The organism is Bdellovibrionales bacterium, assembly GCA_019750295.1.
GTDB lineage: Bacteria > Bdellovibrionota > Bdellovibrionia > Bdellovibrionales > JAGQZY01 > JAIEOS01.
The window spans coordinates 1-55,461 of the sequence record JAIEOS010000012.1; the positions used below are offsets into that span (position 1 = coordinate 1).

Annotated in this window: 65 protein-coding genes and 1 other RNA gene (1 of these 66 only partly in view); 43 read left to right on the forward strand and 23 right to left on the reverse strand. The window is 46.3% G+C overall.

Annotation, left to right across the window (positions count from 1 at the left end; all coding sequences use genetic code 11):
* From K2Q26_03480 to K2Q26_03530, 11 genes are all read left to right on the forward strand, one after another.
* Positions 1-1,882: S8 family peptidase (locus K2Q26_03480; GenBank protein MBY0314554.1), on the forward strand; the 1,882-nt coding region annotated here is incomplete at its 5' end.
* A 409-nt stretch (positions 1,883-2,291) separates the two neighbouring features.
* Positions 2,292-2,648, forward strand: a complete 357-nt coding sequence (locus tag K2Q26_03485; GenBank protein ID MBY0314555.1) for a sigma-70 family RNA polymerase sigma factor — start codon at positions 2,292-2,294, stop codon at positions 2,646-2,648.
* Between the two features lie 75 nt (positions 2,649-2,723).
* On the forward strand, positions 2,724-3,005 hold the full coding sequence (locus K2Q26_03490; protein ID MBY0314556.1) for a hypothetical protein: 282 nt from the start codon (positions 2,724-2,726) through the stop codon (positions 3,003-3,005).
* A 19-nt stretch (positions 3,006-3,024) separates the two neighbouring features.
* Positions 3,025-3,324, forward strand: coding sequence for a hypothetical protein (locus tag K2Q26_03495; protein MBY0314557.1), 300 nt, complete (start codon positions 3,025-3,027; stop codon positions 3,322-3,324).
* Positions 3,325-3,516: 192 nt separating this feature from the next.
* On the forward strand, positions 3,517-3,804 hold the full coding sequence (locus tag K2Q26_03500) for a TrbC/VirB2 family protein (GenBank protein MBY0314558.1): 288 nt from the start codon (positions 3,517-3,519) through the stop codon (positions 3,802-3,804).
* A 17-nt stretch (positions 3,805-3,821) separates the two neighbouring features.
* On the forward strand, positions 3,822-4,139 hold the full coding sequence (locus tag K2Q26_03505) for a hypothetical protein (GenBank protein MBY0314559.1): 318 nt from the start codon (positions 3,822-3,824) through the stop codon (positions 4,137-4,139).
* Complete coding sequence (locus K2Q26_03510; protein MBY0314560.1) at positions 4,136-6,646, forward strand: TraC family protein; 2,511 nt, start codon at positions 4,136-4,138, stop codon at positions 6,644-6,646. Before K2Q26_03505 ends, K2Q26_03510 begins: the two co-directional genes overlap by 4 nt.
* The gene (locus K2Q26_03515; GenBank protein MBY0314561.1) at positions 6,643-7,350 is read left to right on the forward strand and encodes a hypothetical protein; all 708 of its coding nucleotides are present in this window, start codon (positions 6,643-6,645) and stop codon (positions 7,348-7,350) included. The genes K2Q26_03510 and K2Q26_03515 overlap by 4 nt, the downstream gene beginning before the upstream one ends.
* Positions 7,351-8,241, forward strand: a complete 891-nt coding sequence (locus tag K2Q26_03520) for a hypothetical protein (GenBank protein MBY0314562.1) — start codon at positions 7,351-7,353, stop codon at positions 8,239-8,241. It abuts the gene before it with no gap.
* Between the two features lie 13 nt (positions 8,242-8,254).
* The gene (locus K2Q26_03525) at positions 8,255-8,842 is read left to right on the forward strand and encodes a hypothetical protein (protein ID MBY0314563.1); all 588 of its coding nucleotides are present in this window, start codon (positions 8,255-8,257) and stop codon (positions 8,840-8,842) included.
* Positions 8,839-9,537, forward strand: coding sequence for a recombinase family protein (locus K2Q26_03530; protein ID MBY0314564.1), 699 nt, complete (start codon positions 8,839-8,841; stop codon positions 9,535-9,537). Before K2Q26_03525 ends, K2Q26_03530 begins: the two co-directional genes overlap by 4 nt.
* 128 nt (positions 9,538-9,665) lie before the next feature.
* Here K2Q26_03530 and K2Q26_03535 read toward each other — a convergent pair whose 3' ends face one another.
* Positions 9,666-10,043, reverse strand: a complete 378-nt coding sequence (locus K2Q26_03535; GenBank protein MBY0314565.1) for a hypothetical protein — start codon at positions 10,041-10,043, stop codon at positions 9,666-9,668.
* A gap of 407 nt (positions 10,044-10,450) precedes the next feature.
* Between K2Q26_03535 and K2Q26_03540 the strand changes: the two genes are divergently transcribed.
* The 10 genes from K2Q26_03540 to K2Q26_03585 all read left to right on the forward strand — a co-directional run bounded on the left by K2Q26_03540 (position 10,451) and on the right by K2Q26_03585 (position 18,643).
* Positions 10,451-10,864 carry a hypothetical protein gene (locus tag K2Q26_03540; GenBank protein MBY0314566.1) on the forward strand — a complete coding sequence of 138 codons (414 nt, stop codon included), beginning with the start codon at positions 10,451-10,453 and terminating at the stop codon, positions 10,862-10,864.
* 208 nt (positions 10,865-11,072) lie between these two features.
* Entirely contained in the window at positions 11,073-11,786 is a 714-nt protein-coding gene (locus tag K2Q26_03545) for a TrbG/VirB9 family P-type conjugative transfer protein (protein MBY0314567.1), read from the forward strand.
* Positions 11,780-12,754 (forward strand): TrbI/VirB10 family protein, encoded by a 975-nt coding sequence (locus tag K2Q26_03550; protein MBY0314568.1) that lies wholly within the window; start codon positions 11,780-11,782, stop codon positions 12,752-12,754. Before K2Q26_03545 ends, K2Q26_03550 begins: the two co-directional genes overlap by 7 nt.
* Positions 12,744-14,378, forward strand: a complete 1,635-nt coding sequence (locus tag K2Q26_03555) for a TraM recognition domain-containing protein (protein MBY0314569.1) — start codon at positions 12,744-12,746, stop codon at positions 14,376-14,378. The genes K2Q26_03550 and K2Q26_03555 overlap by 11 nt, the downstream gene beginning before the upstream one ends.
* On the forward strand, positions 14,347-14,790 hold the full coding sequence (locus K2Q26_03560) for a hypothetical protein (GenBank protein ID MBY0314570.1): 444 nt from the start codon (positions 14,347-14,349) through the stop codon (positions 14,788-14,790). Before K2Q26_03555 ends, K2Q26_03560 begins: the two co-directional genes overlap by 32 nt.
* Positions 14,787-15,533, forward strand: coding sequence for a hypothetical protein (locus K2Q26_03565; GenBank protein ID MBY0314571.1), 747 nt, complete (start codon positions 14,787-14,789; stop codon positions 15,531-15,533). Before K2Q26_03560 ends, K2Q26_03565 begins: the two co-directional genes overlap by 4 nt.
* A 224-nt stretch (positions 15,534-15,757) precedes the next feature.
* Entirely contained in the window at positions 15,758-16,177 is a 420-nt protein-coding gene (locus K2Q26_03570; protein MBY0314572.1) for a hypothetical protein, read from the forward strand.
* Between the two features lie 3 nt (positions 16,178-16,180).
* Entirely contained in the window at positions 16,181-16,525 is a 345-nt protein-coding gene (locus K2Q26_03575; protein MBY0314573.1) for a DUF3024 domain-containing protein, read from the forward strand.
* Between the two features lie 4 nt (positions 16,526-16,529).
* On the forward strand, positions 16,530-16,754 hold the full coding sequence (locus tag K2Q26_03580; protein ID MBY0314574.1) for a hypothetical protein: 225 nt from the start codon (positions 16,530-16,532) through the stop codon (positions 16,752-16,754).
* A 212-nt stretch (positions 16,755-16,966) separates the two neighbouring features.
* On the forward strand, positions 16,967-18,643 hold the full coding sequence (locus tag K2Q26_03585; protein MBY0314575.1) for a recombinase family protein: 1,677 nt from the start codon (positions 16,967-16,969) through the stop codon (positions 18,641-18,643).
* A gap of 146 nt (positions 18,644-18,789) precedes the next feature.
* Here K2Q26_03585 and K2Q26_03590 read toward each other — a convergent pair whose 3' ends face one another.
* Positions 18,790-19,020: a DUF1905 domain-containing protein gene (locus K2Q26_03590; protein ID MBY0314576.1), complete on the reverse strand. Its 231-nt coding sequence runs from the start codon at positions 19,018-19,020 to the stop codon at positions 18,790-18,792.
* Positions 19,021-19,142: 122 nt separating this feature from the next.
* Between K2Q26_03590 and K2Q26_03595 the strand changes: the two genes are divergently transcribed.
* Both K2Q26_03595 and K2Q26_03600 read left to right on the forward strand, forming a co-directional pair.
* A complete protein-coding gene (locus tag K2Q26_03595; protein MBY0314577.1) occupies positions 19,143-19,475 on the forward strand; it encodes a hypothetical protein in 333 nt (110 codons plus the stop codon).
* On the forward strand, positions 19,476-20,789 hold the full coding sequence (locus tag K2Q26_03600) for a GAF domain-containing sensor histidine kinase (GenBank protein ID MBY0314578.1): 1,314 nt from the start codon (positions 19,476-19,478) through the stop codon (positions 20,787-20,789).
* A gap of 32 nt (positions 20,790-20,821) precedes the next feature.
* On the opposite strand, the gene K2Q26_03605 is transcribed toward K2Q26_03600, so the two are convergent.
* The 12 genes from K2Q26_03605 to K2Q26_03660 form a co-directional block, all read right to left on the reverse strand.
* Complete coding sequence (locus tag K2Q26_03605) at positions 20,822-21,193, reverse strand: hypothetical protein (GenBank protein MBY0314579.1); 372 nt, start codon at positions 21,191-21,193, stop codon at positions 20,822-20,824.
* Positions 21,194-21,243: 50 nt separating this feature from the next.
* Positions 21,244-23,061, reverse strand: a complete 1,818-nt coding sequence (locus K2Q26_03610) for a recombinase family protein (GenBank protein MBY0314580.1) — start codon at positions 23,059-23,061, stop codon at positions 21,244-21,246.
* A 385-nt stretch (positions 23,062-23,446) separates the two neighbouring features.
* Positions 23,447-25,153 carry a hypothetical protein gene (locus K2Q26_03615; GenBank protein MBY0314581.1) on the reverse strand — a complete coding sequence of 569 codons (1,707 nt, stop codon included), beginning with the start codon at positions 25,151-25,153 and terminating at the stop codon, positions 23,447-23,449.
* Positions 25,154-25,370: 217 nt separating this feature from the next.
* Positions 25,371-25,994 carry a hypothetical protein gene (locus K2Q26_03620; GenBank protein MBY0314582.1) on the reverse strand — a complete coding sequence of 208 codons (624 nt, stop codon included), beginning with the start codon at positions 25,992-25,994 and terminating at the stop codon, positions 25,371-25,373.
* Complete coding sequence (locus tag K2Q26_03625; protein ID MBY0314583.1) at positions 25,984-26,202, reverse strand: hypothetical protein; 219 nt, start codon at positions 26,200-26,202, stop codon at positions 25,984-25,986. The genes K2Q26_03620 and K2Q26_03625 overlap by 11 nt, the downstream gene beginning before the upstream one ends.
* Before the next feature lie 87 nt (positions 26,203-26,289).
* Complete coding sequence (locus tag K2Q26_03630; protein ID MBY0314584.1) at positions 26,290-26,961, reverse strand: hypothetical protein; 672 nt, start codon at positions 26,959-26,961, stop codon at positions 26,290-26,292.
* Between the two features lie 222 nt (positions 26,962-27,183).
* Positions 27,184-27,789 carry a tyrosine-type recombinase/integrase gene (locus K2Q26_03635; protein ID MBY0314585.1) on the reverse strand — a complete coding sequence of 202 codons (606 nt, stop codon included), beginning with the start codon at positions 27,787-27,789 and terminating at the stop codon, positions 27,184-27,186.
* 263 nt (positions 27,790-28,052) lie between these two features.
* Complete coding sequence (locus tag K2Q26_03640; GenBank protein MBY0314586.1) at positions 28,053-28,415, reverse strand: hypothetical protein; 363 nt, start codon at positions 28,413-28,415, stop codon at positions 28,053-28,055.
* 45 nt (positions 28,416-28,460) lie between these two features.
* Complete coding sequence (locus K2Q26_03645; GenBank protein MBY0314587.1) at positions 28,461-28,679, reverse strand: helix-turn-helix domain-containing protein; 219 nt, start codon at positions 28,677-28,679, stop codon at positions 28,461-28,463.
* A 289-nt stretch (positions 28,680-28,968) separates the two neighbouring features.
* Positions 28,969-29,577, reverse strand: a complete 609-nt coding sequence (locus tag K2Q26_03650; protein ID MBY0314588.1) for a hypothetical protein — start codon at positions 29,575-29,577, stop codon at positions 28,969-28,971.
* 22 nt (positions 29,578-29,599) lie between these two features.
* Positions 29,600-30,376 (reverse strand): hypothetical protein, encoded by a 777-nt coding sequence (locus tag K2Q26_03655; protein ID MBY0314589.1) that lies wholly within the window; start codon positions 30,374-30,376, stop codon positions 29,600-29,602.
* Between the two features lie 4 nt (positions 30,377-30,380).
* Positions 30,381-30,737, reverse strand: coding sequence for a helix-turn-helix domain-containing protein (locus K2Q26_03660; protein ID MBY0314590.1), 357 nt, complete (start codon positions 30,735-30,737; stop codon positions 30,381-30,383).
* A gap of 215 nt (positions 30,738-30,952) precedes the next feature.
* Here K2Q26_03660 and K2Q26_03665 point away from each other — a divergent pair, with 215 nt between their 5' ends.
* A complete protein-coding gene (locus K2Q26_03665; GenBank protein ID MBY0314591.1) occupies positions 30,953-31,381 on the forward strand; it encodes a hypothetical protein in 429 nt (142 codons plus the stop codon).
* Positions 31,382-31,394: 13 nt separating this feature from the next.
* Here the strand turns inward: K2Q26_03665 and K2Q26_03670 are convergent, their stop codons facing one another.
* The 3 genes from K2Q26_03670 to ssrA all read right to left on the reverse strand — a co-directional run bounded on the left by K2Q26_03670 (position 31,395) and on the right by ssrA (position 33,526).
* The gene (locus K2Q26_03670) at positions 31,395-32,519 is read right to left on the reverse strand and encodes a hypothetical protein (GenBank protein MBY0314592.1); all 1,125 of its coding nucleotides are present in this window, start codon (positions 32,517-32,519) and stop codon (positions 31,395-31,397) included.
* 46 nt (positions 32,520-32,565) lie between these two features.
* Positions 32,566-32,931 carry a helix-turn-helix domain-containing protein gene (locus tag K2Q26_03675; GenBank protein MBY0314593.1) on the reverse strand — a complete coding sequence of 122 codons (366 nt, stop codon included), beginning with the start codon at positions 32,929-32,931 and terminating at the stop codon, positions 32,566-32,568.
* A gap of 244 nt (positions 32,932-33,175) precedes the next feature.
* Positions 33,176-33,526, reverse strand: a transfer-messenger RNA (tmRNA) gene (gene ssrA, locus K2Q26_03680).
* Between the two features lie 198 nt (positions 33,527-33,724).
* Here ssrA and K2Q26_03685 point away from each other — a divergent pair.
* A complete protein-coding gene (locus K2Q26_03685; GenBank protein MBY0314594.1) occupies positions 33,725-34,264 on the forward strand; it encodes a hypothetical protein in 540 nt (179 codons plus the stop codon).
* A 4-nt stretch (positions 34,265-34,268) separates the two neighbouring features.
* Here the strand turns inward: K2Q26_03685 and K2Q26_03690 are convergent, their stop codons facing one another.
* A complete protein-coding gene (locus K2Q26_03690) occupies positions 34,269-35,099 on the reverse strand; it encodes an NAD(P)H-hydrate dehydratase (GenBank protein ID MBY0314595.1) in 831 nt (276 codons plus the stop codon).
* Positions 35,100-35,233: 134 nt separating this feature from the next.
* Between K2Q26_03690 and K2Q26_03695 the strand changes: the two genes are divergently transcribed.
* Positions 35,234-35,875, forward strand: a complete 642-nt coding sequence (locus tag K2Q26_03695) for an NAD(P)H-dependent oxidoreductase (protein MBY0314596.1) — start codon at positions 35,234-35,236, stop codon at positions 35,873-35,875.
* Between the two features lie 2 nt (positions 35,876-35,877).
* Here K2Q26_03695 and K2Q26_03700 read toward each other — a convergent pair whose 3' ends face one another.
* On the reverse strand, positions 35,878-36,429 hold the full coding sequence (locus tag K2Q26_03700; protein ID MBY0314597.1) for a TetR/AcrR family transcriptional regulator: 552 nt from the start codon (positions 36,427-36,429) through the stop codon (positions 35,878-35,880).
* A 110-nt stretch (positions 36,430-36,539) separates the two neighbouring features.
* Here K2Q26_03700 and K2Q26_03705 point away from each other — a divergent pair, with 110 nt between their 5' ends.
* Positions 36,540-37,289, forward strand: a complete 750-nt coding sequence (locus tag K2Q26_03705; protein ID MBY0314598.1) for an SDR family oxidoreductase — start codon at positions 36,540-36,542, stop codon at positions 37,287-37,289.
* Positions 37,276-37,434 (forward strand): hypothetical protein, encoded by a 159-nt coding sequence (locus K2Q26_03710; protein ID MBY0314599.1) that lies wholly within the window; start codon positions 37,276-37,278, stop codon positions 37,432-37,434. Before K2Q26_03705 ends, K2Q26_03710 begins: the two co-directional genes overlap by 14 nt.
* A 5-nt stretch (positions 37,435-37,439) precedes the next feature.
* Here K2Q26_03710 and K2Q26_03715 read toward each other — a convergent pair whose 3' ends face one another.
* Positions 37,440-37,739, reverse strand: a complete 300-nt coding sequence (locus K2Q26_03715) for a DUF4156 domain-containing protein (protein MBY0314600.1) — start codon at positions 37,737-37,739, stop codon at positions 37,440-37,442.
* Positions 37,740-37,786: 47 nt separating this feature from the next.
* On the opposite strand from K2Q26_03715, the gene K2Q26_03720 reads away from it, so the two are divergent.
* Together K2Q26_03720 and K2Q26_03725 are read left to right on the forward strand one after the other, a co-directional pair.
* A complete protein-coding gene (locus tag K2Q26_03720) occupies positions 37,787-38,998 on the forward strand; it encodes a KamA family radical SAM protein (GenBank protein MBY0314601.1) in 1,212 nt (403 codons plus the stop codon).
* Positions 38,999-39,145: 147 nt separating this feature from the next.
* Positions 39,146-39,991, forward strand: a complete 846-nt coding sequence (locus K2Q26_03725) for a class I SAM-dependent methyltransferase (GenBank protein ID MBY0314602.1) — start codon at positions 39,146-39,148, stop codon at positions 39,989-39,991.
* Here K2Q26_03725 and K2Q26_03730 read toward each other — a convergent pair.
* Together K2Q26_03730 and K2Q26_03735 are read right to left on the reverse strand one after the other, a co-directional pair.
* Entirely contained in the window at positions 39,988-42,189 is a 2,202-nt protein-coding gene (locus K2Q26_03730; protein MBY0314603.1) for a UvrD-helicase domain-containing protein, read from the reverse strand. The genes K2Q26_03725 and K2Q26_03730 overlap by 4 nt on opposite strands.
* Before the next feature lie 49 nt (positions 42,190-42,238).
* Positions 42,239-42,988 carry an SPOR domain-containing protein gene (locus tag K2Q26_03735; GenBank protein ID MBY0314604.1) on the reverse strand — a complete coding sequence of 250 codons (750 nt, stop codon included), beginning with the start codon at positions 42,986-42,988 and terminating at the stop codon, positions 42,239-42,241.
* Positions 42,989-43,297: 309 nt separating this feature from the next.
* Between K2Q26_03735 and K2Q26_03740 the strand changes: the two genes are divergently transcribed.
* From K2Q26_03740 to K2Q26_03800, 13 genes are all read left to right on the forward strand, one after another.
* Entirely contained in the window at positions 43,298-43,936 is a 639-nt protein-coding gene (locus K2Q26_03740; protein ID MBY0314605.1) for a flagellar basal body-associated FliL family protein, read from the forward strand.
* Between the two features lie 15 nt (positions 43,937-43,951).
* Positions 43,952-44,941 (forward strand): flagellar motor switch protein FliM, encoded by a 990-nt coding sequence (gene fliM / locus K2Q26_03745; protein MBY0314606.1) that lies wholly within the window; start codon positions 43,952-43,954, stop codon positions 44,939-44,941.
* A gap of 10 nt (positions 44,942-44,951) precedes the next feature.
* A complete protein-coding gene (gene fliN, locus K2Q26_03750; protein MBY0314607.1) occupies positions 44,952-45,278 on the forward strand; it encodes a flagellar motor switch protein FliN in 327 nt (108 codons plus the stop codon).
* Positions 45,275-46,441, forward strand: coding sequence for a flagellar biosynthetic protein FliO (locus K2Q26_03755; GenBank protein ID MBY0314608.1), 1,167 nt, complete (start codon positions 45,275-45,277; stop codon positions 46,439-46,441). Before fliN ends, K2Q26_03755 begins: the two co-directional genes overlap by 4 nt.
* Positions 46,425-47,171, forward strand: a complete 747-nt coding sequence (fliP, locus tag K2Q26_03760; protein ID MBY0314609.1) for a flagellar type III secretion system pore protein FliP — start codon at positions 46,425-46,427, stop codon at positions 47,169-47,171. The genes K2Q26_03755 and fliP overlap by 17 nt, the downstream gene beginning before the upstream one ends.
* Positions 47,172-47,174: 3 nt before the next feature.
* Entirely contained in the window at positions 47,175-47,450 is a 276-nt protein-coding gene (gene fliQ / locus K2Q26_03765; protein ID MBY0314610.1) for a flagellar biosynthesis protein FliQ, read from the forward strand.
* 11 nt (positions 47,451-47,461) lie between these two features.
* A complete protein-coding gene (locus K2Q26_03770) occupies positions 47,462-48,238 on the forward strand; it encodes a flagellar biosynthetic protein FliR (protein ID MBY0314611.1) in 777 nt (258 codons plus the stop codon).
* Positions 48,239-48,241: 3 nt separating this feature from the next.
* On the forward strand, positions 48,242-49,318 hold the full coding sequence (gene flhB / locus K2Q26_03775) for a flagellar biosynthesis protein FlhB (protein MBY0314612.1): 1,077 nt from the start codon (positions 48,242-48,244) through the stop codon (positions 49,316-49,318).
* On the forward strand, positions 49,318-51,414 hold the full coding sequence (gene flhA / locus K2Q26_03780) for a flagellar biosynthesis protein FlhA (GenBank protein ID MBY0314613.1): 2,097 nt from the start codon (positions 49,318-49,320) through the stop codon (positions 51,412-51,414). The genes flhB and flhA overlap by 1 nt, the downstream gene beginning before the upstream one ends.
* A complete protein-coding gene (locus K2Q26_03785) occupies positions 51,404-52,945 on the forward strand; it encodes a hypothetical protein (protein ID MBY0314614.1) in 1,542 nt (513 codons plus the stop codon). The genes flhA and K2Q26_03785 overlap by 11 nt, the downstream gene beginning before the upstream one ends.
* Positions 52,938-53,750, forward strand: a complete 813-nt coding sequence (locus tag K2Q26_03790; GenBank protein ID MBY0314615.1) for a MinD/ParA family protein — start codon at positions 52,938-52,940, stop codon at positions 53,748-53,750. Before K2Q26_03785 ends, K2Q26_03790 begins: the two co-directional genes overlap by 8 nt.
* A 58-nt stretch (positions 53,751-53,808) precedes the next feature.
* Complete coding sequence (locus tag K2Q26_03795; GenBank protein ID MBY0314616.1) at positions 53,809-54,588, forward strand: FliA/WhiG family RNA polymerase sigma factor; 780 nt, start codon at positions 53,809-53,811, stop codon at positions 54,586-54,588.
* A gap of 88 nt (positions 54,589-54,676) precedes the next feature.
* The gene (locus tag K2Q26_03800) at positions 54,677-55,057 is read left to right on the forward strand and encodes a hypothetical protein (protein ID MBY0314617.1); all 381 of its coding nucleotides are present in this window, start codon (positions 54,677-54,679) and stop codon (positions 55,055-55,057) included.
* On the opposite strand, the gene K2Q26_03805 is transcribed toward K2Q26_03800, so the two are convergent.
* On the reverse strand, positions 55,058-55,461 hold the 3' end of the coding sequence (locus K2Q26_03805; GenBank protein MBY0314618.1) for a hypothetical protein. 463 nt of this gene lie beyond the right edge of the window; only the last 404 of its 867 coding nucleotides appear in the window; its start codon lies off the right edge, out of view — the gene reads right to left on this strand; the stop codon is at positions 55,058-55,060.

The following is a 55,461-nucleotide window of genomic DNA, read 5'->3' on the forward strand; positions in this document are numbered from 1 at the left end:
CGACCTTTCCCGCCGCCTTTTTTCCGAAGCTATTGAAGAGCTTAAGCTTGAAGAACAGAGCTTCCCCGAATTCATCGCAGCAGAACGTCTTGTAGTCCTAATTTACTGCACCCTAATGGATGCACAAAAAATCTTCGATCTTACCGGAGCAGTCATTGAAATTGAGCTGGCAACCGAAGTTACTCTTGATTGGGAATTGATTGAGCATCCAGAGAAGTTTCTCGGCTCTAAGCCATCGTTCCTAGCTCCTTTAAAAGATGCGCCGAGTGTTGTTGTCCTCGATACGGGCGTAAATAAGACTCATCCTTTTCTTTCCAACGCCATTGCTTTAGCTGGCTCTGTACATCCCGACGATAAGGATCATAGCGACGGACATGGGCACGGCACGAATATGGTTGGCGTCGCTTTACACGACGAGGCTGTCAGTTCGATTGCTCGAAGCGGCGGCGCTCAAAAACATACGCATTGGGTTGAGAGTATCAAGTTATTCACGGGCGATGCCTCTCGGTTGGCATCGCGTTCAAATGCGCCATTCTGGCCAAACATGACCCAACAAGCCGTCGAGCTTTCTCAAGAAAAGGGTAGAAAGTCAGAACGAAAGGCATTTGTTCTGGCTGTAACCGCCAACAATATTGAACCTGGTTCAGCAACTAGCTGGAGTCTTTCACTTGATGAATTGGCTTTTAACGAAGGCAAGGGACGCCTGTTCTTCGTGAGCATTGGAAACTCAGATGGCGAATCTTACTCCAAAATCATTAAGAATTTTCCCCACGAACTTATGTTGAGTAAATTGAAGGACCCATCTCAGTCGTTTAATTCTGTAACAGTCGGTGCGTTCACTAGCAAAGATGTCTTACCTGCGACCGACAGTTATAGGAACTACAGTCCACTCGCGAAAAGAGGTGGTGTGTCTCCACATACTTCTTCCGGCTTGCCATTCAAAACTGGCTATCGTGTACCCATCAAACCAGAGATAGTATTTGAGGGCGGAAACTTAGCGGTTGATAAAACGAATTTCTCAGATGATCGCGTCCCCACATTAACGACAACTACAACTGGCAGAGATCATCTCAACATGCCGTTTCAAGTTATGTACGGTACAAGTCCGGCGGCGGCTTTAGCCGGCTGCCTGTCGATGCAGATTTGGAATGAAAATCGAAATCTCTGGCCTGAAACAGTCCGCGGGCTAATGGTCCATTCTGCCTCTTGGACACCTGAAATGATGCAGCTGTTACCCTCAAAAGACGATCGCCTTGCCCTCTGCGGGTATGGAGCTCCGTCTCCTGAACTCGCTTTGTTTTGCACGAAGGACCGAGCTACAGTTATTGTGCAGGACTCATTGCCTAACTTGCAGAAAATTGCATCGAATACAGAACGACAGATGAAAACGTTTTCGCTTCCCGTGCCGAAAGCAACGCTGCTCGCAAATCCAGATGCAAAAGTAGAGCTTCGAGTTACTCTATCGTATTTTGCAGAGCCGAACGCAGCAAAAGGAATTCCCACGCGAGGCATGGATTTACTCTGGGATATCCAAGGGCCAGCAGAAGAAGATGACGAGTTCCTAAAAAGAATCAATGACGATATGCGGGAAGGAGATGAAGGCTCACCCGGCACCAAAAGCTTTAAGTGGGAAATAGGGATTCGCAATCGCCGCAGAGGAACTGTCCAAGGAGATCGCTGGAGTGGCTCTGCTGCTGATCTTGCGGGGGCGAAACTTATCGCAGTCTACCCAAAAAATGGATGGTGGAATTTTCGCAAAGATATGAAGTTTCAAAGCACTAGATTTTCGCTAATTATTTCAGTTATTACCCCAGGCATCGATGTCTATAATGAGATCAAGAATTCAATTGAAGTTGAAACCGAAATCGAAATTGATTTGTAATTTAACTGCCTTTGAGATGCGCCTTAGAGCCGAATTGGTGACAAAAATATATTCACCAAAATCCAGGCACTGTCCCCACGGGACTACTTTTAAGCACTTTAGAGCAGAATTTATCAGCACTACATTTTGGAGAATTTCCGTTCAGTGTTTTCACCCATGCCTTCTGATCAGTGATAGTCTTCTTCCAGAATTTGAGCCTCATTTTAGCAGGAAAGCTAGGTTCAACGTCCTCAAGGCACCAGCAAGGAACCAAGATAAACCCTGGCTCGATTCTAAGGGCCACATCATCAGCGACGAAGAGTTAAAAGCCATCTCGAAAGATTGGGACCAACTGATCTGGGAGAAATACCTAGAATCACTTGATGTGACACTTTCGGATCGACAGCCTAGGCCATGCGACTACGATGAGATGGCCGAAAAAATGGAGCACACTTGCTTTGAGTTTTCGCAAACCGACGCAGACGATGAAACCAAAGACAAGATAACTCAATTGTTTAGGCAACTATCGCCACAACAACAGAAAATACTCAAAATGATTTTCTGGGAAGGCCGAAGCGAGAGGTTCATCGCTCAGAATCTTCGGGTCTCGCGCTACACGATCAAGACACTTAAGAAGCGATCTTTAAAAAAACTGAGCGCTCTTTTGAAGCAGGTGTCCCCCATTTCGCCCTTAATGAGAGGTAAAGAATATTCTCTCAAGCAAGGGGGCGACAATGACAAAGGGGTTCTTTCGCTGGCTAAGAGGCATTTGCCGAAAGCTAGCTAGAAAAAATGAAAACATCGAAGACTGGGAGCGCTTAGAATTTCGAGCCAATAAGCCGGCAAAAAAACGAGACGAGCTATGAAGGCCGAAATTCTTGCCCGCGCTTCCAGTTTTCTTCCTAAGAGAAATCTTGATGAATCAAAAGACATCAGACTTCTGCATGAGCTGATGCCAAATTTAAGCGATGAAAAGGTTTTAGCCGTTTACTTCCGTTTTTGGGAGAGGCTTTTGATTGATGAAATTGCAAAAATTTTGGGTCTCACTTGGGATGAGGCCGACAAGCTTATCGACAGCGCGATTTTAGAGTTGAGAGAAGGTTTTTTAACAAAACAAGCCGCCGAACAAAAAGTGGCCGCTTAAAAAATACCAAGGAATTACGATGCAACAGCAAATGACAAAAAAAGAAAATAACGAAGAATCAAACCAGTACTTTAGGTTTCAGGTCTTTCAAGGAGAGAAAGATCCAGGCGGAAAAGTAAAAAAGAATAAAAGCGTCGGCATGGCCTACTTAAGAAATGGGCAAAATATTTATACGCTTAGGCTTTGGATGTTTTCTTGGGACAGGTACTACATTTTGCCGAATAAAAATGATTCGTCAAAATACGTTGTGATGACAAGAGAGCCTAATAGAAACTCTCAGGCCAAGAACAAGTTTTATTGGAACATCGTCGGCAGCTGAAAAGTAGATTCGGTTCAAGGTTTCATCAGCTTAGAGTTCGACCTCTTAGCTAAGCCAATTTATGTGAGCATTCACCCTGAGGGTTCAGCGTCCTCACACGCACTGCCGGAGCCAGAGCTTCTGGTTGATGCTGCGTAATTAAAATTTGAAAAAACAAATTGCGACTTAAAACAAATTACCAAGGAGTTTCATGTGAAACATCAAAAAGTATTACTAGTGCTAGGGATTTGCATTCTAACGATGGCTCTAATGCCAGAGCTGGCTCATGCCGGTCTTGAATCAAGTTTAATCGGAATAAAGACAAAGTTAACAGGCGTGATTATGCCGCTACTCTCGGTGATCGGAATTGCCATTGCGGCAGTCTCGTTCTTTACCGGGAACCCGCAAGCAAAGCAGCACATTGTCTACGCGGTGTTGGGCTGTATGTTCGGCTTTGGGGCGCAAGCCATCGTGGATTTTATTGCGCAAACGGTTCGCTAAGAATCTGGGGGTAAAAAATGGATGATGAACTACTCACAAGCCGTGTGCCAAGGGCACTAGAAATGAAATCAAAACTCTTTGGCTACGAATTGCCAGATTTGCTTTTGATTTTCATGAACCTTGCAATCACGAACCTTGTTTTTGGAACAACGTCCTTTCGCTATCCGCTAGTCTGGGGAACAACGCTATTCCTAGCGTTGTTCCTCTTTTTCGCGAAGCGTGGAAGGGCTGACAATTATTTGCAGCACTTAGCTGAGCACTATGTTCGCCCGGTGTACTTTGCGGCGGGCCGCAGTGACAAAATCTACCGCTTATTTAAGAGGAGCAAGAAATGAAAATTCAAAAAGATGCAAGCCTTGCTGAAGAGCTTCCCTATTGGGACTTTGTGCAAGGACCAAAATCCCACGCTATTTTATTTGACGGCTCCTTGGTTGGGGGCTTGCGTGTGGGCCTGATCGACATCGAGTGCTTTGACGAATCTGAAACAAATAACTTTGCGACAGGTCTAAGATCGGCTCTGAATTCAATCTCTGAGGGCACCACGTTGCAATTCGTGCTTGGAGTGAGGTCTGACTTTACGGACATGCTTGATCTTCATGAAAAGGGTAAAATCCAAGATATTCATCCCTTGGTAAAAAGCATTTCTGATTTCAGAGAGCGATCTTTAAAAAATGACATGGATGATGGCGAGCTTTATCGTCCTGAGCTGTGCATCTATGTCAGGGTGCCGGTTGTTGAGACCAAAAAGACAAGCATTTTTAAAAAGAAAGAGCTTTTTAACGAGGCTTCAGCAGCTGCTTATCAAGAAACTCTAGAGACCTTAAGTCAAAACATTGAAAATCTAAAATCGAGCTTCGATTCATTGGGTCTTCATTGTGAAGAATTAAACAAAAATGAAATTTTAGAAAATATTTACGAATTTCTAAACCCCAAGCGCTCACGCTCTGAGCCTGCTCCTTTGGTGAAAGCATTGGAGATTCCTGATCTTGAAAAGGAAGTTTTAAGTGAAGCCGATTGGCTCGCCAGCCAATCTCCAAGGGAGCAGCTTGTCTTTGGTGATTTGGTTTTAGGTTTTGAGCAATTCACATTGGATGGGTTTTATCATCGAATCATTACCTTAAAAACTTTGCCCGAGATCACCTATGCCGGAATGATGGCTAATTTCTTAAGGCTTCCGTTTCACTATGATTTGATCTTGTCGATGCACGTGCCGCCGCAATCAAATGAAATGGCAAAGCTTCAGCAAAAGCGAAAGATGGCCCATTCCATGGCGATGACAAGCGGCGGGAAAGCGAGCGACCTTGAAAGTGAATCAAAGCTTTCCTCTACTGAAGAGTTGATTCGAGAACTTCTAAACACGGGACAGCGTATTTACGCCGTTCAGATGAGCGTAGTTTTAAAAGCTCCTGCAACTATGGAAGGAACAAAACAACTGAACCGCGAAGTTCGAGAAGTTTTGTCAAGGTTCAGGGGGCTGCAAGGAGCCGAAGGCTTGGAAGAAAGTGTTGGGGCGTGGAAGGTACTAAAAAATGATCTTCCAGCAGCTCCGCTGCATCTAGAGCGTGCTCGCAAAATGAAAACCAATAACTTAGCTGATTTTATTCCGGTGTATGGCCCGCGCGAAGGTGATCAAGACCCTGCGGTGATTTTTAGAAATAGGATCAACGGACTCGTGAGTTACAATCCCTTCGATTCTGAGCTGCCGAATTACAACTGCCTTGTCACGGGATCGTCAGGCGCGGGAAAAAGTTTTTTAAATAACTGCATCCTGCTTCAAGAACTTGCAAGAGGCCTACGGGTTTTCATTATTGATATCGGCGGGTCTTACAAGAAGCTCACCGAAGCTCTCGGCGGCCAGTATTTAGAAATGAATTTGTCCGAAGAGTACCGAATCAATCCATTTGATATACCTGACCCTCATCAGGAGCCAAGCAACCAGAAGCTAAAATCACTTCTAGCCGTGATTGAAAGCATGGTGAGTGAGGACGAAAAAGCAAAGCTGCCTAAACTTGATCGTGCCTTACTAGAGCGAGCCATCATTGAACTCTATAAAAGCCGAAGAGCTAAGGGTGAGGTGCCCACGTTAAGTGATCTTGCGCGATACCTATCGGCATTTGAAGAAAGCTCGATGAAGGCAGTTTCAAAAATGCTTTACCTTTGGACTGGTGAGCGGCCCTATGGACGTTTGCTTGACGGCCCCGGCAGTTTGAGAACTGACGCCTCCATTTGCACTTTTGATCTTAAAGGGCTTTCGGCATTTCCAGATTTACAAAGCGTGATGATTCTAATTTTAACTGATTTTATCTTAACGCAAGTCGAAGGTGACCGTACTTCAAAAAAACGAATCATCTTAGATGAGGCGTGGGAGCTATTAAAATCAAATGCTGCGGCCTCGTTTATGGAGTATTGCGCACGGACTTTAAGAAAAACTGGCTCTGGAATCACTTTCATCACTCAGGGGGTTGAGGAGATTGTTGCAAGCCCCATTGGTCCCGCGATTTTGAACAACACCGCGACGAAGTTTGTTATGCTTCAGCGCGGAGACTCTGAAATTCTGCGAGACACTTTAAAACTCAACAACCAAGAACTGGGGTTGATTCACTCCTTAGGGCAAAAGAAGGGGGAATTCTCTGAAGGCTTTATGATCGAGGGCGATCATCGGCAGGTTGTGAGAATTTATCCAAGCCCATTTGAATATTGGCTTTCAACTTCGGACGCTCAAGACAACAAGTACCTAAGTGAATTAAAAGCCCAAGGACTTGATCTGGTTAAAGCCATTGAGCAAGCAGCCGTTACCTACCCCAAAGGAATATCCGTTGGGCGAAGAAAGGAATCCGCATGACGAAATTTAAGAAATTTTTTGTGATCGCAACTTTATGCTTTTGCTTAGGGGCACCCAAGCCCGCAAAGGCAGATTTGTTTGGCGGTGATGTGGCGGTGCTGGTGCAAATCTTAGCCAATGCCATTCAACAGTTGGCCCAGCTCCAGCAGATTCTTTCCACTGGCGGCGATACGCTGGGGCTTTTAAGAGAAATTAACCGAGGAATCCGAGATGGGCTCAACGTGCTCCAGATGATAAATCCAAAATTTAACCCTGGCATCTACGGAAGTGTTGATACCGCCGACCAGGTTTTAAGAATCATTGATGATCTTTACGGAAAAATTCCGCAGACCGCAGAGCTTAAGCTTCAACAGGCGCAAGACCTATCGGCTTCTGAGAGTATTGCCATGAACGCTCCGCTCTTTAAGTTTGCCGATGAGGCAGATGCGGAAAGCAAAAGAATTTTTGCCCACTCGCAAAGTGTGAGCCCGCAAGGGGCCGCAAAGCTGACGGCTCAGAGTCTCGCGGTATTGATTGGTGTGACTTCACAGGTGTTAAGGACAAATTCGATGATGCTAAAGACCCTGGGCCAAAATATGGCGTTACAAAACCGAAAAGAAAAACTCCAATCCTCGCAATTTAAGGCTCAGTACGATGGCCTTTCTAGTGGATTTAAATCGATTCCGAAAGACACCAAGCTCGGAAGCCTCAAGTCAGGAGATTAAATGCCAGACTTTAATTTAATGGGCTCATTGATGAGGGACCTTCATCAGGAGTTCGTAAGGATTTATTATCTGATGCTGCCAGTGTTCTTTTGCCTATCGGTCGTAGTCACTTGGATGAGATCCAGTGGTTCGGGCTTAGATTTTGTCGATGTTTTGAAACGAGCTTTGATCTCGACACTGCTGTTGGTGGCGTTGCCAGAAATTAGCCAAGCAATTATTTTTATCGCCGACGGGATTGCCGAAAAAATTGATAATTTAAACAGCCTTGATATGGCGATTCGTATGGCTGAAGAAAAAAGCCAAAGTTATTCGGGTTCGGTCGCAAGTTTGCTTCTGCAGTTTAACGATTTGATCGTGGCTGTCCTGTCGTTCTTGAGTTTTTTGATTTTGTACATCGCAAGATACATCACCATCGCAATGTATCACTTTTTTTGGCTCTTCTACATGGTCTCAGCCCCGCTGTTGCTGCTATTTAATTTGTTTCCCTCAACCGGGAATATTACGGCGAACCTCTTTCGGGGAATGATCGAGGTGGCCTGTTGGAAAATTGTTTGGGCCATTTTGGGGGCGATGCTGGTCTCGCTTTCTTTCGGAGATGCTTACAGAGCCGAGGGGAACTATTTGACGATCATCGTGATGAACTTTGTGATTGCGATTGCAATGCTGGCTACACCACTTTTGGTGAAATCAATTGCAAGCCAGGGGGCGCACGCAATGTCATCAAGTCTTGGTCAAACCGCCGTGAATGCTATGGCCGCAGTTCCGACGAAAGGTCTAAGTATCGCCGCGAGAGGAAAAGCCTCGATGGACGGCGTGGGTCACTACGCGAAATCGAAAGTATCTAATTATAAATTTGAGAAGAAAAAACGTGCCGACGTTTATCGGTCTTAGAAAAAGGAAACTTATGAATCAAGCCATCAAACTCAAAATGAAAGAACTCCCGCAGGCTCTTTCAGAACTCATGCACTCGAACCAATTTTTGAAAATATCAGCTTTTTCGGCCTACTTGCTATGTGGGCTCTTGATCACGCTGCTATTTTATCAAGCCGTTAAGCCAACAGCCGTTTTAACTCTAACTCCTGATGGGTCGCTTTATCAGTCAGCACCTCTACCGAAACCCGAGGTTGAGATTGAGCGCGCCGTTCGGGAGTACATCAAATACCGTTACAACTGGGAGCCCAAAACAGTTGCCACAAGAATCGATGAGGCTCAGGATTTTATTTTGCCTACAACACGTAAAACTTTCGAGGCCTCAATGGCAAATGTCGTGAAGTTTTCTACCGAGAAGCTCGTTGCTCAAAAGGTTTATCCTGAGAAAATTCAGATCAACTTGAATAAAGGTACAGCCTTGGTCCTTGGCGATCGAATCACTTCGATTCAAGGGATCAAAGCCGCTGGAGATTTGCGGCTTGAGCTGACCGTAGATTCTGGACCTCGAACAAAGAGCAACCCCTGGGGTGTCTATATCGCCAAAGAAGTGGAGGGACAATGAAGACAGCTTGCTACTGCCGCGTCTCAACGGAACTCCAACAAGGCGGTATGGAGTCCCAAATCCGAGTTTTAAAAACATATTGCGAGCAAAATAAGATTCTGGATGCCGAGTTTTATACTGATGAAGGGATTAGCGGCACAAAATCAAGTCGTCCTGCTTTGGACCGTATGATGGCTGCTGTGGAGGCTGGAGAAATTTCTACGATCATTGTTTACTCATTTTCTCGTTTTGCTCGAAGTACAACCCATCTCTTAAATGCGTTGCAGGTTTTTAAGAAGAAGGGAGTTCAGTTCGTAAGTTTGACTGAAAAGATTGATACCAACAGTGCCGTGGGAGTAGCTATTTTTTCGATTTTGGCATCGATCTCTCAGCTAGAAAGAGATTTAATCGCTGACCGCGTAAAGATTGGTCTCGCCAACGCTCGCGCCAAGGGCCGCTTAATTGGCAGAAAAAAGATGCGTGATTCTGATCTTATTCGCAAGCTTCTAAAAAGCGGCGTTTCTTACCGGCAGATTGGAGTGATCGCGAAAGTCAGTCATGGAAGTGTTTCGGCAGAAAAGGCGGCTATGAAGCGAGAAGAGGCAGAGCTAAAGAAAAAACTTGAGGCGCAGGCCGAAGCTGAGAGGGAGCTGCAAACTCTTGTCGGCGCGAGTTTTCCTGTGGCACCGCCCAGCAGTGAGCCATCGGCCACTTGAGCTTGTTCAAGAACCATAGAGATTTGCGAAGAAAGCAAAACTCAATGCGTTTTAGAAAAATCGGCTAGAAGGTGAAAAATCAAAGCCCGACGAGAAATTGTCGGGCTTTTGGTTTAGATTGAAGGAGTTTATTGCCAGTAGCATGAAAGAGTAAAAACTTTACCATCTTTCACAAGGTGCAACTCTTGAACCTTCGCTCTCTCTGATATAATCATCGCTGATGCGTTTGCAGAACTATCCAAGGCCCCAGCTTTTAGAAGATTATTTTTCTTATCCCACATCATATAAAAATTTAAGCCGCCTATCACTTCGCTGATTGGCTCATCTTGTTTTACGGTAAGCAGGTCCGCGGTTATGGCTTTAGAGCCTTCTGGCGAAGTGACATCACATTTGGCGATTCGGTTGGACTTATTATTTATAATGTTTGCTGGTATACGGCTCATTTTATCAGCGCTGTAAGCATTCAAAGTTGAAAAGAAAATTAGTACTGGTAAAAATAATTTCATTTTAGCTCCTCGTTTATTTTTCATATTACCGGAAAGGGTGAAAACAATAAACAAATTCAGAGCGCCACTTCCTTCGTCTAGGTGTATACATAATTAATCTTTCGCGCTATGACTGGTCATATAATCGCCCTGGCTTTAGATTCTTTAGTAAAATCCACGGATTTGATTAGGCTGCGCCTTTTGAAGCATCGGCTACCCGCCGAACTAGACAGTATTTTAGGGCACTAACTGCTACAAATTTTGTCTACAGAACTGAACCAGGGTGTCATAATTGCGCCTTAAACTGGCCAAAATGAGGTTTAGGGGAAGAAGTCGCATTTAAATTGAGATGGCGATGCTTCAGGGGGATTGGATTTCTTGCCATAAAACCATTACTTGCTATGATCTGATGTAACACGGAGGTTTTCATGCGCGCTCTCTTCGCTTGCATTTCACTGGCCTTTCCTTTAGCGGCTATTCAAGTCAACGCTGCCGAACAAAAGGGATTTCTTGTAAAAACGGCTTTCGAGTATCAGGGTAAGGACAAGACTTCAAAATCTGAGTCGACATTTATTTTAGACGCAAAAAACAAAGCGTGGACGACACTTACGGAACCGAAGGATGGAATTGCTTTGCTTGGACGGATGACATCAAGCAGTTCTAAATCCATAGAGATGGAATATATTGTCGTCGATACGACGCAGAAGAATGCCGTTATCTCTACCCCCGCCATTAAAGCCCTGTTGGGGGAGCTTGCTAAAATTGAAGTTGGCGAAAAAAACAGTGGGAAAGTGTCGGTCAGCTTACTCGCGCAGCCGACCGCATACACGAGCAAAAACTAGCGATCACATGACACTTCAATTGAGCTCACGAAGCCCTCTATAAAACGAGGGCTTTCTTTTTTTAAAAATATTTGTCTATAAATGCCTGAGTTTCTGAAATCAGATTTCTGCCCGTAACCTGCAATGACAGTTACGGCTGTGATTAAAAAGCTATAAATATAGATCGAGCATCTTATTGAGGAAACAAAACCTACTTCGACGAGGTTTTATGCTCTCAGTATTTCTATCCATCTTTTGCATGGCTTATGAGCCTGCAAAAGTTTGGGCCGACGTTCGTGTTCGGCGCGTTCAAGTTCAGAATGATCAAATTGTTCAAGTCAAAACCGCGATTGGTATTGCAACCATCATCCAAGTGCCAGATCGCCCGAACAGCATTGTGGTCGGCGATCAGAATGCATTCAAAGTTGAGTACCTAGATCAAGCGATAACCATTAAGCCGATCCAAGGCGGCGCAAAAAGTAACTTGTATATTTACACTGATTTTCGGCGCTTCAATGTGCAGCTGGTGAGCGGCATTCAGGCCGCTTCTGACTACGTCGTTTATCTTGAGAATCCTAAAGAGAAAATAAAGACTCCTCAGCTTGCTTGGAAATCTGCAAAGAACTTTTTAAAAAATGATTCGCTTACTTTTGAAACTTTGCGAACAGCCAAGACTCGCGATGGCATCCTGCTTGTAGAATTTAAAATTACCTCCCAAAAGAGTGAAACATTTAAAGCTGATTGGCTTTGGCTCTCGCAAGGTGGAGTGGTGAGGCCAATTCACAACCTTGCGTTCTCCGGGCAAGAGCTAGGACCAAGGAAATCTATCAGCGGAGTCGTGCAGATTCTACGAGCCGATGTTTCTTTATCTGAATCCCTGCGAATTGAGTTGAGGCGTAAGAAGACAACTTACTTAACCTTACCAAAGGCGGTTTCATGGTAGAGAAAATTCAAATCACATCAATAGATTGGTGGAAGAACCAACTTTTTAAAGAAAAAACATTCTTCCAAAATCGGCGTGAAATTAATTGGAGATCAATTCTGAAGTGCGCAATGGTTGCGCTTGGCATTGGGGTAGTAGGAATTCTGTTAATTCCGGCACCAAAAGATGATCTAGGCAAGTTTCACGAAAAATCTGACGCTGTAAGTGATTCGTCTTCATTTGGTAGTGGCACTGACCCTACTCAGGAAGCCATCAGGCAAATGAGTTCATCTGGTGCAAGGCACTCCAGATCGCAATCACTTGATTACCTCTATCAAACTGGAGGTTCTTCAGGCGGAGCCTCAAATGATGATCGCAATAGCTCGATGATTCTTGCACGTGGTGGCTTAGATTCTAAAACCCAGCTACCACCTGGAAGCAGGTTTTCAGTTCGGCTTTTCGAAAAAGCTATTGTTGCAAACCAAGGCATGCCCGTGATCGGAGTCGTTACTAAAGATTTTATTCATGAAGACACTTTGGCAACTCCTGCGGGTTCAAAAGTATTTGGCGAAGCTTCTTTTGAGGATAATGGTGATCGCGCAAAAGTTGATTGGCGTTCAATCCAATTCCCTGATGGAAGAGAGCGGCAGCTCTCGGCCATCGGCGTGAGCGATGATGGTCAGGTTGGAGTTATTGGTAGTGTAAAATCTCAAGCCGTCAAAAATACTGTAGGCCAAACGCTAACCCGCTTTATTGGAGCTTACGCTGAAGGCTCGATGCAGCGAGGAGCATTGGGTTCAAATCAAGGCGGAAACGATAATGGCTGGAAAAATGCGATTGCAGGAACTGCTAAGGATCAAGCCGAGGCGTTTGCAAACGAATTGAAAAAAGAAAAACGCTGGATCGAGGTTTCAAATAGCACGGAGTTCTTTGCGGTACTGACCGCAAACTTTGCTTTTCGAGATCCCGGAGCCATGAATGGCAGGTAAAGAAGATCAACCCCAGATGAACATCACGGTGCTCATCAAGCGAATTATACTTTTCTTGGGCGTCTTGGTTTTGTATAAAGTTTGGGCTTTCATGGATGTTTGGTCTCGGCATCCAAAAAACAAAGTGATCCTTCTTGTGATAGTCGTACTTGTCCTCACTCCCTGTTTTCGATGGCTCGTAAAAAAACGTGAAAAGTTTGTAAAGAAAAGAGAGCAAGAAAAATCTGTCATCGGAAAAGGCGACGAATCTGTTTTTTGCGGGCGCACTAATAAGAAGGAGGAAGTTTTTATCAAAGCCAAGCAGCGGTCCATGCACACTCAGGTCATAGGAACAACCAACGCCGGAAAAACTGAGTCTGTCATCTTACCATGGGCCATTCAGGATATTGAGCAAGGCCGTGGGCTCATTCTAATTGACGGAAAATCAGACCGAAGCTTGCTTGATAAGCTTTGGGCTTACACCGTAAAGCATGGAAGGGAAAAAGACTTTCGGCTTTTTTCATTGAGTGATCTTGATGAGTCCCATCAATTCAATCCCTTGCTTGGTGGCAGCCCCGAAGAAGTGGCCGAGCGCGTGTTCAATGCCTTTGAATTTGAAAATGAGTACTTCAGGAGTGTTCAGTACGAGGTGTTCTCACAAACATTAAGAATTTTTGCGGGCAGCAATGAAGTGCCCACTTTCTTAAAAATATTTGAAGCGATCAGCGTGCCTAGCCGGATGAAGGTCATGGCAGAGCGCACAAAGGACGCGTCTCTTAAATCCTGGGGCGCTTACTATGCGGGGCTTCCGGCAACAGAGGTGGCACAAAGAACAAGTGGCCTAACCGCTGCTCTTAGCCACTTTGCTTTTGGAAAGACCGCAGCTCTATTCAACACCGACCAGCCGAGCATAAATCTAGATGAGGCTTTGCGAAGTAATCAGATCGTGTATTTTCAGTTGCCTGTACTGCTGTCACCATTCTTAGGAAAAGCTTCTGGCAAAATGATTCTTCAGTGTTTGCAAAGTGCGGTAGCGAACAGGCATCGCGGAAAAGACAAGGCACACAAGTTCTTTTCGGTGTTTTTAGATGATTTTGCCGAATACCTCTACCCAGGCTTTGTTTCGATTCTTAACAAATCGCGCAGCGCAAATGTTGGGATCGTGTTCGCCCACCAAGCCTTGGGAGATATCAAGACTCTGGGTGATGCTATCGCCAACTCAATTTTAACCAATGCGAACTTGAAAGTTTTCATGCGCGGCAATGATCCAGACTCCGCTGAGTACTTCTCGAAAGTAATCGGCACCGTGAAAGGCATGAAGTACACGGCACAAACACAGCGTGGGATTTGGAAGCAAGAAGATACGGGAAGTGCTTCGGCCCGAGAAGTTGATGAATTTATTGTGCATCCCAACAAATTTAAAAGTGAACTTGGAGTTGGCGAAGCCGTGATGGTGATTCCGCACGAAGCTGGAAGCCGCACGATCAACATCAAGTTTCAAAAATATGATGATTTGAGTTCTTCAAAAAAGATCGAGTCAGTGAAAAAGATCCAAGCTTTGGGCCTTGAAATTCCTGACACGGTTACTCCTACAACAAAGATCGGAGATAAAGATGATTCTAAGAAAACTAACGAAAGTTTCTAGATACTCGATGATTTCAATGAGCATATTTTTAAGCGCCTGTGCCACGCAAAATAAATCAGCCGGACTCGGCGGTTTGATCGGAGCCACCGGAGGTGCGGCCATTGGCGGCATCGTAGATCCAGGTAAAAATGGAGAGTACCGAACTAGAAACGTAGTTATTGGAGCAACAATCGGCGGGATGGCAGGCTTAGTTGCAGGATCAAATCTTCACGAAGAAATTAAAGCCAGAGAATCGGCGGCTTATTCTAAGGGGCGCGCATCGGCTCCGCAAATGCCAATGGGAGCCATGCCGTCACTTAAGAATGCCAAAGTTGAATCTCGCTGGATCGAGGGCCGGGTTAGTGGCAATCGCTATATTGAGGGACATTTTGAGCATTTGATCACAGAGCCAACAAGATGGGATGCGCAATGATTCCAAAGAAAGTTCCTCTAAAAGAAATCCATTTCGCGGCCAAGACTGGATTTTTAAGCCGAGCAATATGGGAGGGGTATTTTTCGAAAAGGTCACACACGCGTAACATTCGCGCTTGGCGGAATCTGGTTCAAGAAAAATACTTTGCTCCACATAATTCCAATCGAATGGGTGATGTTATAATTCTTGCCGATCGCGGGAAAAAAATAGTTGAGGCAAGCGGTAGCGACGTTGTTTCGCCACCGCATATTAATCAAATTACTCACGATGAGATCGTTTCGCGAATCGCTCTAGGGCTGATGGGATCAGACAATGTGGTTTACATTCAGACCGAAGGTGAGCTTCGGCAAAAATACATGGGCTGGATCAAAAAGACTCGCGAGGGCCGCGAAGCAAAGCTTCCGGACCTCCTTCTTGAAATTAACGGTCCAAGCCAAAACATCAAAGTGGCTTTAGAAATTGAACTTTCTCGCAAGAACCCAGAGCGATACCGGAAAGTAATGAATAGCTATGCAGCCCAGAAAACTGCTGAACGCGTGGTTTTTATTTCTAATGACGAATACATTTTTGACCGCCTTGCAAAGGCGATGAAAGACACGCACTATCCCTCTTGGGAAAAGCCCATCGGTTTTAGTCGATTGAAAGAGTGGACCAAAGATCCAATGAGCGCTGACATTTATTTTAGTGATCACAAGACCAGCCTTGAAAATTTGGCGGCTGCGAAAGAAAAAGCTGCCGCCTAAATGAGCGCACAATGAGAGCACAAATTGTGCGCTCATTCTTAAAAGCTGTGAGCAGTCAAATTAGTTGAGATCAAAGTTAAATCAAAGACTTACCCGCCACCTCATTCTATTATTCTGCCCCTGATCGGCCTGAGACCCCTCCCACCCAACGATTACATTGATTGGAAGGGGTCTCAGGCCTGGGACAGATAAAATGAGGTGGCGGGTAAGTAGGAGGTAGTTATATGAATAATAATCTAGAGAAGAAGAAGGAAGAAGAAAAGAGTACGGATGAAGCTGGAGATAGTCATCGGTTGACGATTAATAGAGCTGCTGAAAACGTGCTAGTGCGTGCTGTGGAGCGAGTGAACGATGGCTACCAGGGCGGCAAAGTGAATCGAAACCAGGTCGCGGTATGGGCGATCCAGCGCTTCGGTGAAAATCTAGCCGATGATGAAATCAAAGAAATTAGAGCTGAGTACCTCGATGAATTTTCTGCTTTTGAAGCCGTTTTGCGCAGGGCAAAAGACAGCGGGAAGCTTCCTATTGAATTAAAGACCTTTATCCAGAAACAGATGGGATTAGAAGAGCCGTTAAAAAAGAAGTCCAAAAAAGGCTTGCAAAACAACATCATCAATGATGATGTGTCTACATCGGGAGATTGATGTATGGCATTGCCAGAGCTGACCAAGAAAAATGTAGAAAAAACTCTGCTCGCATATTGCGAGGCGCGCGTGCCAAAACACGTTCGGCATAAAGTTTGGTTGGACTTCTCTATCAAAGGAAATGTCGTCGTGATGTTTGAGGTCCGTCCGGTGTGGAATGATCCGAGCCGATTTACCGAAGGACCAGTGGCGCAATTTAAGTATGTTGCGGTCCGAAAAAATTGGACCCTCTATTGGAAGGATCGAAATCTTAAATGGCGCCTTTATGATGGCTTAAGTCCTACGCCAGCGTTTGATAAGCTTTTGGCCGAAGTGGATAAAGACCCCACTGGAATTTTTTGGGGTTAGATAAATGAAACCTGAGGACATCAAACGAATACGCGAAAGTCTTGGAATGAACCGCGATGAGCTTGCTGAACTGCTTTGCTTGTCTGGTTATCAAGCGATGATGAATATAGAAACAGATTTTAGAAAACCTAACAAGCTTGCAGTTCGCCTACTTAGGTACTTGGATTCGATGTCTAAAGCAAAAGCTTTGGTCCTAATTGAGGAGCTTAAAAAACATGAACCTAAATGAGTTCATCAATTTCATCGGAGAATTTATGGTCCGCAAATTCAAACCGAGAGGTCTAAACTCTCAGCTTGAAAACATGCGCGTACATTTGATCTCGTCTGAAATGACGGAGAGCCACGGTCCTGAGAAAGAAAAAGAACTCATCGAGCTGATTGCAAAATTTGTCCAGCTCGGCAGGTTAAATCGACGCAAGAAAAAGTCGAAGGAGCTAAGTTATGCCGCATAAAATTGGCGCATACGTTCGAGTGTCTACGGAGGAGCAGGCCCAGGTGATGGACGGTTCCATCGACAGCCAGCAGCACCGCTTGAAAGCTTTTATAGACCTAAAAACTTTGCAAGAAGGCACATGGGGAAAAATCGTCGAAACTTACATTGATGACGGATACTCCGCAAAAGATACTCGTCGTCCTGCATACCAGCGAATGATGAAAGATATTCGAGCAGGTAAGGTGAATTTAATTTTGGTCACGGACTTGTCTCGGCTTTCGCGGAACATTCCAGATTTTTGTGATCTCCTTAAAGATCTTGATGCCCACAAAGCAAAATTTTTGTCAGTCAAAGAACAGTTTGATACGAGTACTCCAGTTGGCGAAATGATGATCTATAATATGATCAACCTTGCGCAGTTTGAGCGGAAGCAAACATCCGAGAGGGTCTCGATGAACTTCCACTCGCGCGCCATGCGCGGACTCAAAAATGGTGGTAATCCGATCCTTGGTTACGACAAAGACCCGACCAATCCCGGTAAGCTTGTTGTGAATGATGTGGAGTCCGCTGCGGTCCGAACTATTTTTGAAAAGTATCTCGAACTTGGAAGCTTGCAGGCAACTGCAACTTATTTGAGTGGCACGACGATTCGGCCAAAGCTAGCCGAAGGTAGAAAAAAATGCAGACACGCTCTTGATGGTCGCTGGACCGTAGATTCGGTAAGAAACGTGCTTGTGAACATGGCTTATACGGGTCTTCGTGAAGTGAACAAGGTCCGCCAGGATGAGGATCAGGATTTTTTAAAACCTTGGCAGCGTTATCAAATTGTAAAAGCATCTTGGACCGCCTTGATCGATGAGCAAACCTTTAAGACGACCCAAAAACTGCTTGCTGACAATAAAACCAAGGAGCGAGATCGTTTTAAGAAAAGCCAGCCGCATTTTTATTTGCTGTCAGGAGTTTTAAAATGCGGAGACTGCGGCCGAGCTTTAATTGGCCAGGCTTCCCATGGGGCAAATGCAGTTCATCGCTACTACGGTCACAAACAAATTGTTGGCGAAGCCATCCCTTGCAAGATCAAAAGATTTCGCGCCGATGAAATTGAGACTGCTGTGACAAATCATCTGTCTGAAATTTTACTACGCTCGGGGCACCTTGATGGCGTGGAAGCGAATTTAAAAAAATCAATTGGTGTTGAAAACCAGGATTTATTCACGACACGGGATCAAGCTAACCAAGACCTCGCCTTGATTGAAAAAGATATAGAATCGGCTTTTAGGCTCAACGGACAGATGGAATCAAATCCCGAAGTTTTAAAGATGATAGCTGAGAAACTTGAGCAATTAAGTCTTCGAAAGAAAAAATTGATCACTCAGCGTGATTTGATCCAGCTTAAAATTGACGAAAGCGCGGACGTGAAAGAAGCCCGGCAAACGATTGAGGAAAATGCGAAGAGCCTGATTAAGGGCTGGCAGAAAGCTACCCCTTCCATGAAAAAGAGGCTCGTTCGAAGCCTCGTGGATCGCTTGATTTACACTTCTGATGGACTTCATGCCTACTACCATCGGACTGCTGTCATGCAGGCCCTAAACCCGCTAGAAACCCACCTCAAGACCTCGGAGAAAACCTCCGGGGTCTCCCTCGATTACCTCTCCTACCTACAAAAAAAGAAAAGCCTTTTTTGAATTACCCACCACGAACCGAGTAGAACCGTAGAACCACAGCTTCTGGACGCCTGTGCGTCTGTTGTTGGTAATGGTGGACAGGGAGACACGATTGTCGAACCCAAACGTCCGCAGCGATGCAAAGTCAAATACGTCGCGCAAACATCCTATATCTTGACCTCAACCCGCAAATACAGGGTTACTGCAACCGGCGATCCGCTGCAAATGTCTTCTACCTTACGGACCGACGTTTTGATGGGCAAAAGATAGCTTGCGGCCTTCGTGTCAAACCAGATTGCTGTCGACCATTTAGTTCGACCAATTACCGCAGTAGCCTTGAGTCGACCCCCACCGCTCTTCGACGACGTGAAGATCTCCAATCTGAGCCACTCTGTCATCGTCTTGAGCCAAAATGTCTCAAATAATCTGCGTAGCAGCTCTGGTCTAGGGAAGGGAACGATTTGCCAGTGGCATGAATGATGCTTTTTAGAGGCACGACTCAATCCGAAGGAGGGATCGCTTGAAACTGATTATATCATTTTTATTTGCTTGTTTGTCTATTGGATCGATCGCCACAGCTCAGCAAAACAAAAAGACCGAAACCAAGTCGGCGAATCATCTGGAAGCACCAATGACCTCAGAGCAACGACAGAAAATGGCTGAGATGCACGACAAAATGGCCACCTGCCTGCGATCGGAAAAACCGATGAGCGATTGCAAAACCGAAATGATGCAGAACTGCAAGGCAATGATGGGCAAGGGCGAATGTCCAATGACGGGCCACATGGGTCAGGGGATGATGATGGATCATGGCAAAATGATGCATGGGCATCAAAGCGGCGACGAGAACTGAATGGCTACGCAATTTCCCGTTAGCAATACAATCCAAAGAGATGGCGATATACAAAGGCACTCCGCTCCGAGTCTTGAAGATGACAGAGTCATAGATGTTCAACATTTCCTTGGCGGCCTTTTCCAGAAGATCAATCGAAAGCTGACTTCAGGCACCGACTATGAATCCGTGCTCGATTTCGTATTTGATTCTTTGGACGTAGTCATACCCTACGACCGGATGGGGATCGCGCTCATTGGTGAGGGCGGAAATCATGTCCGTCTCAGATGGGTGAGATCCAAGGTTCCGATTCAATCTCTAAAACTTGGATACTCGGCGCAGCTTTCCGGGAGCAGTTTGGAAACAATCATTCAGACTGGGCAGCCTCGAATTATTAACGACCTTGTTCTGCATCTGAACGAGCACCCCCAATCCGGTTCGACTAAGCTTGCAGTTCAAGACGGCGTGAGATCAAGCTTCACGTGTCCGCTTCGCGCCAATGATAAACCGATTGGCCTCGTGTTCTTTTCAAGTTGCAAGCCTGATACCTATCGAGACCAGCATATTCAAACTTTTTTGGATATTGCCGACGAGCTTTCCGTCATCGTGGAACAGGGCCGTCTCAAATTTTTCTTCGAAGCGAATAAGTCCAATGGGAAAAATCTTGCCATGGTTCTTCATGACCTAAGATCACCACTCGGTATAATCCAAGGATTTATAGAAGCGTCGCTTTCTGAGGATTGGTATAATAAATTAAACGGCGACGCCAAAGAGATTTTTTCAATTCTTGGCCGCAACGCCAAATTTATGTTCGGCCTCCTCGATGATCTTACGGAAATTGGTGAACTTCATCGGCATGAAGCGCCCCTTGCGCGACAAAAAGTGAACCTGATTGATTTCTTCAACGAGGTGACTACCGATGTCCAGTTGCTGGCCCGAAAAAAGGAAATTCAGATCTTCTCAGACATTGATCCCAGCTTGCCGGAAAGCGCAATGTTTGAGCCTGGCAGAATTCGCCAGGTCCTGGAGAATTTGCTCACCAATGCAGCTAAGTATTCCAAGCGGGGCTCACGAATTATCTTAACGGTTCGAGGCTCTCAGGATCGCATTACCGTCTCGGTCTCCGATCAAGGCCAAGGCATTCCTGAAAACGAACTATCCAAACTCTTTTGTGATTTTGGCAAGACCAGCGTGAGGCCAACCGAGGGCGAGCAAAGCACGGGGTTGGGGCTTGCAATCGCCAAGCGAATTGTCGAACGACATGGTGGAAAAATATCGGTGGAAAGCGCCGTTAATCACGGGTCAATATTTAAGTTTTGGATACCCACCAGTTGAGATGATATCGGCTTTTATAATATTGCAATCGATTAGGGCACCGACTCTTCAATTTCATATATGCCGATGTCTTTCGTTTTCAGAAAATCAGCACCTTCATCAAGCTCAATTCCATTTGCTCTTCTGAACTTTACAAATTGCTTCATCACCGACGTTTTGAAACTTGGATCAAGATCGTTGAGCAGCCTCGCAAGATACGAGTCCATCGCAACGCCCTGGTCCGCTAAAGCATCGACCAAAAACTTGAAGGCTAGGATGAGATCAAACTCCACGACGGCCACTGACGTTTGCAAATCTGGAGTTTCAAACACGGCGATAGGGCTATTGTCTCCTCTGTTGGCGACCAGGATTTTACTTAACGTCGGCACGTCGATACCTTTGTGATCTTTGAATTCTATGAACATAAAAACTTCCTTTGGTTAAGAGTTGATTAGGTTAAATTTTTGAACGTTGCTCAAACTTGTCCCTCGATTGCAGTCAATGTGGACTCAATGCCGCCTAAGTGTATTGCGTGATGGATCTTCGGTAGATTCAAATACTCATCAACCAGCATCACACCCGTAATCGACCAAAAGCTATTGCGCTGGTTATGATTCTTCTTTTCGGTAGCGGTGTTTGCTGAACACTTCAGGCCATTAGGGAAAAGCTGCTTCAAGTACGCGTTTGCGATTACTGGGTCAGCCTGGAAATATTCAAGAAGGTTCTGAAACTTCGCTTTCAATGCAAAAGGGGTGAGCAATAACCTATCGACGTTCGCTGATTTCAGCGCACGAACTCGTTCAGTTAAGAAAGTAAGCTCGCGCTCCTTGGTAGTTAGATTTTCTTTGATGGTCGTAGACGAGTCACCGTGAACACTAACAAATTTGATTAGATTTTGGATTTCGCGTTCGGCATCTCTTCGTTTTAACTCCAACACTTTGATCTCTTCAGGTGCAGCTCGAAGTCGACTCCTTACAATTTCATTCGCTCTCTTGGTTGCACTCTCAAGGTAAGCAGGCTGAAGGAATACATCCTTCAGAAGCTCTGCAATCTTAGCTTCTGCCTTTTTTCGACTGAGCAGTCGGTTGTTATTGCACCGGGATTTATCTTTGCGATGATTCATGTAGCAGCCATAGAAGCCACCTTTTTGCCCAGTGACCTGAAGCATCTGAGAACCGCACTCGCCGCACATCAAGACACCGGCTAGAAGCGTTCCACTTTTTGAGCCCACCTGTTTTGAATCACGAACAACTTCCATCTTCTCGCGGGAGTCTTTGAATTTGGCCGTAGTCTCGGCAAACAAGTGTTGGACGTTCTTCCATTTCTCAATCGGTACGATCGCCAAGTCTTCTCTGATCTCCTCTCCTTCGAGGTGAGCAAGCCATCGATCCTTCGGTTGATCTTGTTTGATAAACTTCTTGGTTTCGGGGTGAAGTAGCCGCGTCGACTTACCCCATGCCCAGATTCCGATGTACTTTTCGCGAGTAAGAATTTTTCTGATCGCTGATGGTGACCAGTTTACTTCGCGACCCGTGATCTTCTGACCCCTTGTCGTTGAAGGAATCTGGCGCTTGTTGAGTTCTTTTGCAATCGCCGAAAGCCCAAGACCCTTGAGCTTAAAATCAAAGATAAGGTTCACAATTTTAGCTTCATCAGGATTGATGTGAATTTTGAAATGCGATTTCACCTCTTGCGCTCCAATCTTCTGAATCTGAGTGGCCTCAGAATAATACCCGTAGCAAATGTCACCCGAACTATAGCCCTTGAGAACTCTAGCTTCCTGACCGCGTCTAGTTCGCTGAGCGTGGATGTCATTACTTAGTTCATTGACGAGACCCTTGATCTGAAAAAAGACTTTTGAGTTTGGACCCTCGGAGCTGACGTTGTCGCAAAGACTATAGAGTTCCGTACCAAGAACTTTAAGAAGGCGATACTTGTCTGTCTGCTCTCCAAGCTCTCGAATGATTCGAGACAGGTCATCAACGAGTCCAATCTGAGCTTCTTTGCTCCGAAGGGATGACCAAAACTGCTCGTAACCTTCGCGGCTTGCTGTGCGTCCGGTCTTCGCTTCATCTTTGAAGATGAGATGTGGCGGAATTACAATGTTGTATTTAGCGGTCGAGAATTTGATAAGGGGAATTTGACCGCGATCGAGATAGTAGAGAAGCCGATTGATCTGATCGTTCGCAGACTCTCGATTCTGGTTGTCCGATGAGTATCGGGCATAAATAGCTGCATAGACCGTAGGCTTTGCACTCGTCTGTTCTAATCGCTTTGATAATCCTCCTGACATTTGCTCCCTACCATTTCATTACAAATCAAACTTAAAATTCCTTCCATTGCTGCACCGAACTTACTCGACCTATTAAACGCAATGTCGAGTTTGATGCTCGCTCGTTCGCTCTTTTTCCTGCGCCGCTCTTTCTTTCGACTGACGACGCACTGTTTGCATTGAGTGTCTCTGCCTCCGGGTTTCGAGCGATTTTGGTGAAACTCCTGAGGAGGTTTCTTCTCATCGCAAGTACGGCAGATTCGCAGCCCGTGATTTATATCCCCAGATAGATTGGCTTGGCACCTAGGTTCAACTCCGTTATCCGTCATTCATAAAACGCATCCTCCTTCCCGCATGATTTCATTCGCCTATTGGCGCCTGACCTGCCCGTGATTACCCTTACCAATCAAAAACCAGAGAACTCTTCTTCGCTTTCGTTGTGCTCAAGAATTGGTTCAAACCTTCCTTCGCGCCACTCACACTCGATCTTCAGCCCTTGACGATCTCCAAAACGCTGCTTGTGCAAAATGAATGTTGTTCGGTTGACATCGAAGTCCGGCCTGATCTCAATTACTGTTTGAGCGTGGTTATAGATCGTTCTGTCGTTTTGAATTTGGGAGGCAATATCAGATGCCTCTCGCGCGTCCTTTATCTGAGCGAATAGCAAAACCGGAGTCACACAGACTTGTGCAAACTGTTTCAGAAAGAAGCCGAACTCCTTTGATATCTCATAAGATGCCTTCTGCGGCGAACTGCGGCTGGTTGAGATGGTTTGAAGGTAATCGATCAAAACCATTCCATGATCTGATTGGTTGTCTCGGACATACTCGAGCACTGACTTTACGTCTTCGAGGGCAGTCATGTCCCACGACTCTCTAAGAGCCGGGATTACTATGAGCACTTTAATAAGATTCTCCACGAACTTGCGAATCTCTTTCATTTCAGCTTTGTTAAGTTGCTCTCTTCGATATTTCTTCCAGTCTTTGCCGGCTAACAGACAGGCGACGCGGGAGTAGACATCTTCAGTTGTTTCTTCATTTGTAATAACCAAAATCCTTCGGCCGGTAAGAGCGTCCTCCTCTATGATCCGAGCTACTATGTTGGCCGCAAGAGTTGACTTCCCATTACCCGATTTGCCGAGTAATAAAATCAAACCTGATGTCAGTTTGAAATGATCGTCAAAAGCGGAGCACACGAAAGGCAATGAATTTGCCATAGCAAACTTGCGTTGCTCTCTCTCAGTTCTGACTTGAGTTCTTATTTCATCTGAGGTTGGAGGAGAGAAAACTCTTTTCAGCATGGTGCCGGAGAAGTTTGGTTCTCGATTCTGATAAACATCTTTAATCAAAGGAAGATCGTGCTCCTCATCAAGATCGCCGCTGAAATCACGAGTTGCTTTTCGGAGAAGGTCTGTCGCTTCGTGCATTGGGTAGCCCTTAGCCTTCAGGTCGAAAGTGGCTTTCAACATTCGGTGATGCCATTCATGCTTGGGCGCACCGTGAGCAATGAACTCCAAAGTGCTCGAAAAAAGTTTACCTCTGGCTGACTGGCCGTTGGTTGCGCTTGACCTAGAACTCTCTAATCGAGGCCCTGCTGCCGCTGTCGCGACCGGGAATGCCACGCCGGCAGCGGAGTGAGCTACCTTACGACATCTCTTGTAGAATCGAGCCACGTCCTTGCAACTCTTGTCTATGTAGGGCCATCTCTTTTGAGCCTCTAGCCAGGTCGCGAGGTATTGTTCCTTTGAGGTGATTCGTCGTTCGAGCGGGATAATGACTCGAAATCTATCGCAACAGACTCCGCTGTCTCCCTTTGGCTTTTGATGGTTTTGCGTTGTCGCAATGATGACCTGAAAGCCCTCAAAGTCTTTCTTTGCCTGATTCAACGTGCATCCATCATCCACATCAAGGACAAGAACATCGGTCGATTTGAAGTTCTTGCCGAGCCTATGCCAAACCTTCGAGCCATCATCAAGTGTGCTGCTAGAGAAACAAAAGGGGGACCATGAGTGATTGCAGATCACCTCGGCGAGGTCACTGAAACCGATATCCATAACAGCATCGACGTATTTTGTAGTAATGGGCTGATCGCCATCGAACAGTGAAATTTTCATTTTGCTGCTCCATTGATGTACCCCTGCAGTTTTCTTTTGAGGATTCGCTTTGGAGCTTCGGTCACAGGATCGGAAGCAATTAACCTCCGCAGTGTCTTGCTTCTCTTCTCTTGCTCCTGCTGTAGGCGAGCTGTCCTGACCTCGGCCGTTTCAGTAAGAACAATTCGCTCACGTTCATGGTTTTTCAGGCCACGTTTATGGGCAAATTCGGCTTGCTCTATGAGTTGATTGCCTTTCTGCGCTGCTTTTCGGTACCATTAAATTGAATGGTGATCTGGTCGACAATTGTATTGATTAAACCTGCGCGATCGCCATGCCGCTCAAAAAAAGTTTCAATGAGAGACGGAAGTTCACTAAACGCCTCACGAACATTCTGCGATAAGATTGTCCGAACTTTTTCGATAAAATGAGAGACATCTTTTGTCTCTTCTGCGAAGGAAGAGAAATCACTTTTTTCTTTCTTCTTTTCTTTTTGGGCCGAACTTTCTCCGGAGTCGCGCTCCTTTCGCTTGGCGTATTCATCAGCAATTTCAACAATGTTGGGAATGTTGATCGAAAGTTTACCCTCAAGTAACGTATAGACTACTGCTCCGTTACTTCTGGCTATATCAAGGACTAACTGAAAGGTGTCCTTAGCGTTATGATGGAGATCAACTTCTCGAAGCCAATCCTCTTCTGGCATGACAAGCGCGAAACTATTCCCCTGACCAGCTTTGTATTTTTCGCAGACTGTATCTACCAGGTTTTGATAAACTGATACGGCCTTGTGACCCTTACTCCTTTTGAGTTCACGATAAAGTTGGCTGCGACGAAAATCGGTGAAGCGGCGGCTATATCTCATCGTTCCCCCGTCTCATATCATTTTCTTTCTGCTTCGACGTAAGGACGGCATAACGTCCAAACCCAGAGCTGCCGAAAATCTGAAGAACACGTCTTCGGATCAGCGGCCACGCATCTGTATTGCCATAACTGGCTTCGAGCAAATCAAGGAGATTGCGACGGGTGTAATTGATAAATTCTTCGAGGGGTTGGTCTTCAAACTGATCCATGCCACAATCTCCTTGCCGTAAATGCGAACGAGATCGGTTATGCAGGAGAATGGATTTTCAATCCAATTAAGGAAGAAACTCTCTCGATTAACGATGCGGCGGGGTGAAGAAGCACCAAGGAGCAAGGGCTGTAATCTCATCGAAGCCGTCAACCTTACCCTTCAAACTTGCAGACTGAAGGGTATCGCTTCTACCTGTTGCAAATATATCGTGAAAGATCGGACTGAACTCAGTTGGCATCATCCCCAAGGTCTTCAGATAGTGATGACAAACAATGTATTCCACCAACTGAGCTTGTCGAAGACTTCGCATAGCACTCTCCGACGAGGTGGGCTCCTGACTAGTAAGAAACCGCATCACCTGATCTTGGCTAGCAAAAGGGTTCAGGACAAAGACTGGCTGCTCATCTGGCAATAAAATGTCGCCCCAATCTTGGAGGTACTTCCATTTTGGAAGAGGTCGGACGGCTTTATATTCGAAGCATGGCGATAAGTCCGTTCCGTCATCGTCGCGTTCATGGGGTAGAACCTCAAGCTGGTAGTCAACCGTCGTTGATAAACACCAAGCGTTTGCAAAAAACATTGGTAGCTCACCTGAGTCGTCATTCGCCGCATCCACTTTCAATTTGTCGTAGCTTGTCCGATACTTTTTATTGAATCTAAGGAACTGCCAAATCAACTGAGCGCGAAGCCCATCAACTCTCCCAGAATATGGCAAATCAATTTCGAGACCCGCAAGGGTCTTGAAGAACTCCTTCATAGTGCCTCCTACCGCACTCCTAAAAATCAAACTGTGCCAGGTCGGTTAGGATACCGACTCTTCAAGCCGTCGCTCTAGGCACATGGCCTTATATCGTAAATGAACCATGTTGAGCAACTGTCGGTTCCACTGTGTCCTGGGCCAAAAAATTCACAATTTTAGCGAGAGCCCAGAGTGAGTCCGAGTGGTAGAGGAGAATCCTAAAAAAAGACACCCGGGGGGTCACAACACAGCATCCACTCGAACTTGAGTTTGCTCAGTGAAGTGCAAGTACATCGCGGTGATCGTCGGCGATGAGTGACCTAGGATCTTCTGGACCTCGGCGAGATTGAACCCGTTGTTCAGGAGGAAGGTCGCAAAGTGATGGCGCAGGCTGTGGTAATTGATTGATCGCTTGATGTTGCATCTCAACCTCCAATAAGTGAATCTTCGCGCAACTGCATGGCGGGTGAATGGCTTACCGTTGCGGTTCAAGAACAAGAATGACTCTGGATTCACGGATTGGTTCATCACGCCAACTTTGATTCGGATCAGTTCATCAATGGCGGCACGACCTCGCTTACCGATTGGAATTACGCGGAGCTTGCGACCCTTGCCGATCACCTTTAAGGAGTTCTCGGCGATGTCACCGATCTTGATACTCGCAGCCTCTGAAACCCGAAGCCCGGTCAGTGAACCGATCAAGATCAAAAAGTAGTCGTTGATGAAATGGATATGCCGAGCAGTTCGTAGGGACTGGTCCATCGATGGCTTGATCGTTTTCAAAATGAGTCTGAGTTCGGACTCGGAGAGGATCTTATCTTCGGTCAGAGCGTAATTCTGGTTCAATTTGAACCTCCTTGTGACCGTAGTTATCGGATCACAAGATTAGCTTCCCAACTGATAACGGGTTCGGCACCGGGCAAGATCGGACCGATTTGACCACTACCGGAACCACCACAGAAAGCACATGGTTAGAAGGATAGTTATCATTCCCCATGTTCTGGTAACTGGAATGAAGTGAACCAGCGAAATTCAATGTTCGGGCCCGACGGCGAGGGTCGCTGGCCAACGCATCAGGAGAGAGCGTTTACGCTCGAATAAATCGATGTCTATGATCCGAAAAGGCCGCCAGACTTCTCCAACTTGGGGAGATGGCCAAAGGGCATCGGTTCCTCCGGAGCCAAGTTGCGCTTGTCTTGTTGTTGGCCCGCGATGAACCGAATGTGGTCCTCTCTCTTCCACGTCTGGGCCTCTACTCCGTCAAAGGCACGGAACAAAGCCGCCATGATTTTGAGATCACCCATCTCAAGTTCTGTCAGCGTGTTGAATGAAACTGGCAAGTGCTCTCGAAAATACCGGCGACGGTACCAGCGAAAAAAGCGGTTCACTTCGTTCGATGCTTTCTTGGGATTCCTTGGTTTGCGTCGCATCTTTGGACCGAACGGATCTAGTATTCTATCTCTTACGTTCATACCCCCTCCTTGGTTTTTTATTTTATCAAAAGGGGCATGGACAGTCTATCGCAGCGGCACTATGAACAGAGACTCGACGGAACGCACCTTCAGAGTTCTTCGCAGTTTGATCGCAAGATCGACTCTCGGCATGGTTTCACCTTTTTCAAGTTGAACGATTGTCTCACGGCTTACACCAACTCGGCGAGCCAGCTCGGATTGCGTGAGTTGGTCGTTCATATGCTTCTCGTTGTAGAACTCTCTGGCTGCTCTCAATGGATTCATCTTCACCCCCTGCTAAAAGTGTAAACCAAAGTTCACTTTTAGGTAAATTCGCATACCGTCTCGGGTAGGGCGAGCTTCCGGGGTTTTGAAATTGAAAGGCCATACCCCTATGCCCTAAGTGGCTCGACAAAAACAAGTGAGGTTTCAGCCAATTACGGATTCGCCCTTGCGAAAGCACACCTAAAAACAATGCTTTTTCAAGTATGGCGGCCAGTGACGGTGAATGTCCGGATGTGTCCGGTTTGAAGGACCTTCTTCACGAAAAATTGCTAGAATTTGTCGGTACCAATTACTTGCCAGTTGGGCTCCGTTCAAACTGTCTTTGCGCCTCCTCTTTGGAGAGTTCTCGGTACTGTTCAAGTCGTTCGGATGTCTGAAATGGTTTGAAGTTTGCCGGATAGCTTTCATTGAGTTTTGCCACCGCCTCATCCCACTTCGGGTAGAAGCCAGCTTCGCTGGACTCCGCATCGGTTTGTATCGCCGTAATCACTTCGCCAGTATTCGCATCCATGATCGAAAGGTATTGCCGGCAAACTTGATACCACCTCCCGATAAGCCACCCCTGTTCCTTCTTGCACTGAGCATGAGCAACAACAATCCCACCAACGCCATAGAGTTTGCCCCAGTGGGCCCACTTCTCACGGTCTTCATACCGGTCAGACTCTTCACGGTGAAGCCGTTGCTGTTCGGTTTTGATGGCCCTGAAACCACTGGAGCGATCAACAACGAACCACTTGCCGGAATCCACAAGGGCTTGCTGGATCATCACATGATGTTCGGCAGGTATCGAGTCTGGGTCGATCATTACTCTCATTGTCTTGTCGGTCCATTTGGTTCGCGGTGTGGATGCGCAGCCAAGCAAGCAGGCTAATCCTAAAATGCATACTGTCAGCTTCATAACATTCTCCTCATTTTTCAGCTTACCGAGCTTCACCGCTCCACTTAGAATCAAAACCGCCACCAAGGGCGGCCGGACTTTTCAAAGCGGTCGGAAGTTTTGATCCAGTAAAGGCAAGGTCGCCCAAGCATTGCCTTGGGGCCTCTAAGAAGATGACTTTGCGACCTTGATAGTCGCCGTGGATGTAACTCACCCATTGCATGAAATCGAATTTGATCTTCAGGTTGTCGAAGCAATCCCTGAATTGAGGAGGAACACGCAACCACAGGTTCCCCTGATCGCCGTCGCCGTACTTGAACATATAGTAGCCGCCTTCTGGGTCCCATGATTCAACCTTGCTATCCAACTGATCGACGGCCAGTTGAAAGATGTATCGTTTGCGTTTTGAAGGCGGTGACATATCAGCGAAATCTTCTTTGCCAGCTTCTTGCTTGGGGAGTGGTTGGAATTTCTGATGCTTTACCGAAAACTCCCACTGCTTGTAGAGGAAGATGTCTGTGGTTTGCCCGCCGGGTGGCTTTGTTCTGTACGGCTTTTCGATGGTGTCGGCATGGTTTGGATCATCTCCGTCCACAATGACAACGCTCTCCTTGAGTAAACGGTAGCGTTTTTGGTCAGGCGTTTCGTTTGCCTTTACAAATTCGTCCATCTTCTTTCTGGACTCTTCCATTTTCTTGATTTTCTCTAACCGCTCTTGCTCTCGCTTCTGGATGATCTTTTGAACGAGGCCCTCATCGGCAAATGCTTGAGTCCCGATGACTAGGCCAAGTAGAAATACGATGATTGTCTTAGCTATCATTTTGCTACTCCTGTTTCTTTCTGCGGAGCCGCCGGGCGCTGATTTCAAAGACCCCGCTGAACATGGGGTCATCTTCGCCTTCAAACAATTCGGCGAGTGATACGTTTTGAAGATCGACCCGGCTATGAATCCCGGTTAAAAGCCACTGGAAGTCGCAACTCAAAGCCCTACATAGTTTTTCAATTTTCAAATGATCGTGTGGGAGAGAATTACCTGAAACCCAGTCCGACATTGTAGCCGGAGTTACCTCGGCCATCGCTGCGGCAGCCTTTTGTGAAATCCCGCGCTCCGCAAGAATCGAACTTAGATTCTTACAGAAGGGACTTTCGATTTTTTTTCTCATGGGTTTTTGTTTTGCCAACGGCGAACTCCTCCACGAATCTTCTCGGCATCTCAAAATCAACCTAGAGGTCAGTTTCGGAGAACCGAACCGATTCGCTTCTCCTAATCTTCACCGTGCCGAACCCAATAAGCACCGCTGTGAACCAACGTGAACCGTGACATTTCATCAACGCAAATTTATGATCCTCGAACTAAATTGGTTTGAACTATTGTGAGAATCTTCTCAGCGGAGAAATGAAAATCGAGCTCGTTGATTTTGAATCATTCAGACAGAACTCTTATCGCGGCCGCCTTCGGCAACTTTATCTTCGCATTGATGCAACGGCACCTAGTTATGATCTCGGGACCGAAAAACGAAAGACGTTTTTTGTGACAGCTCAGGGTGAGTTCATCTCTGTTTTGCGGCTCAAACGACAAACATCCATCGAATCCGTCGCACAGTTTCTGAAAGTCTCGATCAACGATGTTGAGAAGATCGAACTTGGAGAGGCGAAGCTCGATGACCGTGACTTTTTCAGGCTATGCACCTTTTTAGGGGGCGAAGTTGAGGCTTCAGTTTTTATTGAGAAAATGGAGAAGGTGATGACTCCCGGAATGAGAGATGCAAGACGGAGTCTTAGCAAGTCACTCCGAAGCTACGGGATTACCTTTGCCGACGAGTGACCGCCCCACAGAATTAGTCCTCAAACTTCTTCACAGCTTTTTCTTCAACGGCTAGAACACCGTTCATTGGAGCATTGCGGATGTTGAAAAGGCGCGTGCGAATGTCATGTGCGCAGGCTTGATGAAAAGAGTCGATGTGACTTCCGACGTACACGAGAAAGTTTGCGAGATCATATGCAGAAACCATTTTGATTAGATCTCGGTACGTCATATCTGAATCGACATGAGCGGCAAACTTGTTTCTGATTTCTCTGACTTCAGATTCCATAGTCAAATTTCTTGAATTAGCAGAAGCCAATAAAATATGGTGCCCTTTGTATTGACCGTTCTGCCATTTGGACAAAAGACTTTCGTGTCTTGCCTCATCATATAAGTTGTCGATTAAGCTGAAAGCATCCACAACCATGAGTGACCACACGACTTCATGCAAGAGGTCAATTTTTTGAGAAAAATGAGTCAGACCCGAAAGCATATCGAGAAAATCAATAACACTCAAAATAGCCATCGCCTTTTCTTGATCCGGGTGACAGGCGAGCATACCTAAAGTATTCCCTCTGGTAAGCGCAAGAGAATCTGACGACATCGTCGGCGAAGATCCCTCTGGAACTGTTGCAGAATTAAATTCCTGTATAACGGAGTCAATCTTGGCATGGTCGGAAGCCTGCCATTTGAATCTTAATGGTACCGATAAGATCGACATCACCTCAATCATATCGTCTACGAATACATCAATGCTAAGAAGATCAACTGCATTCCAATTGTCGATGATCGAATCTATTGTTTCTTCTTGGCGATGCGCAGAGACCTTGTCACGTATCGACTCATAGATCCCACGGTAATCACGATCCAGACGAGTGAACTTTTCATCGAGCTGATCTCTGATTTTTTTGTCAATGTGAGATGATTTGAAAAGAGAGTTCTTGAGCCGTCGCCCAAGTTCAATGAATGAGTCCACTTGAAGATAAACCGCTCGTGCGATTACACGTTTGTGATAGTCGCTCTTGAGGGCTGAGACCGCTCGCCGTGTTGCCTCCGCTCTACGAGCCAAATATGAAATCTTTGAAAGCAAATTGAATTCCGCAGGAGGAAGAGTTTCGACAATTGTTTTGCCTTTTGGTGGCGGGGGATTCGAATTCAAGCTGCTCTCCTTTGCGATCACACATGCATTTGTAACCTCTATGCTATCAGGATAGGAGACCACGTGCCACCGCGAGCACCGTTTCAACTTCCTTATCTCGCATCCGTTTGAGCAGTTCCCCAATCTCCAACCTTGGGTCAGGCCGTTCAACAAAAGTATTCAACCGTTCAAAGTATGCCGTGGCCTTCACTCCGTAGGCATGGATGAGTCGCTTCAACTTCTCACCCTTGGGCACATCCATGCGCCCGGTCTCTACTTGGGCGATGTAGCTGTCAGAAACTCCAATCAATGCGGCAGCCTTTATCATCGAAATTCCGCGCTCATGCCGAATCTGTTTCAGTAACCTCGCCGCCGGAGTCATCACGATCCGGTCACTCCGCTTTTTGGTTCGATACTTCCTCGTTCCGCTCATCATTTTTTGCCTCTTAGTCAGGTTTTTTGTCTAAGTGCTTAGATACGTCCGCAGACGGCCGCTCGGCACGGCAAAACCGACCAGAAAATGGCTGCGGACACCCCTTACTAGGGTTGAGATGACCCAGGGTCGAATCATCGAGTCGCTGCTGCCACCGAAGGTAACTCGTTAAATTTCGTGATGTTGTTTGAAAAAAGGAACCCAAACATCCGCTGCGGACATCTGGGTTCTAAAACTGGTGTATTGGTGGAGGCGCCGGGAATTGAACCCGGGTCCGCAAGTGATTCACGTTAAGACAAGCTACAAGTTTAGTCGGTATTTAATGACGGCTGACAACTTCTATCGACAAACTTTGTCAGCCCTTGCACCGAAAGATTTAAAAAGTTGAGCTCGGAACAACACTCAACTCTCGATGTGGCATTAGTTATACTTCCACCAGCGTCACCACCGAACACCGATTTCAGCATCAGCTTTTAATTAAGCTGCAAAAGCGAATTGATCGCCAGATAAAACAATGCACGTTTTTAACGAGGTCCACATGCGCCCCGACTTGCTTCCTAAGCTTCACGACCCACGTCGAAGCCAGTACGCCCCCACGGACGTAACTCAATACCTATACCATAATCTGTGTCTCATAGCTAGTTCGGCAAGCTCTCCCCGAGGAAATGGCCAGAATTCCCCGTGGGGGTGAATTGCGGTGCAATTTGGTGGCCCTTTTCAATTGAGATCGAAGCTATCGGGGGGTTACCGGAGCATGGCCTTTGCAACTCTTAAGGGAAGCAAAGGAGAATTTATGAAACATTTTATTAAGAAAACTCTGTCCTTCTCGATCGCCCTATTATGGGTGGCGGCCGAATCGATCGCACAAACGGGTGGAGCGGCGGGCGGCGCACCCACAGGCGGAGCAGCACCGGCCGGTGGAACAGTTCCCGCAGCGGCGAACACGTCGGCACCTCCGGGAGCGGCATTTCCTCCTCCGGGACAACCTTCGACGAGTACATCCTCGACGGGTACGACTCAACCCAATCCCATTCAGAACCCTCGGCAGAACAATCAGACGAGCGGAAATATTCGTCCCAATGGGAGCACCTCCGCGACGCCTTCCAGCAGTACGTCCACCTCTGGTTTTTCGAGCCCCGGTAACGATGCGGCGGGGAATTCGATGAGTCCTAATCCAGGGAAAACTCAAAGCTCTACCGCTCCTGGTGCGCCTCAGGGGTCCAACACCCCGGGCACAAACACCGTGAATAATAGCTTAGGTGTTGCGCCCGATGCGGCCGCACGCACAAATTCGAATTCCAAATCGAACTCGAATCCGCAGCAGCGTCGATAACTAATTATCGGAGCTTGGCCAAGATTTTTGGAAGAGCATCGATCAGATCGGTGGCGAGCAGGCTTAAAATATCTTTTTGATCTTTAAGCCACTCGTCAGCGACATTTCCGTGCACAAAGGCCGCAAGGGGTGCAGCCTCTTGGGCGGTTAACCCCTGCGCCACAAGAGCTGCGATCATTCCGGTTAACGTATCGCCGGTTCCCGCTTTGGCGAGAGCCGCATTTCCCGATTGAATTTCGAAATACTTCCCTCGACTGGCCACAAGAGTTTTGTGCCCCTTTAAAATCACAGTGCAATGGAGCTTCTTCTCTGCGAGCAAAATCGCTGCCTTGCGATTCTTGCGAATCTTGTCGGAAGACCATCCGATCAGTCGCGATAGCTCTCCTTCGTGGGGAGTTGCTATCCACGAGGCGGGGAGGGGAAGGAGTTTGTATTCGGAGCAAATATTTAAAGCATCGGCATCAATCACCACGTGTTGGGCTTTGGCTCGAAGAAGTGCTTTTAGAAGTTTTAAGCTGTGTTTGGATTTTCCTAAGCCGGGGCCAATGGCGATACTCGCTTCGTTGAAGTTTAATTTTAAAAACTTAGTCCACGGCATTGTTAAAAAATTAGGATGTTTGAAGGTGGGGAAACTTTCTCCGTGGCTCACAACATAGGTGTAGCCTGAGCCCATGCGCGCGGCCGCGGTGGCCGCTAAAACGGCAGCGCCGAACATTCCTTTTGAGCCCCCAATAATATACGTCTTTCCGGCAGAGCTCTTATTGTCGGTGGATTTCCGTTTCGGGAGAAGCTTTCGCGCCGCTTTAAGATCAAATTTGAGGAAGGAGTCTTTCATAGCACCAACCTAATGGAGCCAACTCCGCAGTTCAACAATGAAACATAGAGTCTTTAGCCAAAGACCTCCAAAATCTTGCGAGCTCCTTGACTGATTCTGGGGAGTCACTAGATTAAAGGAATCAGGAGAACATTATGACCAGCAAAGAAATTCAAGCCGCTCTCGACTGGCGCTACGCCGTTAAAAAATTTGATGCCACTCGAAAAATTTCCCCCGCCGATTGGAAAATCATCGAAGAATCGATGGTCAAATCTCCTTCGTCCTACGGACTGCAGCCGTGGAAGTTTATCGTTGTGACCGATCAAACGCTTAAAGATCAACTGCGACCTCTCTCGTGGAATCAGTCTCAAGTTTCGGACTGCTCCCACTATGTGGTGATGCTCTATAAAAAGAAGATGGATGTCGCTTTTATTGATCGTCATATTCATCGCATGGCCGAAGTGCGAGGGGCAACGTTGGACTCTCTGGCCGGTTTTAAGAATTCCGTGGTGGGAGATCTCATCAATGGTCCTCGCTCAGAAGTGATTGGCCCGTGGGCGCAAAGACAAGTCTATATCGCCATGGGATTTATGATGACCGCAGCGGCACTCCTCAACATCGATACCTGCCCGATGGAAGGCATCAGTCCTGCGGACTACGATAAAGTTCTTGGTCTTGAGAATTCCGAATGGGCAACGGTCGCCACGGTGGCTGTGGGTTATCGCCATCCGGAGGATCGCTTCTCGAAACTCCCTAAAGTGCGATTTCGAGACAATGAAGTGATCGAATATCGTTAAGTCTATTGGCTTTGAATCATTTTTAAAAAATGTTCGATTTCGTTTTTAAACTCGCAAGGTCCACCCAGGTTTGTCTTTAAGGCAATCCCTTGGTGGAACGTCATTATCATATCCGCAAGAATTTGCGCTTTGGCCGAAGGAATATTTTCGGCCTTGAGATTTTTTAGAATTAAATTTTTAGTGTACGCCAGCTTTTCCGTCACGTGGGTCTTCGCTTTTGCCGGAAGAATATTATAATCGCGAATTGTGTTCACCAAAAAGCAACCCTTAGGTCCTTTGGGGCAATTCGATTTTGTGAGTAAGTTCTTTATGTTTCCCCAACCGAGCGGTTCGGACGTCATCAGCTCTTCGATTCCACTGGTGTCGGAGTATTGTTTGAGGCATTCGACAAACATTTCGTCTTTGCCGTTAAACTCCGAATAAAGACCCGATTTATTAACCCCAGTCGCTTTTTCTAAATCCTGGACGCTGGTCTTTGCATAGCCTTGCGTCCAGAAAAGCTCTCTGGCTCGATTTAACACATCCTGTAGGTCGTAGTTTTTGACTCGTCCCATATTTAATCAAGCTAACATAAAAAACCGATCGGTTCAATATTTTTCTTGCGGATGCCGTAAAGGCTGTTATATTGAACCAAACGGTTCAATAAAGAACGAAAGGAAACAAAATGAATAAACTCCAAGGGAAAGTTGCATTAGTCACGGGCGGGAACTCAGGGATCGGTCTGGCCACGGCCAAACTCTATAAAGATCACGGCGCTCAAGTGGTGATCACCGCGCGCTCACAAGACACCTACGAAAAGGCGAAGGCCGAGTACGGCGGCATCTTCGATATCGTGCGCACCGATATTAGCCAGCCTCAAGAATTAGATCGCCTCTACACCCACATCAAGGAAAAATATGGAAAGCTCGACGTGCTCTTCGCAAATGCGGGAATTGCCAAATTTGCTCCCACCACCGAATCCTCTCCGGAGTTTTTCGATAGTCAGTTTGATACAAATGTTCGTGGGTTGTACTTTACCGTTCAAAAAGCTCTCCCTCTACTCAGCCCTGGCAGCGCAGTTGTTCTTAATGCTTCTGTTGCTGCTGTAAAAGGAATTCCAGGAAGCTCGGTGTATTCCGCTACGAAAGCCGCCGTGAGAAGTTTTGCGCGCTCGTGGACGGCGGAAATTCCTGTGACCTCCGTGCGCTTTAATGTTCTATCGCCCGGTCCCATCGAAACGCCCATTTTCGAAAAAACAGGAATGTCTCCCAAAGAGGTCGGTGAGTTTACCACCAACATGGCGGCCACAGTTCCTATCAAGAGATTGGGACGCTCCGAAGAGATGGCTAAGGTCGCGCTCTTTTTAGCCAGCGATGATTCAAGTTATATCGCAGGAGCCGATATCACTGCCGATGGTGGTTATGGACAAGTTTAATGCGGAAAAAGCGGCCACAAGTTTTGTGGCCCTCGTTTCAGATCCAAGAATTTCGGGGAACTCGAATCCAAAGACGAGCTTCTTTAAGATACTCTTGAGAAAAATGCGCGGCAAAAGTAAAAAAATTGCCGAGCATATGGCGTAATTCATTTAATCGCAAAAATAAGCGGTGCCGTTGACAGATTGGCCGAGAGAGCCGGTCTGTTGAATGGTCACGAAGTTAGCGCCTTTGCGAGCAGCATCGAGCTTGAGATCCTCAAGGGCGTCTTCGAAAGTTCCCTTTACCGTCTTGACGCGGCCTTCGACTTTTCCGAGATCGCGACAGTTTTTACCGGCCTCTTCGCGGCTGACTTCGACGTTTTTGGCTTCGGGTTTAATCGGGTGACTGCTGCAATTTACGAGGGTTACAGCGAAGATTCCCGTAAGGGCGAATATAACTAATGCTCGCATAAGGTGCTCCTATTGTTTTTGCGCGGGTTCCTATGTATAAGCCGATGATGGCCTTTAAATTTCTCTCAGTCACGCCCAGAATTTCTGTCGATCCACAGCAATGGATGGACTGGTCGTGGCAAATGCGCAAAGGCCTAAAAACTCAAGGGGACTACGCGCAGTATTTTACTCTAACCCCCGATGAGCAGCAGGGCTTTGCGCAGTCGCAAAACATCTTTCGCGCGCAAACCACGCCCTATTATGCGTCTCTGGCCTCGGCAGACAATGCCTTTGATCCCATCCGCCGAATTCTTATACCGAGTCGCGAAGAGTTTGAAGGCAGCGGGCAAAGCCCCGCTCAGCAAATGCTCGATCCCTTAGGGGAGCGGAAAGCATCTAACAATCCCACCGCGCGCGTGGTGCATCGGTATTCGGATCGCGTTTTATTTTTAGTGACTGATCTTTGTAGTGTGTATTGTCGCTACTGCACACGCAAACATTTCACCGCCACCGATCAAGCGTTTTTAAACTCAAAAGAGTACGCCGATGCTTTAGACTATATTCGTTCGCACAAAGGAGTGCGCGAGGTGATCTTCTCGGGCGGAGATCCCCTCACGTTATCAGACAGTATCGTCGAGCGGATTTTAAGTGATGTGAGGCGTATCGAGCACATCGAAATCATTCGCGTCCATTCGCGCATGCCGGTGGTGGCTCCTATGCGCATCACTGATGCGCTTGTTAAAATTCTACAAAAGAATAAACCGGTGTATTTGATCACTCACTTTAATCATCCCAAGGAGATCACCGCAGAATCCGCCATGGCTGTGGAAAAGCTGGTGGATCACGGTATACCCACACTCAATCAAATGGTTTTATTAAACGGTGTAAACAATCATCCCGCAATTATTCAGGCACTGTCGCGACGCTTGCTGTATCTCCGTGTGAAGCCCTACTACATGTTCCAGTGCGATCCTTCGCAGGGGACCGATCATCTGCGAACTTCCATTGAGGACTCTCTCGAGATTCAAAAAGAACTCTGGGGACATCTCTCGGGCCTTGCGATGCCGACGTACATCGTGGATATTCCCGACGGCGGCGGTAAAGCCGCGCTCACTCCCAACTTTCAAGTGGCTCAAGAGGGTCATGTAAGAAAGTTTAAAGGCTGGGACGGGGTCGAAGCCCAATATGTAAGTCCCGCCAAAATTATTAAACCCATCGACGCCGAAGATTATCTCGAAGAGTGGGAGATCTTAAAGTCCGGGAAAAAAATTAAGTGGTGATATTTCTTAGAAATTTAGTCTAATCTTTTAAGAGATCTTGCGGCAGCAAAGCACTGGACAAAGGTTTACTGTTTTATAAATAGGCTTTAAGTTTAAGCTAAAAGTACTACTCTATGAAGAACACAATACCTAATCCTCAATTTTGATATGATCGATAAATTCAATAACCTACAAAAAATCTACGCTGAGCTCGACGGCAGTGTCCGGCGTAAAGGCCTTAACAGAGACTCTTCGGAACCGATCTATGCTTCCTATCTGAATTTGATAAAGTCCAATATCGAACTAAACGGAAAAAGTGTTCTAGATATTGGATGCGGAAGTGGTTGGTCTTCGTTTTTTATTTCGAAATTTGCAAAAAAAGTAATTGGACTTGATTTGCATAAAAATGGTTATGAGCCCGATTCATCAGACAATCTAGAATTTAAAACCGGGTCTGCTGAACAGCTGGATTTCGACGATGAAATTTTTGACGTAGTTACTACAAATGAGTGCTTAGAGCATGTGCCTCATCCAGATGTCGCCTTGACTGAGTTCGATAGGGTGTTAAAGCCTGGCGGCTATGTTGTAATTTCGGGCCCTAATCTTTTTAGCCTACTCCAGTCTTTAAGGGGTCTTACTCAATACGTTTGGAGCAATCGACCTTTGTATACGATTTTTTATCGTAGCCCGTCGCTTCCCAAGCATCCTCATGGAAATACATTTCCTGAAATATTAGTGAATCTATTTAAAAACTTATACTTTATCACGAAGCTCTATTGGATGAAGAAACCTTTGTTTAAGCGACGCGAGCCAGATTTGATCCCACCCTTTCATGCAGACAATGACGCTTGCTACTACTTAAATCCGCTGGATCTTAAATACTTTTTTGAATCTAAAGGGTACACCGTGGTGACTTTTTCTAAAAATAGACCTGGTTTTATGGCCATGATGCCATCCGGAACCGGATTTGTTGCACGAAAACCCGAAACATCAAAAAAGGTCTACGCGTCTTAAATTAAAGTGAGATTGGCGTGCTTCGCGTAGAATTTTTTAACCGTGTTGTCTCTAAAAACAATTCCGACTTTGATGTTGTCGCCTGAGCCTTCGACGGAATGAATGGCACCCGCACCGAAAATCGGGTGGCGGACTTTGGCGCCCACTTTGTAGCGAGCGTCGGTGCTGTCGGAGAAGTTTTCGTAGTCGGGGAAAGCATCAAACTGTTGAGTGGGCTTAGGAGCCTTTTGTGAGTAAACGCCTTTTTGCATAAAGCTCGGTCGCTTCTGCACGGCACTCATCACTTCGACGAGCTCTGCGGGAACTTCGTCTAAAAAGCGCGATGGAGGATTGAAGCGATGTTCGCCCCAGTGTCTGCGGCTTCGCGCATGGCACATGAAGAGTTCTTTTTCGGCACGGGTCATGCCGACGTAACACAAGCGGCGTTCTTCTTCGATCTTGCTGCCTTGCTCTTCGATGCTCTGAGTGCTTGGAAATAATCCGTCCTCAAGACCTACCATAAACACGTAAGGGAACTCTAACCCCTTAGAGATATGGAGAGTCATCATCGTGACCGCGGGCTTATTGCTATCGTCATCCTTATCCGCATCCGAAGCGAGGGCCATGTCGTTTAAAAATTTATCGAGAGTGGCCTCTTCGTGATGGGTTTCCGAAAAGCGCAAAATGGCGTTCCCGAATTCCTGTAAGTTTTCGATCCGTGCTTGCGACTCTTGCGTGTTATCGCTTTCGAGTTCTTTCAAATATCCTGTTTGATCCAAGATCTCTTGATATACGGAATAGATGTCGAGCGTCTTCATGCGCTCTCGTAAACGCACGATCATATCTAAGAATGCTCCCATCTTTTGGCAGGCTCGAGGATTGATCTGCTTTTCGGTGACGGCTTGAATGGCCGCATCGATCATGTTGATCCCATGGCGTAGACCGGTCTCTTCGACGATATCCATCGTCGTTTTGCCAAGTCCCCGCGTAGGAACGTTCACCACGCGTTTAAACGCAAGATCATCCCGCGGATTCAGAATAAGTAACATATAAGACACGACGTCTTTAATCTCTTTACGATCATAGAAGCGCACGCCGCCATAAAGTCGGTAAGGAATGCTCGCGCTTCGCAATTGCTCTTCGAGAATTCGCGATTGTGCGTTGGTGCGATAAAAGATCGCGATTTCGTTGAGCGAAACGTGATTGTGTAGGGCTTTGACTCTCTCGGCGACGAACTGGCCCTCTTCGTACTCGTTATCAAGCTCGACAATTTTTACTTTTTCGCCGCTCGGATTTTCAGTGAACAGCGTTTTATCGTGGCGTTCGGTGTTGTTGGCGATCACCGCTTGAGCGGCTGTGATGATATTTTTCGTGGAGCGATAATTTTGCTCGAGCTTAATGATCGTTGTGTCGCCAAAGTCTTTTTCGAAGTTTAAAATATTGGTGATGTCCGCTCCGCGCCAGCCGTAAATGGACTGATCTTCGTCTCCGACCACGCAAATATTATTGGTGTCACGGACCAGTCCCCGCATCATGCGATACTGACTGGCGTTGGTGTCTTGATACTCATCCACTAAGAGATACTGATATTGATCTTGAAGGTAACCACGAACCACTTCGTCACCTTCGATGAGTTTTAAAGTTTTATAAATCAGATCGCCAAAGTCGACGGCGTTGGATTGCGCCAATTCTTTTTCGTACTCACGAAATAGCTGAGCAAATTCTTTATTAAACAGGAGCTTTTGATCCATGATCTGGCGCTCGGTCATCGCCTGCGCTTTAACATTATTGATGCGTGATTGACAAAATTTAGGAGTGATGACTTTATCGTTGAGATTGAGCTTTTTGATGATTTTTTTAATCACTGATTGCTGATCGCTGTCGTCGTAGATGGAAAAGCCGGGATTGAGTCCAATTCGCGAACCGTAGCGTCGTAAAATTTGCACTCCCAAGGAGTGGAAGGTGGAAAGAGTGACGCGATTGCCGAGATGGGGCGGCATCATACTGTGAACGCGCTCGCGCATTTCTCGAGCCGCTTTATTGGTAAAGGTCACCGCCAGGATATTTTCCGGACGAATAAAACCTTTTTCGACGATATACGCGATCTTGTGCGTAAGAACCCGAGTTTTTCCGGAACCTGCGCCAGCGAGGATTAAGAGCGGCGAGCCATAATGCATTACAGCTTCGATTTGCTTAGAATTTAAGTGATCTAAAGACAATAAAAAACCCCAGCTGAAGTCAGATGGGGTTTGTTGTAAAACAGATAAATTAGCGAGTCAATTTTTGAACGATAGAATCTTTCACTACGCCTTGTTTACCGATCTCTGATTGGTACGTCATAGCTTCTTTTTTGTTTTTGAAGCTACCGATGCTGACGCGATACCAAGTTTTTCCGTTGATTTCGGTTTTAAACGGGAAGGCAGGGTAACCCTTTTTGATCAACGATCCGGCCATATTTTCAGCATCTTTTAAACTCTCATAAGAAGCCACTTGGACGGTGTACTCTGTCGCAGCCGCTTTCTTGGCAACACTGGAAGGAGAGCGATCGTCTTCTACTGGCATGCCGTGAGCCACTTGCTTGTGCTGAGGCGCTGCTTCGTGCTTTTCAGAGTGAGCATCGTGCTTTTCGGTAGCAGCAGCGCCGTGAGCGACTTCGTGCTTTTCAGCAGGGGCAGCGGTCTCACCGTGATGTCCTGACGCTGAAGCCACTTCGCGCTTTTCGCCATGACCTTCGCTCTCAGCATTTTCAATGGCCGATTTTGCGAGTTGCTGAATTTCCTCTTCGGAAAGTTCGCCAGATCCGGGCACTTCATCGTGCGCATCTGTATCGTCATTCATTGCGTGAGAATATTTTTTATCAAGTGATTTGAGAGCATATTCTTTATCGCTCAAACCTTTTCCAGAAATAATTCCAACGCTAAAAGAAAGTAGAGAAACTAAAACTACTAATAGTGTAACGATCACTTTCTCTAAACGACTTTCTTTTTTCCCCGGCGTACTTGCTCCGTCTTTTTTCATGAACCCTTCCTTGTTTTAAACCTTAAAAATGAGAATACTTGAGGCGCAGATAAAGCGCAATTCGGATGGCTCTACGTCTAGTGTGGTGCCAGATTGAGCCAACGGATATTCCCCCAGCTCAGATGTATCCTATTCTGCTTGAGTCCTGTCAATATATCGCCAGCGCACCGCCACCGAAGAGTCAGAACGCCGGCTTTTACGCGCCCCGAAAGGCTTTTATTGAGATCTGATCGCGCTCTGACCTTCCAAAGTCGGTGTGGCACTGCTGTTGCTGAGTCTATCGGTGAGACTAAAAAGTTTGGGGGACAAGTGGCAGATTCAAATGCAGCAAAGAAGCAAAAACCAGCTGAAGATCCAGCAGAAAATTCAGCCGAAGGTGGACAGCCGAAAGATAAGAAGTCGTTAGTATTGATGATCTTAGTCATCATTAATTCTTTAGTCCTGCTCGCCGTGGGCGGCGGATTATTCATGTACGTGCAGACCACGAAAAAGGTGAACACATCAATTACTGCTGAAGATGACGCGGGCGCAGGTCACGGCGAATCAGCTGCCGGCGATCATGGCGGCGGTCACGGAGCTCCGGCGGCAGATGCTCACGGCGGTGGGCATGGCGGTGGAGAAAAGAAAGCCGCGGCTCACGAAGGCGAAGCTAAAATTGTATCGATGGATCCCTTTTATGTGAACTTAAGTGGAAGCGAAGGCTACAAGCTTCTTAAAGTGACCATGAGTTTCGAAGTGGACAGTTCTGCCACGCAAGAAGAAATCGTAAAGCGCCAGGCGCAAATCAAAGACATCATTATTATTCTACTTTCGAGCAAAAACTACGGAGAGATCTCCGGTGAGAATGCTCAACAGCGTCTTAAAGACGAAATTATGGACACGATCAATTCTTTCCTCGCTAAAGGGAAAGTGAAAAAGATTTTATTTACTGAGTTTATCTTTAACTAATTAGGGTGAGAGCGTATGAATCAGGTATTATCACAGAGCGAAGTTGATGCACTCCTGTCGGCAGTCTCTGATGGCGAAATTAAGCCGACCGAGAAGAAGCGCAAGGCTGATGAAAAAGTCGTCGTTGTTTACGATCTAACAAGCCAAGATCGTATTATTCGTGGCCGTTTACCACAGCTCGACGTTATTTATGAAAAATTCATGCGTTCGTTCCGTGTGACATTGTCCTCGGCGATTCGCAAAATTGCGTCGCTCAATCACTCCAGCACTGATTTCTTAAAGTTTGGAGAGTTTATTAATACTCTTCCCACGCCCACTTGCATGAGTGTTCTCCGTTTAGGAAATCTCCGCGGGTCGGCTTTATTTGTGATCGAAACCAAATTAGCGTACGCGCTGATTGATAGTTTCTTTGGCGGCGACGATCGTCCCTATGCCAAAGTCGAGGGCAAAGACTTTACGCCGATCGAATTATCTATTGTAAAAAAAGTGGTGGAGTTAGCATTGGGAGATCTCGAACTCGCCTGGGAAGCGGTGGAGCCCATCGACTGCAGCTTCGTCAGAACGGAAGTGAATCCTCAGTTCGTGGGGATTGTGCCCCCGACAGACGTGGTCATCGCATCGACATTTGATGTGGAATTAGAAAAAGCCAGCGGCACTATGACATTGGTCATTCCTTACGCGGCGATCGAGCCTATAAAACAAAAGTTATCTTCGGGATTCCAGATTGAATCCGATCAAACAGATAAAAAACTATGGACCAAGATTTTTAAAGAGCAGTTGAAAGACGTTGCGCTCGACGTAAAAGTCAATTTGGGCGAGGCGAGCATTTCTATCGAAGATCTTATGAAGCTTAAAATCGGCGACGTGATTCCTTTAAATCAGGACGCCAGCAAAGAGATCGATATTTTAATTGAGAATACAAAAAAGTTTAAAGGCTTCTACGGAGTCAGTCATGGTTCAATCGCCATGAAGGTCACGGATAAGTCAGGCAATAATCGAAAATAAGAGGTGTTAAATGTCAGATGCAGCTAAAAAAGATATTCCCGAAGTTCCTCATTTGCAGGATCTTTCGCAGGACAAAGAGCCCAATCTTTCTCTCATTATGGATATTCCGCTCAAACTTACTGCGGAATTGGGACGTACAAAAATCGTCGTGAGCGAACTTTTGAATTTAGGTCAAGGAAGTGTGATCGAACTCAATAAGCTCGCCGGTGAACCGATGGAAATTCACGTTAACGATAAACTGATCGCTAAAGGCGAAGCGGTTGTGGTTAACGATAAATTTGGAGTTCGCCTCACAGATATTATTTCACCTAAAGAACGCGTGGAGCAGTTAAAATGAGGATTTTCTTAGCCGGATTACTAATTGCGAGTTTCTTTTTTTCATCTTTAGTTCAGGCCGCCGATGGAAACGAAACCTATTTGAACGCCGTCACGACGCAGGTCGAAGATGGCAGCCTCAAAATGGAATTCGATCTCAGCAATTCGATCTCGGCTAAGACGACCGACGTCAAGTTTCTCCGCCGTACGATTGAATGGGATCTCAAGGGGATCCTTTTAAAGAAAGACAAAATTTTTCTTAACGTCGGAAAAAACGATGTAAACAATATCTACGCCTCTCAAGTGGGTAATAACGCGACTCGTATTCGCATTAACCTCGATGCCAATAAAGTCGCGTCCAATTATCACGACCGTGTGGTGTTTTCGAAGTCGGGAAACCGTTTAACTCTCAAACTCGACTCGTCGATTCCGTTAATCTCTAACAATATTACTGAGCTCAATCGAATTTATGATATTGAGCCGGGCCAAGAGTCCTCCAGTGCGAACTCAAAAATTGCAAATGTATTGGATCAAAAGGCCACTTTGAAGGTGTCTGCCGATCCGACAAAGGCGGTTGTTCCGGTGCCTGCTGATGGAGTCACAACATCAGCGACGGCAGATGCTGATGACGAAGCCGCCGCCGCTTTGATTGATGATTCGAAGAGCGAAAGTGAAATCCCTTTGATCGTCAAAAAAGAGACTTCTAAAGAAGCCGGTTCTTCGCCTTGGGCTCGAATCATGATTGGTGTGGGAGTGCTTTGCGCTCTCCTATTATCGGTGATGTTCGTGAATAAAAAAATCCAAGCTCGCAAATCCGGTGGAGCTTTCAATCAAGACTCTATCGTTGTTGTTTCACAAAAATATCTAGGTCCTAAGCGCTGCCTGACATTGGTGCGCGTTTCGGGAGAGTACCTACTCTTAGGCGTTACAGATCACAATATTTCCCTCGTGAAAAGTCTCTCCGTGATCAATGACGAACTCCCGGCTTTGGATCCTAAGGATTTCGGCTCAGCGACGCAGGCCAGTTTTGGTTCGACGATCAAAGGCATGCAGCAAAAGATCGAAGAGTCGGAAGATGTAACAGCGATGGCCGAGGATACTGAGGACTCTTTCACCGTATCTTCCTTGAGTGACGTTAAAAAAATCATGAGAAAAAGAAAGTACATCGATGAAGCTGATATGTAAGGTTCTCTTATTTGTTCTCTTTGCCGGCTTTGCCACCGAAGCTTTGGCGCAGATCACTGTGCCGAGCGTAAGCTTTGGGATGAAGAGCACAAGTAACCCTAAAGAAGTGGTCTCGGCCATTCAGATCATCATATTGCTCACGGTGTTGACTTTAGCACCGGCGATTTTGATTCTGATGACGAGTTTCACGAGAATCATCATTGTCTTTTCGTTTTTAAGACAAGCTCTTGGTACACAACAAATGCCGCCGAACCAATTGTTGGTGGGTTTATCCTTGTTTCTCACATTCTTTATTATGCAGCCGGTTTTCTCAGTGGTAAACACGGAGGCGCTGCAGCCTTATATGAATCAACAGATCTCTCAGGAAGTGGCTTTCGAAAGAGTTCTGGTCCCCTTCCGCAAGTTTATGTTTTCACAAACTCGGCCAGCGGATTTGAATCTATTTATTCGTCTTTCTAAATTGAACGAGCCTAAAACTCGCGCCGATGTGCCGACTCCAGTTTTGATTCCGGCATTTGTGATCTCGGAATTAAAAACGGCGTTTCAGATTGGTTTTATCATTTATCTTCCGTTCCTGGTGATCGATATGATCGTCGCGAGTGTGCTTATGGCCCTCGGGATGATGATGTTACCTCCGGTGGTGATTTCGCTTCCGATTAAAATCATGCTTTTCGTTTTAGTGGACGGTTGGAGTTTAATTATTGGCTCTATGGTTAAGAGCTTCGGGTAAAATATGTCAGATGAACTCGTTTTAAATTTAAGCACGCAGACATTAAAGACCATGGCCCTGGTTGCGGCTCCGATGCTTATTGCGGCTCTTGTGACGGGATTGATTGTGAGTGTTTTTCAGGCGATCACGCAGATTAACGAAGCGACTTTGACCTTTATTCCTAAAATGATCATCGTTGCTATCGTTCTTGTGATCGCTGGTCCTTGGATGCTCGACACTCTTAAGGGCTTTACCGTAGAAATCTTTGAGACGGTGGGAACAATCGTCAGAACACAGTAGGGGCGTGACCCGTGAACGTTCTGCAAATCACCGAAATCCAAGCCTTTTCGTTTTTGTTGATCCTCGCGCGAATGAGTGCGTTTCTCGTGGCGTGGCCGCTTCTTGGTGGCATTAACGTTCCCGCTCCCGTCAAAGTTCTTCTCGCTCTTTTATTGAGCTTAGTTTTCTTTCCGTTATTAAAGGACTCCATGAATCTTCAGGTCATCGGTATCGCACATCTCATAGGATGCGTGATGAAGGAAGTGTTTGTCGGGCTCTGCCTAGCCTTCGTGTCTTACCTTTTCTTCTACGCCATCCAAGTGGGGAGTGAATTGGTGGCCACCAGTATGGGAGTCAATGCCGCCCAGATCTATAACCCGACCATGTCGGTATCGATGACTCCGGTCGATCAGTTTTACTCGATCATGGCCAGTTTGTTTTTCCTTTTGATGAATGGCCATCATATTTTTTTGACAGGTCTCCTTCACAGCTATGACATCATCCCCGCGACTCGATGGGGCTTAAGTTTAGAGTCTTTTTCTCAAATCGCATTAATCGGTAAAGAAGTGCTGATCATCGGCTTTCAACTGTCAGCTCCCGTGTTGGTTTCAATTTTGCTTATAAATATATCGATGGCCATTATTGGTCGAGCAGTACCACAGATGAATGTCCTGCTCACGAGTATGTCCGTTAACGTTTTGGTGGGGATTTTTATTTTAATTTTTGCGATTCCATTGATCTGGAGTGAGTTTCATCAGAGCTCCGAATTTTTTATGGAAGCGTTTATGGGATTCTTAAAGACAGTTTAACTTATGGCAGAACACAGCGAGCAGGAACGCACAGAAGAAGCAACCAGTCAGCGGAGAGAGGATTTCCGCCGTCGTGGTCAAGTCGCGCAGACGAAAGAACTTTCGTCGGTGTTTATGCTTTTGGGTCTAGCTCTTTTGATGTGGATGATGGGGAAGTACTTCCTCGATAATATCTTCGACACCTACCGGATGGCTTTTGATCTCATCCGTCCTGATGTTCTCCGGGACAACAACATCACGGGTTACCTTGCAGCCTTTGGAATCAAGGCGGCGATGATTTTGGCGCCAATTCTTCTTTTCGCGCTTGTGTTTTCGATTGGTGCTTCGGTGCTCCAGACCGGTCTGTTGTTTAGCGAAGAAGCTCTTTCTCCAGATTTAAATAAAATGAACCCGCTCACGGGATTTAAACGAATCTTCAGTCTTCGGAATCTGATGGAGGGGGTTAAGTCTCTCGCGAAGTTCGCGGCCATCGGGGGCGTGGTTTATAAAATTCTTTCCGGGGTGATGACGGGACTTCCTGAGCTCACTTTATTCTCACCCACGCAGACGATGGGGTTCCTTGTAACGCTCATCTTTAAATTGCTATTTAGTGTCGGCATCCTGATGCTTGTGATCGCCATCGCGGATTACTTTTTTCAACGCTTCACGCTCGAAAATGAGATGAAGATGACAAAACAAGAAATTCGCGACGAAGTGAAAACCCGAGAAGGGGATCCGCTCATTAAAGCGCGCATTCGGAAGATACAAAAAGAAACAGCTCAGCGCCGGATGATGAGTGACGTGCCTAAGGCAGATGTGATTATCACAAACCCGACTCACATTGCGATCGCTCTAAAATACAATCCCGAAAAGTACGCGGCCCCGATCTTATTAGCTAAAGGCCAGGATCACGTCGCTATGAAGATCAGAGAGCTCGCTAAAGAGCACAATATTCCGATCGTCGAGAACAAACCTCTGGCGCGTGCGATTTTTAAAACTATGGAACTGGGACAGGTTATTCCCCGTGAACTCTTTGCCGCGGTGGCTGAGGTTCTCGCTTACGTCTTTAAACTTAAAAAGAAAAAACTGGCTAGGATCTAATGGAAGCGATGATTCAATTTTTAAGAAAGTTCGATAAGCTCTCAAAAAACTTAGACATGGTCATGGCCCTGTCGATCATTGCGATTCTTTTCGTCATGATTATTCCACTTCCTCCAGTGCTTTTGGATTTATCATTAACTTTTTCGATCATGTTGAGTTTGTTAGTTCTTTTGGTGGCCGTTTACACGCAACAGGTCTTAGACTTTAGCGTCTTCCCCTCACTTCTCTTGATTTCGACTCTCTTCCGCCTGTCGCTCAACGTGGCGACAACACGCTTAATTCTTTCAGAGGGTCATAACGGTCCAGATGCGGCAGGATCTGTGATCCACGCGTTCTCAAGCTTCGTCATCGGGAATAACTACGCCATTGGATTTATTGTTTTTATCATCTTAGTTGTCATTAACTTTGTGGTGATCACTAAAGGTTCGGGTCGTATTGCGGAAGTGGCAGCGCGCTTCACGTTAGATGCAATGCCGGGTAAACAAATGTCGATCGATGCGGATTTGAATGCTGGTCTTATTAACGAAGAACAAGCTCGGACTCGTCGTAAGAAGATCGAAAACGAAGCGGACTTCTACGGAGCCATGGATGGTGCCAGTAAATTCGTTCGTGGAGATGCGATTGCCGGGATCGTGATCATGGTGATTAACATTATCGGTGGTCTAGCCATCGGTGTTCTTCAACAAGGGTTAGATATCAGCACGGCCGCCAAATTCTACACGCAATTAACTGTGGGTGATGGGCTAGTCACGCAAATTCCAGCGCTGATCGTTTCGACAGCGGCCGGTACAGTGGTGACGAAGAACAGTTCGAAGTCGAGCATTGGTGCCGACATCGCCACACAGCTTTTCATCAATCCGAAAGCCGTTTTTGCGGCTTCGGGAATTATGTTTATGTTCGCCGTGATTCCAGGGCTTCCGGCTCTTCCGTTTGCCTTTATGGCGATCCTGCTCGGCGGAATCGGTTACGTCACTATGGAAACTCAAAAACAAAAGGCAAAGGACGAAGAGCAAAAACAAACAGCCGAAGCTCAGAGACCTAAATCCGAAAATATCGAAAGCCTTCTTCCTTTGGATTTGGTTGAGGTCGAAGTGGGTTATGGATTAATTAATATCGTCGAGTCTCACGAAAGCGGCGATCTCATGGAGCGTATCGTGAGCATACGTAAGCAATTTGCTATAGATTTAGGGGTCATCATCCCGCCAGTTCATATCCGAGATAACTTACAGTTGAAGCCAGGGGAGTATCGAATCCTCATTAAGGGTCACAAAGTGGCACAGGGCGAGCTCAAGGCTGAATGTTTTCTGGCGATGGATCCCGGCGGCGCTTCTAAAAAGATCGATGGTATTCCCACGAAGGAGCCGGCGTTTGGCCTGGATGCTCTATGGATTACGAAGAGTCATAAAGAAGAAGCGGAACTTAAGGGTTACACCGTGGTGGATTTGCCAACAGTCATGGCCACTCACCTGACGGAAGTTCTTCGAATGCATGCGAACGAATTGTTCGGTCGCCAAGAGGCGAGTGCGCTGGTAGAGAACTTTAAAAAGAATTACCCGAAAGTGGTTGAAGATCTTATCCCAGATCAATTGTCTCTGGGAGCCGTGGTTAAAGTTCTTCAGAATCTTCTTAAAGAACAAGTCTCCATTCGCGATCTATTAACCATCTTCGAAACTCTCGGTGACGAAGCCTCTAAGAGCAAAGACACCGACGCATTGACCGAAGCCGTACGTCGTCGTTTAAATCGCGGAATCACGGCGAAGTATGCGGATGATAGCGGTAGCATTCAAGTCATGACGTTGAGTGGAAATCTCGAGGAAGAGATCATCCAATCCCTCATGCAAACAGAACAGGGCATTCAGTTGGCCATGGATCCGATGCGCATGCAAAAGATCGTGCTTAACATTGCTGACATGATCGAGTCGCACCCGGAGATCGCAAGTCAGCCGATTCTTTTAACAAGCCCAACGGTGCGTCGCCATGTTCATAGAATTGTGAGCAAATTTATTCCGCAACTTGTGGTGCTCTCGCATAACGAAGTGTCATCGCAAGCCAGAGTTTCGTCCGTAGGAGTCGTGGAGGTTCCGTATGCAAGTTAGAAAATACGAGGCATCAACTATAAAGGAAGCCGTAGATCAGGTGAAAAAAGATCTCGGCCCTGATGCCATTATCCTTTCGACTCGCGAAATTGCGGGAAATCGAAATGCGCTTAAGAAAGTCATGATCACGGCCGCCGTGGCCGAACAAACGTATCAAAAAAAACGTGTGGTCGAGAGCAATCTTTCCGAAAAAGAAAGACAAAAACTTTCAAGCCGACCAGCTCGTCATCAGCGCGAAGTGATCAATTCTATTTACTCGAACCTTCAAGAAAAAATCGAAACGAAACGCCGCACCAGTCTTGCTGGAGTCAATTACGCATCCATTCGTGAAGAGGACGAGGGCTACCAAGACGATCCTCAGGACGATGACGATGCTGAGGCGCAGTTTGAGCAACAGCTGGCTCAACTCAAGAGAAAAAATACTTTAAAGCCATCCGCCAACGGAGCCACGACATCGCCAACGGAAGCTACCACCGCCGGAAAGCGAGTGAAGCAGGCGGTACTGAACGCCTTCACCGCCATCGAAAAATCAGATTTTATTAAAGACGCTAAGCCCAAAACGGTGACGGCAACGGGAACGTCGAAAACAGTGATCAACAAAGCCGACACGGCTCGACTGGAAGAGCTCAAGGGCGAAATTAAAAGACTTCAATCCTTACTCCAATCCACCAGTGGAAATTCTGCCGCCAAGGAAGTTCCCCCGTTCTCGGGCGCCAAACACGGGATCGTTCCCGAAGCGAGCTTCATGTACGATAAGCTCATCAATGCGGGCTGTGATGATAAAACGGCAGCAATGATTTTAAAACAGGCTCATCAACAGCTGGGTGAGAATGTAAAGAAACGAGCGGTGCTTGATGCCTACACGGCAAAGTGGGTATTAAACGCCATGGACGTCGTAAAAAATCCGTTGGTGGGTCGTTTCCACTTTTTTGTGGGACCCCGCGGAGTCGGCAAAACATCGACATTGGTGAAAATGGCGAGCCACCTTGTTCTTAAAGAACGAAAAAAAGTGGCCATTATTTCTGCGGACACCAACAAAGTGGGCGCGGTCGATCAACTTCGCATCTATAGCCATATATTAAATGTACCTTTTGCTGTGGTTAAGAATAGTCACGAGGTGATTAGCGTGATCCAACAGCTCAATGGTGTGGATTACATTCTTTTTGATACGCAAGGGTTATCACTCTCGCAAATGGAAGAGATTGAGTGGATTAAAAATTTAATCCCGCAAAACTTGGGGGATGCGCGCATTCACTTGGTTTTATCGGCCATGATGAGAGACGAAGAGCTCAGTGGATTGAGCCGTCGTTTTAAAGCGATTCACTTCCATGATGTGATGTTCACTAATTTGGATCAAGTTCATAGATACGGATTTTTAATTAACTTTCAGAGAAACGTTCCTGCTCCGTTTTATGCCTTCGGCATGGGACCAATGATTCCCGAAGACTTTGAGTGGGCGACTAAGGAACGAGTTCTCGATCTCATCTTCAAAATTTCTAAAACTAAGTGGGAAGGCGAAAAACATGACTGAGAAAAGCATACGAACAATAAGCATCACGTCGGGAAAAGGTGGCGTAGGTAAGACGACGCTCACAACAAATCTCTCCTACTTGCTATCAAATTTAAATAAAAAAGTATTAATTCTTGATGGCGATATGAGCCTAGCGAATGTGGATATCTTCTTTAGAAAAAATCCGGATAAAACATTAAAAAACTTTTTTGACGGAACCGCCACGCTTCCGGAGATTATCGTTAAGTACTCAAAGAATGTTCATATCCTTCCTGGCTCCAGTGGGATTTTAGAACTCACGCAGTTAAATGCATTCCAAAAGAAAATGCTCATTGATGGCGTCAGTCAGCTCGAAGGGGAGTACGATTATTTACTGATCGATACGGCCTCTGGCATTTCCGACGAAGTCTTGTATTTAAGCAGCGCCGCTCAAGAGGTGTTTGTGGTACTCCAGGCGGATCCGTCAAGCCTTACGGATTCCTACGCTTTAATTAAGCTTCTTCATCAAAAATACAAGATCAAGACCTTTTCGATTGTGGCCAATCAAGTGCTTAACGAGCAAGAGGCTCTTAAAGTTTACGACCGAATCAATACGGTCGCGGCGAAGTTTCTTAACATTAACCTGCAATATGTTGGATATGTCCCATTTGATATCAAATTGAGACAGGCGACGGCTCAACAAGAGCTGGTTTCCTCATTTGCACCTCATTGTTCGTCTAGTTTTGGGATGAAGCGGATTGCTGATTTTATTGATAATTCCGCACGTAAAGACGAATGTCGTGGGGGCCTACAGTTCTTTTGGAACCAGGTCTTGAATATTGCTTGAGTCTGGCCCCTCTATCTTAATTGAATTTTTTTGTTAAACTGGTTGAACAAGGTTGGTTATGTCAAATTCGCCCGCGAAAAAATATAAAGAAGAAGCGTTAAAAATTTCTCCTGCACAAAAAGACAAACTCATCGTTGAGTATGCGCCTCTTATTAAATTCGTTGCGCAAAAGATCGCAGCCCGTCTTCCTTCGAACATCGAATTAGATGACTTGATCTCCAGCGGCGTGATCGGGCTCATGGACGCGATCGATAAATACGATCCCACCCGTGATAATAAATTTAAAACCTATGCTGAATTCCGTATTCGTGGAGCCATTCTCGATGAACTGCGCGCTCAGGATTGGGTGCCTCGATCGGTTCGTGATAAATCGAAGATGCTCGACAAAACCATCGTTGAGCTTGAAGTTAACTTAGGCCGAACACCTAAAGACGAAGAGATCGCCGAGAAGCTAGCGATTTCGATGGATGAACTTCATGAGCTGGTCAACGAAGTGCGGCCGGTGAGTGTAGTCTCCATTGATGAAACACCCACGTTTAGCACCGTGGATAAAAAGTCTATTCTTAATATCTTAGACGGTTGTAAATTCAATAACCCTCAAAACCAGCTCGATGTAAAATTCTTAAAAGATGTGATCACAAAAGCGATCGAAGAGCTTCCTGAGCGTCAGCGCTTAGTGCTTTCTTTGTACTATTACGAAGATTTAAATTTAAAAGAGATCGGCCGAGTTCTTCGCGTGACGGAGAGTCGCGTGTCGCAACTTCACGCCCAGGCCATCGTTCGCTTAAGAGCTAAGCTCAATCAAGCGTTCCAAAACCGCGATTTAGAAGCCTCTTAATAGCGCCGTCCTTCTGAGGGAATGCCACAGCGCCTTCAGCTCGACAACTCCGATTCAAATTTGCGATGATCTTCTGTGAGAGGTTTCCATGAAGTTCATCCCAATTTTGTGTTTTCTATTTCTTTCGCTTTCAGCGAGCGCTCAACTTCTTTCGGTAGAGGCTAACTGCTGGAATTCCGCCCTGGATAGTGATGGTTCATTTTTGTGTCAGTATGTGGTGATGAGCGCCAAAGAGGCGGGTATAAACTCTTATATCTATCCTGAACTGCGCGCCCCCGACGGCGATGGCCCTCTGACGCTGATCCAAGCGGACCGAGCTTGTGCTCTCCTCGGCTTTCGCTATGCGATTCGTTTCGAGTTAGAGAGCCCGGGGAAAGAACGACAACAGATCCTTTTCAATCAAAACGGAAGCGCGAGCCTTGAGCTTTCTCCAGATCCCTTTATTCAACATATCAATTGCGGGGATTAATTACTTTTGCCAGCCGGGCACCCAAGCGGCCGTGCGACCACCAATATCTTCGTGAACGATTTTTCCGCGACGGGTGCGGGCATTTTTAGATTTCCCCCAACGCTCGTGAAAGATCCATGTCTTTGGAAATCGCTCGTAGTCCGCATCCACCTGAACCGCCTTTTTAACAACGGCTAACGTTTGCTGATGCAACTTCTTGAGCTGAGCGGGCTTCAGGGCGCAGGCCAGAGTTTTGGGTGCAATCTGCGCGTGGTATAAAATTTCGTCCGCCAACCAATTGCCAATTCCCGCAAATAAACTCTGATCGAGGAGCACAGATTTGATCGGTTTTTTACGTCGAGCTAATTTTTCGCCTAATACTTTAACACCCGGGAAGTCGAGGAGGGGATCAAAGCCCAACGCCT

Bases quoted from the DNA above. Each gene is read 5' to 3' on its own strand.
- K2Q26_03755 (MBY0314608.1), top strand. From the start codon at position 45,275: ATGAGGATTTTCTTAGCCGGATTACTAATTGCGAGTTTCTTTTTTTCA.
- fliM (MBY0314606.1), top strand. From the start codon at position 43,952: ATGAATCAGGTATTATCACAGAGCGAAGTTGATGCACTCCTGTCGGCA.
- K2Q26_03695 (MBY0314596.1), top strand. From the start codon at position 35,234: ATGACCAGCAAAGAAATTCAAGCCGCTCTCGACTGGCGCTACGCCGTT.
- K2Q26_03610 (MBY0314580.1), bottom strand. From the start codon at position 23,061: ATGTCAGGAGGATTATCAAAGCGATTAGAACAGACGAGTGCAAAGCCT.
- K2Q26_03625 (MBY0314583.1), bottom strand. From the start codon at position 26,202: ATGGATCAGTTTGAAGACCAACCCCTCGAAGAATTTATCAATTACACC.
- fliP (MBY0314609.1), top strand. From the start codon at position 46,425: ATGAAGCTGATATGTAAGGTTCTCTTATTTGTTCTCTTTGCCGGCTTT.
- K2Q26_03535 (MBY0314565.1), bottom strand. From the start codon at position 10,043: ATGAAATTATTTTTACCAGTACTAATTTTCTTTTCAACTTTGAATGCT.
- K2Q26_03800 (MBY0314617.1), top strand. From the start codon at position 54,677: ATGAAGTTCATCCCAATTTTGTGTTTTCTATTTCTTTCGCTTTCAGCG.
- K2Q26_03550 (MBY0314568.1), top strand. From the start codon at position 11,780: ATGGTAGAGAAAATTCAAATCACATCAATAGATTGGTGGAAGAACCAA.
- K2Q26_03710 (MBY0314599.1), top strand. From the start codon at position 37,276: ATGGACAAGTTTAATGCGGAAAAAGCGGCCACAAGTTTTGTGGCCCTC.
- K2Q26_03735 (MBY0314604.1), bottom strand. From the start codon at position 42,988: ATGAAAAAAGACGGAGCAAGTACGCCGGGGAAAAAAGAAAGTCGTTTA.
- K2Q26_03655 (MBY0314589.1), bottom strand. From the start codon at position 30,376: ATGATAGCTAAGACAATCATCGTATTTCTACTTGGCCTAGTCATCGGG.
- K2Q26_03585 (MBY0314575.1), top strand. From the start codon at position 16,967: ATGCCGCATAAAATTGGCGCATACGTTCGAGTGTCTACGGAGGAGCAG.
- K2Q26_03785 (MBY0314614.1), top strand. From the start codon at position 51,404: ATGCAAGTTAGAAAATACGAGGCATCAACTATAAAGGAAGCCGTAGAT.
- K2Q26_03525 (MBY0314563.1), top strand. From the start codon at position 8,255: ATGAATCAAGCCATCAAACTCAAAATGAAAGAACTCCCGCAGGCTCTT.
- K2Q26_03575 (MBY0314573.1), top strand. From the start codon at position 16,181: ATGGCATTGCCAGAGCTGACCAAGAAAAATGTAGAAAAAACTCTGCTC.
- K2Q26_03590 (MBY0314576.1), bottom strand. From the start codon at position 19,020: ATGACAGAGTGGCTCAGATTGGAGATCTTCACGTCGTCGAAGAGCGGT.
- K2Q26_03600 (MBY0314578.1), top strand. From the start codon at position 19,476: ATGGCTACGCAATTTCCCGTTAGCAATACAATCCAAAGAGATGGCGAT.
- K2Q26_03530 (MBY0314564.1), top strand. From the start codon at position 8,839: ATGAAGACAGCTTGCTACTGCCGCGTCTCAACGGAACTCCAACAAGGC.
- K2Q26_03715 (MBY0314600.1), bottom strand. From the start codon at position 37,739: ATGCGAGCATTAGTTATATTCGCCCTTACGGGAATCTTCGCTGTAACC.
- K2Q26_03795 (MBY0314616.1), top strand. From the start codon at position 53,809: ATGTCAAATTCGCCCGCGAAAAAATATAAAGAAGAAGCGTTAAAAATT.
- K2Q26_03605 (MBY0314579.1), bottom strand. From the start codon at position 21,193: ATGTTCATAGAATTCAAAGATCACAAAGGTATCGACGTGCCGACGTTA.
- K2Q26_03690 (MBY0314595.1), bottom strand. From the start codon at position 35,099: ATGAAAGACTCCTTCCTCAAATTTGATCTTAAAGCGGCGCGAAAGCTT.
- K2Q26_03490 (MBY0314556.1), top strand. From the start codon at position 2,724: ATGAAGGCCGAAATTCTTGCCCGCGCTTCCAGTTTTCTTCCTAAGAGA.
- K2Q26_03510 (MBY0314560.1), top strand. From the start codon at position 4,136: ATGAAAATTCAAAAAGATGCAAGCCTTGCTGAAGAGCTTCCCTATTGG.
- K2Q26_03520 (MBY0314562.1), top strand. From the start codon at position 7,351: ATGCCAGACTTTAATTTAATGGGCTCATTGATGAGGGACCTTCATCAG.
- K2Q26_03565 (MBY0314571.1), top strand. From the start codon at position 14,787: ATGATTCCAAAGAAAGTTCCTCTAAAAGAAATCCATTTCGCGGCCAAG.
- K2Q26_03685 (MBY0314594.1), top strand. From the start codon at position 33,725: ATGAAACATTTTATTAAGAAAACTCTGTCCTTCTCGATCGCCCTATTA.
- K2Q26_03555 (MBY0314569.1), top strand. From the start codon at position 12,744: ATGGCAGGTAAAGAAGATCAACCCCAGATGAACATCACGGTGCTCATC.
- flhB (MBY0314612.1), top strand. From the start codon at position 48,242: ATGGCAGAACACAGCGAGCAGGAACGCACAGAAGAAGCAACCAGTCAG.
- K2Q26_03790 (MBY0314615.1), top strand. From the start codon at position 52,938: ATGACTGAGAAAAGCATACGAACAATAAGCATCACGTCGGGAAAAGGT.
- K2Q26_03675 (MBY0314593.1), bottom strand. From the start codon at position 32,931: ATGAGCGGAACGAGGAAGTATCGAACCAAAAAGCGGAGTGACCGGATC.
- K2Q26_03645 (MBY0314587.1), bottom strand. From the start codon at position 28,679: ATGAATCCATTGAGAGCAGCCAGAGAGTTCTACAACGAGAAGCATATG.
- K2Q26_03580 (MBY0314574.1), top strand. From the start codon at position 16,530: ATGAAACCTGAGGACATCAAACGAATACGCGAAAGTCTTGGAATGAAC.
- K2Q26_03665 (MBY0314591.1), top strand. From the start codon at position 30,953: ATGAAAATCGAGCTCGTTGATTTTGAATCATTCAGACAGAACTCTTAT.
- K2Q26_03495 (MBY0314557.1), top strand. From the start codon at position 3,025: ATGCAACAGCAAATGACAAAAAAAGAAAATAACGAAGAATCAAACCAG.
- K2Q26_03505 (MBY0314559.1), top strand. From the start codon at position 3,822: ATGGATGATGAACTACTCACAAGCCGTGTGCCAAGGGCACTAGAAATG.
- K2Q26_03705 (MBY0314598.1), top strand. From the start codon at position 36,540: ATGAATAAACTCCAAGGGAAAGTTGCATTAGTCACGGGCGGGAACTCA.
- K2Q26_03630 (MBY0314584.1), bottom strand. From the start codon at position 26,961: ATGAAGGAGTTCTTCAAGACCCTTGCGGGTCTCGAAATTGATTTGCCA.
- K2Q26_03560 (MBY0314570.1), top strand. From the start codon at position 14,347: ATGATTCTAAGAAAACTAACGAAAGTTTCTAGATACTCGATGATTTCA.
- K2Q26_03570 (MBY0314572.1), top strand. From the start codon at position 15,758: ATGAATAATAATCTAGAGAAGAAGAAGGAAGAAGAAAAGAGTACGGAT.
- flhA (MBY0314613.1), top strand. From the start codon at position 49,318: ATGGAAGCGATGATTCAATTTTTAAGAAAGTTCGATAAGCTCTCAAAA.
- K2Q26_03700 (MBY0314597.1), bottom strand. From the start codon at position 36,429: ATGGGACGAGTCAAAAACTACGACCTACAGGATGTGTTAAATCGAGCC.
- K2Q26_03540 (MBY0314566.1), top strand. From the start codon at position 10,451: ATGCGCGCTCTCTTCGCTTGCATTTCACTGGCCTTTCCTTTAGCGGCT.
- K2Q26_03620 (MBY0314582.1), bottom strand. From the start codon at position 25,994: ATGAGATATAGCCGCCGCTTCACCGATTTTCGTCGCAGCCAACTTTAT.
- K2Q26_03515 (MBY0314561.1), top strand. From the start codon at position 6,643: ATGACGAAATTTAAGAAATTTTTTGTGATCGCAACTTTATGCTTTTGC.
- K2Q26_03725 (MBY0314602.1), top strand. From the start codon at position 39,146: ATGATCGATAAATTCAATAACCTACAAAAAATCTACGCTGAGCTCGAC.
- K2Q26_03545 (MBY0314567.1), top strand. From the start codon at position 11,073: ATGCTCTCAGTATTTCTATCCATCTTTTGCATGGCTTATGAGCCTGCA.
- K2Q26_03640 (MBY0314586.1), bottom strand. From the start codon at position 28,415: ATGAACGTAAGAGATAGAATACTAGATCCGTTCGGTCCAAAGATGCGA.
- K2Q26_03485 (MBY0314555.1), top strand. From the start codon at position 2,292: ATGGCCGAAAAAATGGAGCACACTTGCTTTGAGTTTTCGCAAACCGAC.
- fliQ (MBY0314610.1), top strand. From the start codon at position 47,175: ATGTCAGATGAACTCGTTTTAAATTTAAGCACGCAGACATTAAAGACC.
- K2Q26_03720 (MBY0314601.1), top strand. From the start codon at position 37,787: ATGGCCTTTAAATTTCTCTCAGTCACGCCCAGAATTTCTGTCGATCCA.
- K2Q26_03615 (MBY0314581.1), bottom strand. From the start codon at position 25,153: ATGAAAATTTCACTGTTCGATGGCGATCAGCCCATTACTACAAAATAC.
- K2Q26_03650 (MBY0314588.1), bottom strand. From the start codon at position 29,577: ATGAAGCTGACAGTATGCATTTTAGGATTAGCCTGCTTGCTTGGCTGC.
- fliN (MBY0314607.1), top strand. From the start codon at position 44,952: ATGTCAGATGCAGCTAAAAAAGATATTCCCGAAGTTCCTCATTTGCAG.